Below are 57,671 nucleotides of genomic sequence, written 5' to 3' on the forward strand. Positions count from 1 at the left end.
CGATCTCGACTATTACCCGCCGTGTCACGACCCGCAAAGCGGCATGGTGATCAATACCGCGCCGCGCAGACAGGTGGCGGAGATGCCCGACTTTCTAACCGGAGCGGCCTATGCCTGACACATTAACGGCGTTGATCGCCCGGCTGCACCAGTTCAGCGGCATTGCCCACAAGCGCGATATTCAGCAGGTGGCGCAACAACTGCGGGAGGCATGGCCCAATCCGCAGGCCAATGGCGATGACTGTGCGCTGATCCCGGACGGCGAGGGCTTCAAGCTGCTGGCGATGGAAGGGTTTATCCACCGCTTTGTGGCTGAAGATCCCTGGTTTGCCGGCTGGTGTGGCGTGATGGTCAATCTCAGCGATATCGCCGCGATGGGCGGCAGGCCGCTGGCGGTAGTCAACGCGCTGTGGGATGACGCCTTGCCGCATGCAGAGAAAGTATTGCAGGGCATGGCCGCCGCGTCACGCGCCTATCAGGTGCCGATCGTCGGCGGACATACCAATCTGCGCAGCGATCAACCGCAACTCGCGGTGGCGGTGCTGGGTGAAACGCAGCATCCGCTCAGCAGCTTTGCGGTGCAGCCGGGCCAGACGCTGATGGCGGCCATCAACTTACAGGGACGCTGGCATCCCCCGGGTTTCAACTGGGATGCCGCAACCGAAGCAGAGCCAGCCACATTGCGGCAAGCACTGGCGCTGCTACCCGAACTGGCGGCTGAGGGAGTCATCCAGGCGGCAAAAGATATCAGCCAGGCGGGGCTGGCCGGCACGCTGGTGATGCTGCTGGAGAGCGGAGGCGTCGGAGCGGAGATCGATCTGGCGGCGATCCCCATCCCAGATGAGGTTGAACTGGAGCCGTGGCTGTGCGCCTTCCCCAGCTTTGGCTTTCTGCTGGCAGTCAATCCCGCTGACTGTGCCGCAGTGCAAAGACGCTTTACCGACCGCCACATCGCCTGCGCACCTATCGGACAGGTGACCGCCGATAAGAAACTGATGTTGCAGCACCAGCAGCAGCGCGCCTGTTACTGGGACCTTAACCAACAGCCGCTAACCGGCATGACACATCACTAACAGGAGCGAGCAATGCCTGCGATGCATTTTGTTGTTTGCTGGCCCGACGGCAGCAAAGATACCTGCTATTCGCCTTCCACCGCGATTGAGAAGCACCTGACGGTGAACCATCCCTATACGCTGGAAGAGTTTGTCACCCTCAGCACCCGCGCGCTGGATGAAGCCAGCGAGCGGGTAAAAGCGAAATTTGGTTACTTCTGCTCCAGTGCCATGGATCAGTCTGCGGTGATCACACAGAAAGCCCAGCGGTTTAGCGCCGACCAGCAGGTGACGGTGGAAACCATCACCCCGGTTCCCGTCTGACAATAAGCGAGTACACCATGAACAATCATTATCCTGTGGTCATTATTGGCGGCGGGCAGGCCGGACTCGCCATGAGCTGGAACCTGACGCAGAAAAACATCCGTCATATCGTGCTGGAGCGTCATCAACTGGCGTGGGCGTGGCGGCACCAGCGTTGGGATAATTTCTGCCTGGTGACGCCGAACTGGCAATGCAAGCTGCCGGGCTTTGCTTACGATGGCGATGACCCGCACGGGTTTATGCTGCGCGATGAGATCGTCGCCTATATCGAACGCTACGCGCAGAGTTTTGCCGCACCGTTGCGAGAGGGCGTGACGGTAGAGCGGGTGAGCAAAAGCGACAACGGTTTTGTTTTGCAAACTTCCGTCGGCCCTTTTACGGCGGATCAGGTGGTGGTGGCGGTGGGAAATTACCATCGTCCGCGCTTCCCTGAACTCTCGAAACAGCTTCCCGAGCATATCGTTCAGGTGCATTCCGCTGAGTACAAATCTGCGCAGCAGCTGCCCGAGGGCGAAGTGCTGGTGGTAGGCTCGGCGCAATCTGGTGCGCAGATCGCCGAAGATCTGCATCTGGCGGGGCGTCGCGTGCACCTGTGTGTCGGTAGCGCACCGCGGGTGGCGCGCTTCTATCGCGGACGGGATGTGGTCGACTGGCTGGACGATATGGGGCATTACCGTCTCACCGTTGAGAATCATCCGCTGGGCGAAGATGCACGGCGTAAAACCAACCACTACGTCACCGGTCGCGACGGCGGACGCGATATCGATCTGCGCGCTTTTGCCCTGCAGGGGATGCAACTTTACGGGCGCTTGTTGGGATATCGCGAGGGCCAGTTGCAGACGGGGGACGATCTGCACAGCAACCTCGCTAACGCCGACGCCACCTCGCAAAAAATCAAAGACAGCATTGATGCCTGGATCGCCGAGCAGGGCATCGCTGCACCCGAAGAGCCGCGTTATCAGCCATTGTGGCAGCCAGAGCAATCAGCCAGCGCCATCGATCTCAGCCACATCAGCGCTATTGTCTGGGCCGTCGGTTTCCACACCGATTTCAGCTGGATCGCGTTGCCAGTTTTCAAGGAAAACGGCTATCCGCAACATACGCGCGGCGTCTCGACGCAGCCTGGACTCTATTTCCTCGGGTTGCCGTGGCTCTGGACCTGGGGATCGGGGCGTTTTGAAGGGGTGGGTGAAGATGCAGAGTGGCTCCTGCAGGCCATCGAGCAGCATGGCCAATCTGCGGTGCAGCCGGAGGCAAGCGATGTTAGCGATGCACGTTGAGGAAGATGGCTTCAACCTTGCACTTTGGCAGCAAGAGGCGCAGCGTATTTACTGGCAGCAGCCGTTCCGTCAGGTGGTTGAGGTGATTGAGGGTGGACCGCGCAGCCAGTGGTTTCCCGGTGGCACAACCAATCTCTGCTTTAATGCCCTCGACCGGCATCTGGCCGAGCGCGGCGACCGCTGCGCCATTATCCATCGTGACTATCGGGGCGAGACGCATCGCCTGAGCTATCAGGCACTGTGGCAGCAGGTCAACGCGCTGAGCAGCCTGCTGTTTAGCTGGGGAATAAAAGCCGGTGACCGGGTGCTGATTGCCCTGCCGATGACGCCGCTGGCGGCGGTGGCGATGCTGGCCTGCGCGCGTCTCGGCGCGGTGCATGTGGTGGTTTATTCGGGTATCACCGGTGACGCCCTCGCGCAACGCGTGGCAGCCAGTCAACCTGCGCTGCTGCTGCATCACAGCGAGCGCCGTGGGCGTGGTGATCTACCCGCTATCCCCTGCAACATCGAGGCTATGCGCGTGGTGGATACCGCCTCAAATGCCTTCCTGCAGCAACTGGCCGAACATCAGGGACACACTCAACCCTGCGTCTGGCTGGCATCAGCTGCTCCCTCGCATCTGCTGTTTACCTCCGGCACCACCGGCACGCCCAAAGGCATCGTGCGTGATACCGGCGGTTATGCGGTCGCTCTGCTGGCCAGTCTGCATCACCTGTTTAAACTGCAAGACGATGAGGTGTTCTTCACCTCGGCGGATGTGGGTTGGGTCACGGGCCACAGTTACGGCATCTATGCGCCACTGCTGGCGGGGATCACCACGGTGATGTGTGAGAACAGCCCCTGCAACGCCCCCGGACAACCTTGGTGGCGGATGGTGGAAGAGCTGGGCATCACGCGGATGCTGACCATTGCGGGTGCCATCCGTTTGGCGCGGCAGCAGGGCACACCCCACGCCAGCCTGGCATCCCTGCGCACCTTGTATCTGGCAGGGGAACCGCTCGATCAGGCCACGGACAGCTGGGTGGCGCAACAGTTGTGCGTGCGTTGTGAGAATCACTACTGGCAGACTGAATCCGGCTGGCCGCTATTGGCGGGTCAGGGTACAGCGCTAAGCCCGGTATTTTCGCGCGCTGTGGAGATCATCAATCCGCTTAACGGGGAAACCTGCGATGCGGGCGAAGCCGGGATGTTGATCGTCAATGAAACCCTGGGCCCTGGCGGTATGTCGACCTTATGGCAGGATGATATCCAGCACGATCAACGCTACTGGATACAACGCGATGGCCGCTGGGCTTATGCCACCCACGACTGCGCGGTACAGCAGGGGGGAAAAATCATCCTGCTTGGGCGTCTCGATGATGTGATCAATATTGGCGGAAAGCGCCTCTCTACCGCTGAAGTGGAACAGGCACTGTCAGGAATTGAAGGGATTATCGAAGCGGTGGCGGTGCGTACACCGCATCCTCTGCTGGGGGAGATGATTGCGCTGTATGTGGTGACGGTTGCGTTGAGCCGTGTGCAGGAGAGGGCGCTCAAACGCCTCATCACGCAGCAGGTTGTCTCACGCTGCGGGCGGTTTGCACTGCCGCGTCGCATTTATTTCCGCACCTCTTTACCGAAGACCTTTTCCGGGAAGTTTTTGCGGCGGGAATTGCAGGGGTGACGGGGGTTCAACCGCCAGCCCCGGTGCGGCTCCAGACGGCGTTGGCGCCATTTGCTCAACTGAGAACTGCCCCCCTGACCTCAGAATCTCCCAACCGCGATCCTACTAACATTTCCTTCGAAATGTGATCAACACGCACTTAATTCATTTTGTAATCGATTACTTTACGCTTGAATTGATTTTGTAATCGATTACTTTATGCATGCGAGGGTTCTGATATGTCGGCTATTCAAAGTGAAAAAAGCGGAGTGGTGCCCCAGCGAATGCTGGTTCCCAGACTCTCGCTGATGATGTTCATGCAGTTTTTCATCTGGGGCAGTTGGTCGGTGACCTTGGGTCTGGTGATGAGCAACCACAACATGTCGTTGCTGATTGGTGATGCTTTCTCCGCCGGGCCGATCGCCTCAATCTTGTCGCCGTTTGTTTTGGGTATGCTGGTAGATCGTTTCTTCCCGTCACAGAAAGTGATGGCGGTGATGAATCTGGCAGGCGCGGTGATCCTATGGTTCGTGCCTGGCGCACTGGAGGCGGAAAACGGTGCACTGCTGATTGCGCTGCTGTTTGGCTATACCTTGTGCTTCATGCCGACGCTGGCGCTGGCGAATAACATTGCTTTCCACAGCCTGACCCGCAGTGACAAAAGTTTCCCGATTGTGCGCGTGTTCGGCACCATTGGCTGGATTGTCGCGGGGATCTTCATCGGCGTGACGGGTATTTCGGCCAGCACCGGCATCTTCTTGCTGGCGGCGATCTGTTCGGTCGCGCTGGCGATTTACAGCCTGACGCTGCCGCATACGCCTGCACCCGCTAAAGGGCTGCCGCTGAGAGTGCGCGATCTGTTTTGTGCCGATGCCTTTGCGCTGCTAAAAATCCGCCACTTCTTCATCTTTGCCCTGTGCGCCACGCTGATCTCCATTCCGCTCGGCACCTATTACGCCTTCACCGCCTCATGGCTGGCAGATGCTTGCGTACAGGACGTCAGTACCGTGATGTCATTTGGTCAGATGTCGGAAATCGCCTTTATGCTGGTGATCCCCCTGCTGTTCCGCCGCCTCGGGGTGAAATACATGCTGTTGGCGGGCATGTGCGCCTGGTTTATTCGTTACGCCCTGTTTGCCCTCGGCATGAGTGATGAAAGCCGGATGCTGATCTATCTCGGCATCCTGTTACACGGCGTCTGTTACGACTTCTTCTTCGTAGTGGGATTCATCTACACCGACCGCATTGCCGGCGAGAAGGTGAAAGGCCAGGCGCAGAGCATGGTGGTGATGTTCACCTATGGCATTGGCATGCTGCTGGGATCGCAAATTTCCGGCGCGCTCTACAACGGCCTGGTGGCGGGCCAAGGCACCCCCCAGAACTGGGCAACATTCTGGTGGATCCCGGCGGTGGCCGCCGCCGCGATCGCCATTCTTTTCCTCTTCACCTTTAAATATCGGGATGAAGCGGTTTGATTTAACAGGAGGTGGACGTGAAAACGTTAAAAGGACCGGGCATTTTTCTGTCGCAGTTCATTGGAGAAAAGGCGCCATTCAATTCACTGGAGGGGCTGGCGCAGTGGGCATCCGCGCTGGGCTACCGGGCGTTGCAGATCCCCTGCAACCATCCGGCGATTTTTGACCTGAATAAAGCGGCCAGCAGCCAGACCTATTGCGATGACATCACCGGGCTGCTGGCGAGCTATGGTCTGGAAGTGAGTGAACTTTCAACGCACCTTGAGGGGCAACTGATTGCGGTCCATCCGGCACATGACGTCGCTTTTGACGGCTTCGCGCCAGCCGCCGTGCGCGGTGATAATCGCAAACGCACCGCCTGGGCGATCAATACTGTGAAGCAGGCAGCGGCGGCATCGGCAAAGCTTGGGTTGAGTGCACATGCGACCTTTTCTGGCTCTCTGGCCTGGCCGTATCTCTACCCCTGGCCGCCGCACAATCCACAGCTGCTGGATGAGGCGTTCAGTGAGCTGGCGCGTCGCTGGCAGCCGGTGCTGGACGAGTTTGATCGCCACGGCGTTGACGTCTGCTATGAAATTCATCCGGGTGAAGATCTGCATGATGGCGTCACCTTTGAGCGTTTCCTGGAGCGGGTTAACCATCACCCGCGCTGTAACATCCTGTTCGATCCCAGCCATCTGCATCTGCAGCAGATGGATTATCTGCAATTCATCGACATCTACCACTCGCGCATCAAAGCCTTCCACGTCAAGGATGCGGAATACCTGCCCAACGGCCGCAGCGGTGTTTACGGCGGTTATCAGCGCTGGATCGATCGCGCCGGACGCTTCCGATCGCCGGGTGACGGGCAGGTCGATTTCAAAGGCATCTTCAGCAAGCTGGCGCAGTATGACTATGACGGTTGGGCTGTGCTGGAGTGGGAGTGCTGTCTGAAAGACAGCGACACAGGTGCGCGGGAAGGGGCGGCGTTCATCCAACGCCACATCATCCCGGTGGCCGATCGTGCCTTTGATGATTTTGCGGCCCAGGGCGATCAGCAGGCTAACGTGCGCGCCCAGTTGGGTCTGGTTTGAGGAGCATTAAGGTGATTAACGTTGGAATTATCGGCACCGGGTTTATTGGCCCGGCGCACATTGAGGCGCTGCGCCGCCTCGGCAACATCAACGTGGTGGCAATTTGTGATGCCAGCCAACCCGCCGCAGAGGCGCGTGCCGCTGCGCTGAATGTGCCGCATGCCTACAGTGATGTGGCGGCATTTTTAAAACATGAAGGACTGCATGCGGTACACAACTGCACGCCCAACCATCTGCACGCCCCCATTAACCGCCAGATCCTGCGCGCAGGAAAACACGTATTCTCGGAAAAGCCACTGTGTATGACGATGGATGAAGCCCGAGAACTGGTGGAACTGGCTGATCAGGCGGGTGTGGTGCATGGCGTCAGCTTCGTCTATCGCCAGTTCGCCATGGTCCAGCAGGCTGCCAGTATGGTGCGTTATCAGCAACTGGGACGGTTGTTCTCCGCGCAGGGCAGTTACTTACAGGACTGGATGCTGGAAGAGACCGACTACAACTGGCGCGTGGATGCCGAGAAGGGGGGCGCTTCGCGCGCGGTGGCGGACATCGGTTCGCACTGGTGTGACACCATTCAGTTCGTCACCGGCAGAAAAATTGTTGAAGTGATGGCCGATCTCTCGATTGTCTGGCCGACTCGCAAAGCCAGCGTCGGGGATGCCGCCACCTTTGGCGCGTCGTCGGATGAAACCCAGTATGAATCCCGTGAGGTGACCACCGAAGATATGGGCTTTGTGCTGTTTCGCTTTGATGATGGCAGTAAAGGCAGCTTCAGCGTGTCGCAGGTCTCGGCGGGGCGTAAAAACCGTCTTAACCTGGAAGTGAACGGCAGCCTGGGTTCGCTGGCGTGGGATCAGGAGGTGCCGCAGCAACTGTGGCTGGGAAACCGGCACAAGGCTAATCAAGTGTTGTCCGACGATCCGGCGTTATTGAATCCGGACATCGCCAACCGCGCCCGTTTCCCCGGCGGCCATATTGAGGGCTGGCCCGATGCGTTCCGCAATATGATGCAGCAGTTTTACCAGGCGGTGGCGCAGGGCGAAGCCCCCCAACAACGGGATGCCCGCTTCGCCACCTTCCATGATGGTGCGCAGGTGATGGCGATTGTTGACGCGATTGTGCAAAGCCATCAACAGCAGCGCTGGGCCAAAGTCAGCGTTTGATTTATCGCCCGGTTCCGGCCGGGCTAACTTATTGTCTACGCAGATTTATGGTAGCCTGCGTCTCATCTCTCCGAGCAAGAGTTGCTACCATGTCCATCCAGAAAATCGCCCGTTTAGCGGGCGTCTCTGTCGCGACGGTTTCACGCGTGTTGAACAACAGTGAAACGGTCAAAGACAAGAATCGCGAGAAAGTCCTGCAGGCGATCAAAGAGAGCAACTACCAGCCGAATTTACTGGCACGCCAGTTACGCACCGCACGCAGTTCGATGATCCTTGTGCTGGTATCGGATATCTCCAACCCGTTCTGTGCCGAGCTGGTGAAAGGCATTGAAGAACAGGCGGAACAGAACGGCTACCGCATTTTGCTGTGCAACTCCGGTTCTGATATCGCGCGCTCCCGTTCCAGTTTGCAACTGCTGGCAGGCAAAATGGTGGATGGCATCATCACCATGGACGCTTTTAGCAAACTGCCGGAGCTGACACAGCTGATCGGCGAGACGCCGTGGGTGCAGTGCGCAGAACATGCCGACAGCGGGCACATCTCCTGCGTGGGTATCAGTGACATCGATGCGTCACGCCATCTGGTGCGCTATCTCGCCGGACGTGGTCGCCAGCGGATTGCCCTGATCAATCACGATCTCAGCTACAAATACGCCAAACTTCGCCAGCAAGGCTATCAGCAGGAGCTGGATGCGCAACATCGCCACTGGCAGTCAATCGTGTATGCCAGAGAGTTGAGTTTTCAGGCGGGTAAACAGGCCATGAGTGCGTTGTTGCAGGGCAAAGAAAAACCCGACGCGGTGTTTGCCGTCTCCGATACGCTCGCAGCGGGTGCGATGTCCGCCATTGAGCAGGCCGGTCTGCGCGTGCCGCAAGATATCGCCGTGGCAGGTTTTGATGGCACCGAACTGGCCGAAATGGTGTCACCGCCGCTGACCACCATCGCCCAGCCTTCACGTGAGATTGGTAAAACCGCGTTTGATCTGCTGCTGGCGAAAATCGATAACCCCGCGTCGCCAGCAGAAAGGGTGATGATGGACTGGCATTTGGTGGAGCGTGCCAGTACCTGAAGCGATTAGTGCGGGAGTTTTTCCAGATCGGCACGCAGATTTTTGTGGGAGGTGCTGATAATACTCCACGTATCTTTCGGCTTATCATGCTCGATGATGAACCATTTCACCCCGCTGGCCTGTGCCGCCGGGAGAATGGCCTGCCAGTCCAGCAATCCTTCACCCAGCGGCGCGAAGTTCATTTCGTCATCACGAATCCCGATCGCCGCATTGTCTTTGGCATGAATGGCATAGATGCGGCCGGGGTATTTTTGCAGGAAGCGCACTGGATCCTGGCCACCCCGCGACACCCATGCTGCATCCATTTCCAGTTTGAGATTTTCAGGTTTAGTGTGATCAAGCAGGATCTCCAGCGCGGTGACACCCTGATATTTTTTCATCTCGAAATTGTGGTTGTGATAGCCCAGCTGCAAGCCATCCTTGCGCAGTTTTGCGCCCATCGCGTCCAACCTTTGCGCGTACTGAATCCAGCCTTCCGTGCTGTCCGGTCGGTCAGCGGCTTCAATCCACGGCACAATGATGGTGTGATTGCCCACTGCTTTGTTGAACGCCACCGTCTCCGGATAGCTTTTTTCCAGTGCCGACAACTGCACATGCGAAGAGGTGACCGTCAGGTGGTCCTCTTTCAATAGCGAAGAGAGCTGCTTCGCGTCCAGGCCATGGTCACCCACCAGTTCGACATGTTTGAAACCGGCACGGTGTGCCATGGCGAACTGTTCCGCTGGCGTGCCGACATTTCTTAACGTGTACATCTGCAGCGCGATTTCATTTTCAACATCCGCTGCCTTCCCCTGCAATGTGGTGAGACTCAGTGACGCGATAATGCCTGCCATAATGGAAAATTTTTTCATCAACTTTCATCCTGTTATCGTTAAGTAATCGATTACAAAATACCTCGAAAGTAATCGATTACAAAATGCATGTGCGGAATTTGTGATGTGGGTATGGCTCATAACTGAGGCACGGCCTCAAGCAACGCGGCCTTTTATCAACACGCACTGAGGCTGATAAGCAGGCTGGGGCCGCACCGCGTGAGCGGCGCGAGGATCGCCAGCCCCGGTGCGGCTCCAGACAGCGTTACCGGGGGGTGTTAAACGTTGGTGCACAGGCACCCTTAATCAGAAGCTATAGTTCGCCGAAATCGACACATTACGTGGCTCGCCGTAGACGGTATTGCGGCCGACATCGATGTTATAGGTCTTGTCGAACAGGTTGTTCAGGTTTGCCTGAACGGTAAGCTGTTTCGTCACGCGGTAGCGACCGAACAGATCCACCAGCGCGTAGCTCCCTTGATCGGCATACAGCGTGCTGGCACCGTCCGGTCCTGCGACGTTATCCCAGGTATGCGTTTGCCAGTTAACACCACCGCCGACGGTCAGGTCCTGCAGCATTGGCAGACGATAGCTGGTGAAGAATTTGAACGACGTCTGCGGCTGGGTTGGACTCAGGGGCGCGCCATCACCATCTTTCGCCACATAACGCGTCGCACCAAATGTCATCTGCAGGTTATCGGTGACCGCACCATTAATCTCGAACTCGACGCCCTTGCTGACGGTGCCATTCTGCTCGTAATAAGCGTAATCGGTGCCGCCGTTCACCAGCGCATAATCGGTCGCGCCGAGATGGTCCTGCTCAATGCGGAACACCGCCAAAGAAGCGGTCAGGCGGCTGTTATACCAGTCCCCTTTAATCCCGGTCTCGTAGCTTTTACCGGTGACAAGCGACAGATAGGCACCATTGGCGTCACGATAGGTCTGAGGTTTGAAGATAGAGGTGTAGCTGGCGTAAGCAGAGTAGGTGTCATTGATGTCATACACCAGGCCCGCATACGGCGTGATATTGTTCTTCTCCATATGCTGCGTCAGGGTGTCAGCATTGTATTTGGTGTAACGGGCACCCAGAATCAAATGCAGCGGATCGGCGAGTGAAAGGCGAGTCGCAAGATAGCCTGATTTCTGATGAATGGTGTTGTCCTGAGACAGAGACTGTGGGTCCCAGTCAGGCTCTGGATAGTTACCCCAGTCGTTGAAATTACCGACATCAGCCGACGTAAAGCTGGTCGAGGAGCTGAAGTAACGGTCATTCTGACGAAGATAGGTCACGCCCGCCATCATCTCATGCTGACGACCAAACAACTCATAAGGGCCCGTCACGTAGGCATCGGCGGAGTCTTGTTTACGCTTTGCCGTGTTGTAACCGGTGCCACCTAACAGGTCGTAGCCCGCATAAGGACCGATACCAATCCCGGTGCTCTTGTCGAAATAGCCGTCAATATACAGCAGCTTACTGTCCATGGTGGCTTCGGTATGGGAGCCACTCAGGTTGAATTGCCAGCCGTTGGAGAAGTCCTGCTTCAGGCTGGCAAAGACGGTTTTTGAATCACTGTTGTTGTAAGCCCAGTCAGGTGAAAGGTTGGTACTGCGGTCGTAATTGGTTTTGCTGCCGTCAAGATAGAAGGTCGGCAGACCGCCCCATGTGGCACCAGAAATATTGGTCTCTTCGTAATCGTAACCAACAGAAACATGAGTCGAATCGGTTAAGTCGGCGTCAACCACGCCGTATAGGAATTTCTTGCGGGTGTGATAATGGTCGAGCCAGCTATCGGCATCCTGATAGCCTGCCACCACACGACCACGCACATTACCGGATTCGGTCAGCGGAGCAGACAGATCAGCGACATAACGTTGATTATCCCAGCTGCCATAACTGGCGGAGACATTACCGACAAAGTCTTTGCTGTCTGCATGTTTACGGATCATATTCACCGAAGCGGCCGGGCTACCGGCACCGGTCATTAATCCGGTCGCGCCACGCACCACTTCCACGCGATCATAAATCGCGGTGTCGGAGAGGGTGTCACCAATATTCCACTGCGAATCAATCAGCGTAGGTACGCCATCGATTTGATAGTTATCCACCATAAAACCGCGGGAATAGAAATTACTGCGGTTGGCACCGGAGTTAAATTCGCTGAGGCCGGTGGTATTTTTTAATACATCATTCAGCGTTTCCAGCTGCTGATCTTTCATGCGCTGTTTGGTGATCACGCTGACAGACTGCGGCGTATCACGCGCGGTCAGCGCCATCTTGGTTGAAGCTTTGGTCACCGGAACGTTGTAATCCGTTGCCGCCTGCTGTGCATCACTGCTGCTGGTGGCATTTACCGTTAATGTTTGTTCGTTGCTGGTGGTCTCAGCGGCTTGCGCAATGCCTGAACTGACCAGCATCGCCAACACGGAAAGACGTAAGACACGACGAGACACCTTGCCTGAATCCCTGACGCGCACAGAATCTAAAGACATGTTATTCCTTGCTTATTTTTATATATAAAAACGAAAAATCGCTATAAGTGCTGCAGTTCCGTGATGCCAAAAAGCCAGGGTTGATGAATATCAACGATGACACGGCTGGCGCTGAGCAGGGCGATGGCCACGATTTGTGTTTGAAGGCAAATGAGAAATATACGTATTAAGATTTTCATTGCAAGAGAATAGTGCTGGTGCGGGTGACGATTTAATTCAGCCCATATTAAGAATGCTGAAATATTGCCGTAAGAAATAATAACCAGTGGGTAGAAAGATCCTGGTTAAACCTCGTTAATAGAAAATTAAAGGCGGATAAGTGTGGAATGAAAAGGCATAAAGGATTAGCCGTTAAATACTCTCCAGGCTGCATCCACATAATTGATAACTTCAGAAGCGATCGCTCCGCTTATAAATAAATTTCTTCGTCCCTCCCGCGCATTTCCCCTTACTCGTACTTTTTCCACAGATTAATCTCTTATTTACAACAGCTTGAGCGTATCAAACCTCAAGGCACTCAATTGCTCAGAAATTTTAGTGTGAGCGAAAGCACAAAATCTGAGCGAGTGCATTGCTGATCTGTGCATCACAGGAGTAGGGTTCACTCAGGTTGAACATAGTTGTACATAGACAACCATGCCTGTCACCGATAACTGTGGCTCAGGCAATTCTAAAAATCGGGAACGATAGAGGTAGAAGATGCCATTGAACACATCCTTAGATAGCGAACTCATTCATCTGCACCAGGCACCTCAGGACCGCAAGACGCTGTTCAGCTTCATCACCGATCAGCTGCTGGCAAAAGGGATTGTGGAAGAGAGCTATCGTGAGGCATTGCTGTTGCGCGAGCAAAACCATCCGACAGCCATGCAGTTGGAAACCATGGGCGTCGCCATCCCGCATGTTGATGTGGAACATGTGCGTCACGAACGCCTGGTGGTGGTCACGTGCCCGCAAGGCATTGAGTTCAACCAGGCTGAAGATCCTGATTTGACGATGAAAGTGCACGTCATTTTCTTCCTGCTGCTGAAAGAGAAAGACGCGCACCTCGAATTCCTGATGAAACTCATTTCTTTGTTCCAGAAAACAGCAGAGATGAACGCCTTACTTGCCACTACCTCGGTCGACGAGGTGGTGCAGATGCTGGCTAAAAATCTCGATTAAAAAACCCTACCCCGACGCATTGCTTATCCGATTACCCCTAACGGAGTCTGACATGAATAAGAAAATTATCTTCGCTTGCACCAGCGGTATTGCGACCTCTGCGGTCGCCACCGAAAAAGTGGTCACCTACTGCAAAGAGCAGGGCATCAACGTCGAACCTATCCAGAGCAACATCGGCACCATCGGTTCACAGGATGGCATGGCCGATCTGATTATCGTCACCTCTGCGGTGAAAACCACCCTGCAGACGCCGGTGCTGAACGGATTGCCGCTACTGACCGGTTTCGGTGAAGAGGACCTGCTCGAAAAAATCGTCTCTATTCTGAAGCAATAACAGAGGGCAGACCGATGTTTGAATCATTCTATGGCGGGATACAGTATCTGCTGGGGCTTGGCCCCACCATCATGCTGCCGATTATCATCTTTATCATGGGTCTGTGCCTGGGGGCCGGTTTCAGCAAAGCGCTGCGTTCGGCGCTGACCATCGGCATGGGCTTTATTGGCATCTTCCTGGTGTTCGGGCTGCTGCTTGACCAACTAGGCCCGGCGGCGAAAGACATGGTGAAGCACACCGGAATTAACCTGCCAGTTGTGGACTTAGGTTGGACTCCGCTGGCGGCGATCGCCTGGGCCTCTCAGGTTGCGCCGTTCGTGGTGCCACTGACCATTGGCATTAACGTACTGATGCTGACGTTAAAATGGACGCGTACTGTCAACATTGACGTGTGGAACTTCTGGCACTTCTCGATGGTCGGCGCAATGGTCTACAACGTCACGGGCAGCTTTATGTTCGGGTTGCTGATTGCCGGTGTCACCTCGATCATCACGCTGCTACTGGCGGACTGGTGCGCACCGATGATCCAGAAATACTTCAACTTGCCGGGTATTTCACTGCCGACGCTGTCATCGGCCATCTTCTTCCCGTTCGGACTGCTGGGTAACCTGGTGCTGGATAAAATCCCGGGTATCAACAAGTTGAATGCGGATGCGGACGCGATACAGAAACGCTTTGGTATCTTCGGTGAACCGATGATGCTTGGTGTCATTCTCGGCGCAGGCATTGGCTTGCTGGCGCGCTACGACTTCAAAGGGGTACTGACGCTGGCGATGAGCCTGGGCGCGGTGATGCTGATTATGCCACGCATGGTCAAGCTGCTGATGGAAGGCTTATTGCCTCTGTCAGACGCGGTCAAAAAGTTCTTACGCAAGAAATACCCGGATCGTGATGACCTCTACATCGGCCTGGATATCGCGGTTGCTGTCGGTCATCCATCGGTGTTGTCGACTGCCCTGCTGTTGATTCCGGTCGGTGTGCTGCTGGCGGTAGTCCTGCCGGGTAACCGTCTGCTGCCGTTGGGCGATCTGGCGAATATCTGGGTACCGATCTCGATGGTGGTGCTGGCGTGTCGCGGAAACATTGCGCGTGCCTTTATCCTGGGTATCCCTTTACTGTCGGTCAACCTGTATGTCGCCTCGGCTGCCGCCCCAATCCTGACGTCTGTGGCAAAGAGCATTCACTTCCCGATCAATACCGACAGCGAGATTTCCAGCCTGTTGGATGGCGGTAACCCCTTCCGCTTCTGGATGGTGAAGATCTTCGAAGGTAACCCGATTGCTCTGGCACTTATCCCGGTTATTTTCATCACCTGCATGATGTTGTATCGCATGACAACGAAACAGTTGAAGCGTGAAGAGATGGAAGAGTCGGCGGAACAACAGGCGGCCCTGTCTAAATAAGTCTTAAAGCAGCGTTCAATAAAGGGAAAGGCTGAGTGGTATTTCCCTAGTTCATTCATGGTGGATGTTATTCCCTTCCAGAGGGGAGAGATATGTACGCAATTGGCATTGATGTTGGAACCACAAATTGCAAAGTCTGTTTATATCGCATGGCAGATTTAGTGTTAATACAAAAACAGAGTTTCATGACGCCAAAGAAAATCACCGAACATGGCAGTGATTTTGATATTGATCCCCTGTGGCAGGGGATTGTGGATGGATTAAGCCGTGTGGCGCAGGCGGTTAACAATCCTGAAGATATTGTGAGTATTTCAGTCGCCAGTGTAGGAGAGGCAGGCGTGCTGCTGGATGCGGAGGACAAGGTTATTGGCCCGGTGATGACCTGGTATGACACCCGCACGCAGCCACAACTTGAGCGGGTGATCAGCCGCATGAGCGAAAGTCGCCTGTATGAAATAACCGGTATTCCCGCGCACAGTAATTACAGCCTGAATAAGATTCTCTGGCTGCTGGAGAACAATGAATATTGCCAACCAGCCAGCTGGTTGTGCATGGCGGAATATATCGCTTTCCGTTTAAGCGGTGTCAAACGCGCGGAATACTCGCTTGCCTCCCGTACACTGGCCTTTGATATCACCCGCAATAGCTGGTCTGAGGAAATTTGCTCAGCGCTTGATATTCCGGTTTCACTGTTCAATCCGCTGGTGCCAGCAGGCGAGCCTATCGGCAAGTTACTACCTGAAATCGGCGAGATAACGCACCTTCCCGTGTCGGCCAGCATTTCGATTGCGGGGCACGATCATATGGTTGGTTCTGTTGCCGTCGGCATCACGGATGAGGGGCAGATTCTCAACTCAACCGGCACAACCGAAGGGCTGCTGGTGGTGCTAAAGGCGCCTTCGGCTAGCGCGACCTATTTTCAGTCACGCGTCTCCAACGGCCAGCATGTACTGCCAGACGCCTACACCTTATACGCATCCTTACCCTCGGCGGGTTATGCCATCGAGTGGTTCACCCAGCTTTTTAACCTCAAGCCCGCCGATTTTAACTGCATGACAACCTGGCTGATGAATAAGGGTGCAGCCGAAGCGCCTACGGACAGTTTCCTGATCCCGCATCTGCGCGGCAGCGGTCCGCCCAGAAGGAGCATTCACGCAAAAGGGCTGGTTTATGGCGTGGAGGATCACACCGATTCAGAAGCGTTTTTAAAAGCGGTATTTCACGGCCTTTGCTATGAGTTGCGTCATCTGCTGGAGACCTATGAAAACCTGACGGGTCAGCACTGGTCATCGGTCATGGTGATTGGTGCCGCTTGTCAAAACCCGTACTGGCTGCAGTTGAAGGCGACCATTCTCAACCGGGAAATCGTTGCCTGCAAAATTCCCGAAGCGGTCAGTCTGGGGGCCGCCATGTTGGGTGCGCGCGGCGTAGGTTGTGAGGTGGGAAAAGTGGATCTGCCCGAAGAAGCACGGGTGCGCTATCGACCCGATGCCCAGGCGGCAGCCCGCTTCGCGACGGTCTATCACCAGATTTACAAGCATCTCTATGAGAGCAAAATCCATATTGAAAATCAGATAAGCAGGATGTGAATGATGAAAGCCAGCGTCTATTACAGCAAAAACGATATCCGCTACGAGGATGTCCCGGTACCTGAGCTTGAGGACGGCGACATACTGTTAAAAATGAAGAGCTGCGGGCTGTGCGGGACGGATATTCATAAAGCGCAGCACCAGACGGTCACCGGCCCGGTGGTGCTCGGGCATGAAGTTGCTGCTGAAGTGGTGAAAGTCGGCAAACGCGTCACCAAATTTCGGCCTGGCGACCGCGTCGTCACCGCTATTCACGTGCCGTGCTTTAGCTGCCATTACTGCGATCGAGGTCATTTCACTCTGTGTGAGCAGTTCAAGCCGACGAATATTGAACCGGGCGGCTTTGCAGAGTTCATTCGCTTACCGGAGCTGCATGTTAAACATCTGACGCACAAAATCCCCGAAGGCGTCTCCTGGGAGAAAGCCGCGATGGTGGAACCGATCGGGTGTTGTCTGCATGGGCTCAAGCAGGCAGTGATTACGCCCGGCTGCAGCGTGCTGGTGATGGGCTCTGGCACTATCGGACTGCTCAGTGCGCAACTGTCCGCGATGATGGGCGCGGCAAACGTGATGGTGTCTGACCTGTCACCGTTCAAGCTTGACCTTGCCCTGCGATTGGGGATCAACCATGCCATCAACCCCGCAAAAGAGAATCTGGAAGCGCGCATTAATGACATTACGCAAGGGATGGGGGTGGATGTGGTGGTGATCGCGGCGGGCGTCTCTGCGCTTCTGCCGCAAGCCATCAACCTGTTGCGCCGCGGAGGACGCGTGGTGGTCTTCTCCCCTTTCGACCACAACAACATGGTCAGCATTGATGCGGCGCGCTTTTTCCGCGATGAAATCTCGGTGATTGGTACTTACTCGCTCTCCTCTTACGAGATGCCGGAAGCCGTCGAAATCATCCGCCAAAACCGCATCAATGTGGACGACATGATCACCCATACCTATCCGCTGTCACAGTTGGGCGAGGCGATTGAGTTTGCCTCCAATCCCAATAATAACGTGTTGAAGGTGATCATGCAGATGGATGAACAGCCGTAAAAAACGGGATGCATGATTGATGATATTCCCCACGCAGCCGCCCGGTTACCGGGGGCTGTCGGCACAGAATTTGTGAGGCAGATCGTTTGTGAATAGCGGGAAATCAGGTTATGTTCGGGCGATACTTGTGCATAGACGTACATAGACGATCTTAATGACAGAGGGAACATCGCATGAATACCGTTTTGAAAGATTCTGAAGTGCCACTTTACCTTCAGGTCTCAGAGTGGATCCGTGAAAACATCTATAAAGGTGACCTGACCACCGGTGACCGCGTGCCATCAGAAAACCAGATCATGGAGATGCTGGGCGTCAGTCGGGGCACGGTGAAAAAAGCCGTGACGATGCTGGTTAATGAAGGGCTGTTGGTTCAGGTGCAGGGCAAAGGCACCTTTGTGAAAAGTGAGAACATTTCTTACTCCCTGGGGGAAGGATTGCTTTCATTCGCCGAGTCGCTGGAAAGCCAGCACCTGCACTTTGAAACGCAGGTGATCGAATCCCGTCGCGATGTGGCTTCTAAGCTGGTGGCCTCCAAGCTGGGCATTGAAGTGGGCGCGCCGATTCTCTACCTGAAACGTGTGCGTAGCGTGGAAGGGGAAAAGGTGATGTTAATTGAAAACCGCATCAATCTTGCTCACTGCCCAGGCATTGAAGAGATCGATTTCAATAAAAATAACCTGTTCCCAACGGTAGAGCGACTTTCAGGTAAGAAAATCGCCTCTTCAGAAAGCCGATACGCGGCAAAGATTATTGGCGCTGAGCGGGGGCATTATTTAGAAGTGCATGAAGATGCGCCGGTATTGCACCTGGAGCAGATTGTCTATTTCGAAAATAACATTCCACTGGAGTTCGGCAACGTCTGGCTGAAATCCGACAAATATTATTTAGGTACGGTTCTTCAACGAAGAGAGAGGTAAATGTTATGCCATTAGTGAACGGTAATATTCTGCTGAATAGCATCCGGGAAAAACGCGTTTTAGCGGGCGCGTTTAATACCACCAATCTGGAAACCACCATTTCTATTCTGGATGCGATTGAGCGCTCAGGCCTGCCAAACTTTATCCAGATTGCCCCGACCAACGCCAAGCTGTCGGGTTACGATTATATTTACGAAATCGTGAAAAAGCGTGCGGCCACCATGGACGTCCCGGTCAGCCTGCACCTTGATCACGGTAAAGAACTCGATGACGTTAAGCAGGCGGTTCGCGCGGGCTTTACGTCGGTGATGATCGACGGAGCAGAACTGCCGTTTGAAGAGAATATTGCTTTCACTAAGGCGGCCGTCGACTTCTGCAAATCCTTTGGGGTGCCAGTAGAAGCGGAACTGGGTGCCATCCTCGGGAAAGAGGATGATCACGTCAGTGAAGCAGACTGCAAAACCGATCCCAAACAGGTGCTGCGCTTTGTCCAGGAAACGGGTTGCAGCATGCTGGCAGTATCGGTGGGCAATGTGCACGGTCTGGAAGATATCCCGCGTATCGATATTCCCTTATTGCAGGAAATTGCCTCACTCTGTCCGGTGCCGTTGGTGATCCACGGTGGCTCAGGGATTGATGAAAATATTATTCGCAGCTTCGTCAAATACAATGTAGTGAAGGTCAATATCGCCAGCGATTTGCGCAAAGCTTTTATCACCTCCGTGGGCAGAGCCTGGACCGAGAATAATAATGAAGCGAACCTGGCGCGCGTGATGAACAGCGCAAAAGCCGCGGTTGAAGCTGACGTTTTCAGCAAAATTCAGATGATGAACCGCGCCTCGTAATATTATTTATCGATTGACCTGCAAACGGGTATTTTAAAATGATTAGAGAAAATATACGTGTTGTTAACAGCACGGGCCTCCACGCGCGCCCGGCAGCCACGCTGATAAAAGCCATTAAAAAGTATGAGTCATCTGTTACCCTGGTGAATGGCGAAAAACAGGTGATTTTAAAAGGATTAATGAGCGTATTGGGCGCAGGCGTTAAGGGTCATTCCAATATTGAAATTATCGTTGACGGTGCGGATGAGCATGACGCGATGAGTGAAATTAAAGGCTTATTTGCCAGTGGATTTGGCGAAAAAGAATAATCCTTAAACCCGACTGACGTTAATTTACCCAAAATAATTCGAGTTTCAGGAAGGCGGCAAGTGCATGAATCCTTAGGAGCTTACTGAAGTAAGTGACTGAGGTGAATGCACGCAGCCAACGCACCTGTAACTTGAAGTATGAAGGGTATAATTTGGAGCTATGCTTCAGGGCATCTTACGTCCGGAAAATGGAGAAGCACGATGTCACAAAAGCTTTTTAACCGAATTTTGCTCGCCAACGATGACGGTATTGATGCCCCGGGTATCCAGCTGCTTGAGCAGGTCGCGAAACATTTCGCCAATGAAGTCTGGGTTGTTGCGCCCGCCACCGATAAAAGTGGCGTGTCGAACTCGATCAGTCTGCGTGAGCCGGTGCGCGTTGAACCGCGCGGTGTCAGGAAGTTTGCGGTTCACGGCACACCGGCGGATTGCGTCGCGGTCGCGGTACGGCACCTGATGAAGCACTCTCCGCCGGACGTCTTACTATCGGGGATTAACAGCGGTTCAAATATCGGATTTGAAACGGTACTTTCCGGTACCGTTGGCGCGGCGATTACCGGGGTATTGCTGGGTATTCCCTCCATCGCACTCAGCCAGGATAGACGCCCGCAAGATCAGCCGGACTGGCAAACCGCTGAAGCACAGTGCCAGCCGGTGCTGCAAAAGCTGTTCGACGCGGGGCTGCCAACGGAGTGCTGCCTGAACGTGAATTTCCCCAATCTGCCGCCAGAGCAGGTGAAGGGCATCAAGGTCACGCGACAAGGCATTGGCAGGGTGAAGGGGATGACGGTCACGCCAACCACCGATCCACACGGTGAGGATTACTTCTGGCTGCGTGTCGAACACGGCGTGACGGATCTACCGGAAAATGCCGAAGTGTCGGCCGTGGCGGCGGGCTACATTTCGGTGACGCCTCTCACCTGGGAACGCACATCGCAGCAGGTGTGGTCGGCGCTGTCTGAGCAGTTAGCCATGTCAGAGCCGCCACGATAAATCCATCCGTCAGCGATCGCGGTCTGCACGCAGGCCGTGATCTGACTTTTGTATCAGGTAATGATATGCAAGCACTGAATTTATACGGCAAGCAGGACGTCAGATATGAAAGTGTGCCAATGCTGCAGATTGAGCGAGAAGACGATGTCATTATTCGTGTAAAAACCGCTGGCGTTTGTGGCTCTGATATTTCTCGTTTTGGCAAAATCGGTTCCTACAACCCGGGCTTAACCTGGGGCCATGAGTTTGCGGGCGTGGTAGAAACGGTTGGTAAAAGTGTCACGACCGTAAAACCCGGCGACAGAGTGGTGGCCTGTCCCTGTTTCCCCTGCTTTGCTTGCGAACATTGCGGGCAGGCGCAATATGCCAAATGTCTCGATCTCCGGGTATTAGGGGGCCATCGTAAAGGGGCGTTTGCGGAGTATGTCAGTGTGCCCGCTGCAAACGTTGTGCCGATCCCCGATGAGCTGGGGTTTGACGCTGCCAGTTTCGTGGAACCCTCAGCGGTGGTAGTGCATGGCCTGGATCAGGTCATCATCAAAGCGGGCAGTTCGGTCGCGGTGGTGGGGTGTGGCACCATTGGCCAGTTGGCGGTGCAGTGGACGCGTATTTACGGTGCCGGAAAAGTGTATGCCCTGGACACCGACAGCAAGAAGTTAGCGGTGGCGACTCAGGCGGGCGCGGATGCGGGTTTTGATGTCACCGCCACCGATTTTCAGCAACGATTTGTCGAAGAGACGGCGGGCAGAGGCGTGGATTTGGTGATTGAATCCTCTGGCAATGCAGCGGGAATCGTGAGTGCCATGAATCTGGCCTCCAAAGGGGGAACGGTTCTGTTGCTGGGCATCCCTTATGGTGATGTTGCTTTTGACCGCACCAGTTTTGAAAAAATCATCCGCAACGAGCTAACGGTGCGCGGATCCTGGAACTCACTCTCTGCGCCATTCCCCGGCAGAGAGTGGCAAACATCACTGGAATATATGAAGAAAGGGCTGTTAAATCCCTCGCTGCTTGTGACTCATCGTATTGCTCTGCACGAGGCACCCGATATATTCCCTCAGCTTTACGCCAGAGAGTTTCATTTTATCAAAGTCCTGATTAATATCGCGTCCTGAACACTGACCTGACTATTACTTTCCATTTAAATCTCCCATATGGGCGCATAATGCTGCGCCCATCTCACGTTCGAATTTCACCTGCGCTATTCATTCGAGATATTTTTATTGTGTAAACCGCCTTGCTGAATATATCTTCGGATAGAGTGTAACTATCACTTGGTGTGACTATTGCAGAAAGGTTTGACGCGCCATTTTATGAACTTGTGTTCAGGCTATTAATTGAAAATATACATATGTTCAATGATGTATCAAAAGATTTTTGATTTAATCTTAAAATATCCTATTTTAGTGATCGCTATCCCGTATTTAGGGTTTTCATCTCATGCTTTGCTGATTTTGATCATATCATTTGTTCGCAAGGTGATTATTTGTTCATGATGTATTTAGATAGGATTAGCCATTAACAAACTGTTTCTAATGAAAAAAATCAAAAATTATCGAATTCAACACGGGATGCGTTTATGGACTTACAAATAGCGAAGAAAACACCCCTGTCAGCACGTTACTACACGATATATCTGATCTTTATTGCGTGTATCGGCTGGTCTCTTGCGTCATACGATGTCAATTTACTGGTTCTGGCACTGCCTGAAATGTCCAAAGAGTTGCAAATATCCGAGCAAATGCTGGGTATATTAGGATTCTTTGTTTATGGCGCGCAGTTTATTATTACGTTAATTGTCGGCTACAGCATGGATAAGGTCGGACGCAAAGTTTTGTGGATGATTTGTTTATGCGGCACAGCGCTGTTCACCGGGGCGACGTATTTCGTGGAGAACTTCTGGCAATTAGTGCTGGTTCGCGCGTTGGCTTCGGGTCTGGCTTATTCTGAACTGGCGGTCTCTATTACATTAGTCAATGAACAGCTGCCGGCGAAAAACCGTGGCTTGCTTTATTCGATCGTGCAGGGTGGCTGGCCGTTAGGGGTGTTCTTTGCTTCAGCGGTGTATATGGCCTTTGGCGACCTCGGCTGGCGCATTGTATTTTTACTCGGCACTATTCCTATCGCGGTAGTGATTCTGGGACGTGTGTTCATCAAAGAGTCGGCGCGTTTCGAGCACGAGAAATCGGTCGGCAGTACCGACAGTAACCCGGTCAAAGAGATCCTCGCCTCACCGGTACTGAAAAAACGCATTCTTACCATGGCAGCCTGCTGGATATCCTATGGCATCAGCTATGTCGCCAGTAATTTCTATATCACCTGGTGGCTGACGCAGCGCAAGGGATTCAGCGGCCATCAGGCCAGTGAGTTGATGCTCTATTGCGGCTTTATTGGTTTCTTCTTCTACATCATCGGCGGCTGGCTGGGTGAGAAGTTTGGCCGTAAAAAAGTGATCACCTTTGCCGCGCTCTCCGTGGCGCCCCTCAGCCTTATTTTGCTGTTCAGTGAGAGTTTCTGGTTAGTGGTGGCGGTGTACTTCTTAATTTTCCAGGTCACCAACGGCATATGGGCCTCGGCGGGCTACGTCTATCAAAGCGAAAGCTTCCCGACGCGGGTGCGTGGCACGGCGATTGGTTTCCTCTCTTCGATGATGGTATTGGGCTTCGTGTTAGGCAGCGGGTTGTGGACACTGGCCAGCTCGCTACACAGTGCATCGGCCACTTGGGTCATTGTGGCGGTGATTGGATCGCTGGGAATGTGGGCCACGCTGTTCCTGAAAGAGATCAAGACCGGTCAGGATATTGACGCCGAATTTGACCGCCAGCTGGGGTGAAGATGAATCCATTACTCGAATGCTATGGAACGGAACAGCCGCTTGTCTCGCCGCAACGCATTGCATGGGGTGACTGGTCACTGGAACTGGTGGGCGGCGATGTAAAAGAGGTGCGCTTCCAGGGGCATGAAATCCTCCGCTCGATAGGTTATATCTTGCGCGACGAAAACTGGGGAACCCATGAGCTGGCTGTCTCAGACATTCATGTGAACCGCGCAGCCGATAAGGTGGAGATTGAGATCCACAATCACTGCTCGTTAAGCCAAGACCAGCGCGTCACCCTCAAGCGCTTAATGCGGCTTGATGAGCAAGGGCTGAGCATCCAGGCCGAATTAACAGGCAACTGCACGTTCTCCACCGCCCGCTGTGGTTTTACCGTGCTCTACCCTTTGCAAGGTGTGGTGGGTTCCGCCGTTAAGGTGCAGCACTGCGATGGCAGCCATCAGGCAGGGCATTTCCCGGAGCGGATTGAACCCTGGCAACCCTTTAAGGACATTCAGCGGCTGACCTACCATCACGCTGCGGGCATTGAGGTTGGGACGGAGTACGCCGGGGATATTTTTGAGATGGAAGATCAGCGTGCCTGGATGGACGCCTCCTACAAAGTCTATTCCCGCCCGCTGGAGAAACCCTGGCCTTACCGGGTGGATGCCACCCAGCCGCAGCGGCAGGCAATACATGTCACGGCTGTTGCGCAGCAGAGCGTCACGGATAAGACCGAGACGACGATAACGGCAGAGATGCGCATGCCCGCACTTGGCGTATTGCTCACCCCCGATATGTTCGCGCAGCCTGAAGCGGCGATCGCCGCGCTGCAGCGTTTGCAGCCGGGATATCTGATTTATCACTGCGATCCGCGCGACAAGGGTTATGCCTCGTTTGGCTTATTGGTCGATATCGTCACCCGCTGTGGATCGATCCCGCTGCATCTTGAGTACGTTTTACCGATCGATAAACACACGGATTTTAGTGAGCATTTGCAGCAGCTCCACCAGCGGTTAGAGGCGGCATCGCTGCTGCCCAACTGCCTGATCATTTCCCCGTCGACCGATCTGAAATCCACGCCGCCCGGCAGTGAGTGGCCTTGGTGTCCGCCGCTGGACGCGATATTCCATCAGGCCCGTGAGCTATTTGCCGGTATTACCCTGGGCGGGGGAATGATCAGCTATTTCACCGAGCTGAATCGCAAACGGCCGCCGGTTGCCTTGCTGGATTTTGTCACCCATGCCACCAACCCTATCGTCCATGACGCTGCCGATCGCGCAGTAATGCAAACGTTGCAATCACTGCCCTACATCACGCGTTCGACGCGCAGCATCATCGGGGAGCAGAAGCCCTATCATCTGGGGCCTTCGATGATCAGTATGCGCGGTAACCCGTATGGCGCGGATGTGTACGCCAATCCGGATAACATTCGCATGACGATGACGCACAGCGATCCGCGCCAGCGCGGACGCTTTTTTGCCAGTTGGCTGGTAGGGTATCTGTCGCACTTAACCGGCGCGGAGATTTCCCACTGGTGCCCGGCAGGGCTGTTGGGCAGCCTGGGGTTGACGGAGATCGCTGAAGGCGCAGTCACGGAATATCCCGCCTGGCGTTTGGTGGAGTTCTTAGCCGCGCAACAGGGCAAGCCGATCAGCGTGCAGCGGCAGGCTAATCTGACCCAGTTGGCGTTTAGCGGTGAACCCGGCTATCGGCTGGTGGCCAACCTCAGCGCAACCGAGCAAAGCATGGAACTCCCGGAAGCAGGCTGGACGCTGGATTTTGCCATCGGCGAGGTGGAGAACGGAGAAAAGGGGCGGCTGACGCTGCCACCCTTTGGTGTGGTTTGCCTGCGTAATCTGGTTTAATTCAATCCGGTGCACCTAAATGCGCACCCTACGAAAACCCTGCACAATCAGCTTAGAGGCATGCTCGTCAGTTAAGCGACTGACGATAACGCTGGCTGGAGCCCCACGCGGGGAGGCGTGGGGCAGTTCGCGGCCGACCATGGATGGTCATCCGCGAACGGTCCGTCCGGCAAGACGTGGAAGTCGAAGGTACCGCTTTAGCGGCGCGAGGACGGCCCAGAGGGGGCAGTAGTGGCGGCAGAGCCCGCACAGAGAAGAAAGGCCACTTATCAATAAGCAGCCTGAGGTTCTTAACTGACATGCATTACGCCATTTATGACGACCGAAAGCGCTCAACTGGCATGCGGCTTACCTTTCCCTTCCTGCTTTAAGCACTCCCTACGCGCGCGTTCTGACCTTATATCGCGTCGATCATCCCGCCATCCACCCGCATCACGCTGCCCGTGATATAGCTGGCCTGCTGGCTGGCGAGGAAGGCTGCGGCTGCGCCGTACTCGTGTGGATGGCCATAGCGTCCCGCCGGGATAGATTGACGACTCTTCTCCGCAATGGCATCGGCGGTGCTGTTTTCGCGCTTGGCTTTGATGGCATCCAACTGGCTGACGCGATCGGTGGCGATACGCCCCGGCACCAGCACATTCACCGTCACGCCTTGCGCCGCCACTTCGTTGGCAAGGGTTTTGGACCAGCCGAGCAGGCTCATGCGCAGCGCATTGGATAACGCCAGATTGGCAATCGGCGCAATCACGCCAGAGGACGTTGAGGTGATGATGCGTCCCCAGCCGCGTTCACGCATCCCCGGCAACACTTTGTCGGTCAACTGCATCAGCGATGCCACCATCAAGGAGAACTGCTGCTGCCAGACCGCACTGTCGGTACCCGCTGCCGTGGCCGGAGGCGGCCCGCCCGAGTTATTTACCAGAATATCCACGTCACCCCAATGCTTGCTAATATCCGCTAACACGGCATCAAACGTTTCGGGCTGTGCCAAATCCAGCGCCCAGGCGTGCGCTTCACCGCCTGCCGCCTGAATCATCGTCACGGTGGCGTGCAGTTTTTCCTGATTGCGACCGGTGACGGCGACTTTGACCCCTTCCTGCGCCAGCGACAGTGCCATTGCCTGACCCAAACCACTGCCTGCTCCACACACCAATGCCACGCGACCACTAATTTGCAAATCCATCATTTTCTCCTGAATTGTATTTTCAGAGTCTGAATGTGCAAAATTGGTGCCGACTATGCACCTGCCTTGCGAATTTGCACCAGGTCGTAGGCACATTGCAGATGCGCACGCATTAAATCCGCCGCCTGCTGCGCTTTGTTATCGCGCAAAGCATCCAGAATCGCGACATGCTCTTCACACCACTCCTTGACCCGGCGTTTATTGTGATAGCTGCCGAACTCCAGCAGGCGGCGCAGGCGGTTTTGCTGCTGAATGGCCTGCAGCACAAACAGGTTGCCGCTGGCTTCGGCCAGTAGCTCATGGAACGAGGCATCGGTTTCGAAGATCTCGCGGGCGGGCACTTGAGTAATATCCGCATGGGTGATTAAGCGCAGATGCTGTGCGCGCAGGCGTTTCAGCAAGGCGCGATCGACGCGCAGCTGCGGGCTGAGCAGGGCGGCAGGCTCGATCATCAGGCGGAAACCATAGCTGTTGCGCAGCGCCACATCGCTGTTCAGCGTCTGCTGAAAACGCCAGCCGTGCCCGGCGTTGCGCGCGATCAGCCCATCTTCTGACAGCTTCACTAACGCACGCGTCAGCACGCCGCGATCCACCTCATAGCGCTGGCTGATCTCGGTCTGGGTAAAGGATTCCGGCAACAGGCCCGCGATATGATCGCGTACCAGTAATTCATACAGCGTCTGGTCGCTACTCTGTGGGGGTTCAATCGCCAGCTGCTGCAGCTCCTCAACGCTCTTGAGCAGGTAGAAACCCTGATTGGGCCGGGCCTCCACTGCGCCAAGGCGGGTTAACTCTTTCAGCCCGGCACGTACCGGCGTGCGGGAAACGCCCAGGGCATCGGCCAGATATTGCTCACGTAAATGATGACCTGGATCGAATCTTGCTTCGTATATCAGGTCAAGCAGTTGTCGTGCGATACGGCGACCGCTGGCAGAAGCGTCAGGCTGCATAGAAATGGGTTCCCTGAAATGTATTATTGTGAACAGAACATACAATAACATGCCGATCAGGTTGCCGCGATATAAAGCAAACACTGCACAGATACTGTGCATGATGCACCAGGAAGAGACGTTTTGTCGCATTCATGATTGTACTTTGTGACTCACAAAAACCAATTTAAACGTTAGCCAGGAGAAATTTATGTTCAGCACTTCTATTAAAAAACTACGCCTGTTGGGATGGATGTCGACACTGGCGGTAATGCCCATTGCCAGCCAGGCGGCTATCGGTGATGTGGCCCCCGGCAAACTCACCTACGGCACTGCCGCCACCTTTATGCCGTTCGAGTTCGTCAAAGACGGCAAGCTCACCGGTTTCGATATCGATCTGATCACCGCCCTGAGCAAGTCACTTGAGCTGCAGCCTGCGCCACTGCCAATGGAGTTTAAAGGTTTGATCCCGGCGCTGCAGGGCAAACGCCTCGACATCATCAACTCTGCGATGTACGTCAACCCAACCCGCGCCGAGCAGGTGGATTTTGTGCCGTACCTGAAAATCGGCAGCCGCGTGGTGGTGCGCAAGGGCAACCCTGCGGGGATCACTGGACGTGACCTGTCGCTGTGCGGCAAAAACATCGCCGTGACGCTGGGCGGGATTGAAGAGAGCCAGGCGCGCGTAGACAACAAACACTGTGTCGATGCCAAAAAGCCCGCCATTAACGTGATGACCTTCCCGGCCGCCACCGACTCTGCGGTGGCCGTGGCGCAGGGCCGCGCAGATGCCGAATTCCTCTCCACACCGGGCACCGTCGCGCTGTTCAGTGAAAAGCCAGGCGTATTTGAAGCAGCAGGCGAAGAGTTTGAAGCCGACACCCACATCGCTTTCGCGGTGCGTAAAGGCGATGCCGAAACCAAAGCGCAGCTGGAGAAAGGGCTGCAAAACCTGGTGAAAGACGGCACCTACAAGCAACTGATTGAGAAATGGAACTTCCCGGACTCCGTTGCCATTTTCTAACCCGTTGACCGGAGAAAGCTATGTCGATCGATTTAATGTGGCAGTACTTCCTCTCACCTGAGTTCATCAAAGGTGCGTGGATGACGCTGTTAATTACCCTGTGTTCACTGTTGTGTGGCGTGGTGCTGGGGCTGGTGCTGGCGTTGTTGCAGGAAGCACCGTTCCGGGCGGGCAAGGCGCTGGCATTTTTCTATCTGTGGCTGTTTCGTGGCACGCCAGTGCTGTTCCAGATCATCTTTGTCTACAACGTGCTGCCAGGTTTCGGCCTGCGTTTCTCCGCGTTCACCTGTGCTGTGCTGGCGCTCTCACTGAATGAGGGCGCCTACATGGCGGAGATCCTGCGTTCAGGGCTGCAGGCGGTTAAAAGCGGCCAACGGACAGCGGGGATGGCACTGGGCATGACCAATGCGCAGATCATGCGCAAGATTGTGTTGCCGCAGGCGGCGCGCATCGTGCTGCCGCCGATGGGCAACCAGATGATCAGCATGCTGAAGTCGAGCGCGCTGGTGTCAGTGATTGCCGTACAGGAACTGCTGCTGGTGGCGAACCAGACTGCCAGTGCCAGCTTCCGCTACTTCGAAGCGCTGTGTGCCGCCGGGATTTACTACCTGCTGCTCACCAGCCTGTTCATGATTTTCCAGTCATGGCTGGAGCGTGTGCTTGACCCCAAACAGCGTCGTGGTAAGCAGCAGAAAGCCCTGGCGCGCAAAACCACCCCGGCGAAAACCGGCAAAACCGTGGGAGGTGTGTCATGAGCCATCAGCCTAAACCTTTGCTGGAGATGATTGGCATCGACAAAACCTTCGGCAAACAGCAGGTACTCAAAAACTGTTCGCTCAGCGTGCAGCGCGGTGAAACTGTGGTGCTGATTGGCCCGTCGGGATCGGGCAAATCGACGCTGCTGCGCTGCGTCAACATGCTGTCACCCGCCGACAGCGGCGACGTGTTCTTTACCCGCCAGAACATCACGCGCGGCGAAGTGCCGCCGCACCAGTTGCGGCAGCGCATTGGCATGGTGTTTCAGAACTACGAGCTGTTCTCGCACCTCACCGCCGCGGAAAACATCATGCTGGCGCCGATGACGGTGCTGGGCGTCAACCGCATTGAGGCGCGCAAGCAGGCCGAAGCGCTGCTGGCGAAAGTGCGCATCCACGATCGTGCCGATCACTTCCCCGATGAGCTTTCCGGCGGTCAGCAGCAGCGCGTGGCGATTGCCCGTGCGCTGGCCATGAAACCGGAACTGATGCTGTATGACGAACCCACTTCGGCGCTCGATCCCGAGATGATCCGTGAAGTGCTGGACGTGATGGCGGAACTCAGCGCCGAAGGCATGACCAGCATGGTGGTGACGCACGAAATGGGCTTCGCGCGCCGCGCCGCCAACCAGATTTTGTTTATGGAAGAGGGCGAGATTCTGGAGCGCGCCAGCGCCGATGATTTCTTTACCGGACAGGTCAGCGAACGCGCCAAGCGCTTCCTCGACCAGATCCTTCATTAATTGCGGAGTGGATATGAGCCTTTATCAGGTAGACAGCGTGCGCATGAAGCGCGACTTAGCCGCGCTGGTGGCGATCAACACGGAAAACCCGCCCGGCCAGGAGCGTGAAGCCGCCGAGTGCGTGGCGGGCTGGTTGCGTGCTGTGGGTTTCGATTTGTCATTCAGCGAATACGCGCCAGGGCGCACTAATGTGATTGCGGTGCTGAAAAACGGTGCTGGTCCCTGTTTTGCCTTTAACACCCATCTGGACACCGTCCCGGCGGGCAGCGGCTGGAGCAGCGATGCCTTCACCCTGACCGAGCGTGACGGCAAGCTCTATGGGCGCGGCGCCTGTGATGCCAAAGGGCCGCTGGTGGCGATGGTGGAAGCGCTGCGCCTGCTGGCTGCCAACCGTCAGCACTGGTCCGGCACGCTGATGGGCGTGTTCACCGCTGATGAAGAGGTGGCGAGTGAAGGCGCGAAGTTCTACGTCAAAGACGCCCCGCCGGCGATTGATTTCGCGGTGATTGGTGAACCGACCTCGAACGCCACCTTCTCGGCGCACAAAGGCAGCCTGCGTCCGCGCGTCAAAGTGAAAGGTGTGACGGCGCACTCGGGTACGCCAGAACTCGGCGTTAACGCCATCTACCAGTCGGCCAAGCTGCTGGGGTTGATCGAAGAGGCGCACCATCAGCAGGTGCGCTGCCGCTGCCACGCGCTGGTGGGCAACGCCAGCTTGACGGTGACGCGTATCCACGGCGGCCATGCCGACAACGTGGTGCCAGACAGCTGCGAGCTGCTGCTCGATCGCCGCATGGTGCCCGGTGAAAACGAAGACGCGGTGAAAGCCGAACTGCAACAGCTGCTCGACCATGCCAACGCCTCGGCTGGGGTGGAAGCGGAGATTGTAGCCTGGCAGGCCACCACCGGCGGGGCAACGGAAACCGACAGCAATGAAGCCATTGTGCAGCACAGTCTGACGGCCTGTCGTCGCCATGGTCAGCCGGAAGCGGGACCGTTTGGCTTCCAGGGCGGCTGCGATCTGGTGCACTTCCGTGCGCTGGGTGCCAAAGGTGTGGTCATCGGTCCTGGCAGTCTGGCGGTGGCGCACAAGCCGGATGAGTTTGTGCCGGTTGAGGAATTTATCGCTGCGGCGTCTATTTACCTCGACGTGGCGCTGGCGATGCTGCCGCAGGAGCCTGCGCTGTGAAGATCATTCTGTGGCGCGGCGAACTGCACTATGCGGGCGTCACCCTGCACACTGCCGCCTCGGGTGCCATTAACGCGCTGGATACGCTGTGGCTGCAACTGGATGACGCCATTGGCGAAGTGCGCCTGAACATCAGTTACCTGCACGGCTATAGCGCGGAACAGGTGTTACAGGATGTCACCCGCGCGCTGTCGCAGTGGAACCGCGCCGATGATGCGCAAACCTTATTAAACCGCATTCACGCTGCCGATGCCGATCTGCTGGCCCCGACACGCATGCTGCTGGATATGGCACTGCACGATCTGCTGGCGAAAAGGGCAAAGCAATCTCTGGCGCAGTGGCTGGGTGCCGCGCCCTGTGCTGCATCGTTCGCCACCAATCAAACCCTGTTCTGGGGCAGTGAAGCCCAGATGCTGCAACAGGCGCACGGCTATGTAGAGCGCGGCTTCACCCAGTTAAAACTGCGCACCGGTGTGGCGGATATCGACACCGATCTGGCGCGGCTGCAACGGCTGCGCGCCGAGTTTGGTGCAGATATTTCCCTGGCGATGGATGTTAACGGTCAGTGGTCTCTGGCGCAGGCGCAGCGTGCTTTCCCGGCGCTGCGTGAGTTGGATTTGCGCTACGTCGAGCAGCCGCTGGCGGTGTGGGACGACGCGCTACTGAGCCAGCTCTCGACCTTTGGTGTGCCGATCATGCTGGATGAGAGCCTCAACAGTGACGCGGCAATCGATCGCTTAATCGCGGCGGATGGGGCGCTGTGGGGCCACCTCAAGCTGGTCAAACTGGGCGGCATTGGGCCGACGCTGGCGGCTGCTCGTCATCTGCAGGCCGCAGGCGTGCCCTTTATGATCGGTCAGATGAACGAAGGCCACGCGGCGACGGCGGCGGCACTGCAGCTCTGTCGCGTGCTGCAACCGCAGTATGCCGAACTCTATGGCGCAGACGGCCTAACAGATGATCCGGTTAGCGGTTTGCACTATCAGCACGGCAGCGTGCAGGTAACCGATTCTTACGGCCTGGGCGTGCAGTTTGATGCCACCCGCGCCACTTTCCTTCAGGAGTTTTAGTGATGCAACAGCTCAATAATGTGATTCAGGGCAGCGAATCTGCGTTTGCTGCAGACGAGTACGCCAGCCGCATCCAGCGCACGCGCGAACGCTTAAGCGCCGCCGGTGTGGACGTGATGATTGTCACCGGGCCGGAAAACATTTTCTGGTTAACCGGCCAGCAAACTCCCGGCTATTACACCTTCCAGGCGCTGCTGCTGCCGGTAGAAGGGGAGCCAGTGTTTGTCATCCGCCAGCTCGAATACTTCAACTTTATCGCCAACACCTTTATCTCCGACGCGGCCATTTATCAGGATGGCGACAACCCGGTGGACTTCCTGTTCGCCATGCTGCAACAGCGCGGCTGGCTCAACAAACGCATCGGGTTGGATAAGCGCGGCTGGTTCCTGCCGATTGCGGTGTATGAGGCGCTGCAAAGCAAGCTCGGCACCATTGCCGATACCGCGGGCGTCATCGAACCGCTGCGCGCCATTAAGTCGGCAGCGGAAGTGGAAAAAATTGCCACGGCGGCGCGCTATGTTGATGCGGGTATGCAGGCCGGCATGGCGGCGGTACGCGCGGGTGCAGATGAGAACGCCCTGGTCTCGGCGATGATGGGCGCGGCGATTGCTGCCGGTTCCGAATACGTCGGGATGGAACCGCTGGTCTCCAGTGGCCCACGCAGCGGCGTGCCGCACGGCACCTGGCGCCGTCGGGTGATCAAAGATAACGATCCGGTGTTCCTCGAAATGGCGGCTGCGCACGATCGCTACCACGCGGCGCTGATGCGCTCGGCGTGGATTGGCCGCCCACCGGCTATCGCGCTGGAGATGGAGAAAGTGTGCCAGGAAGCGCTGCAGGCGGCACTGGATGCGATTCGTCCGGGCGCGACCTGTGCCGAACCGCACATTGCCTGTCAGAAAGTCATTGACCGCGCGGGCTTCACCGACAACTTCAAAAAGCGTACCGGCTACTCGATCGGCGTCTCGTTCGCGCCGGACTGGGGCGAAGGCGGCATTCTCAGCCTGTACAGCGGCGTCACCACCGAACTCCAGCCAGGTATGACCTTCCATATTCCCCCGGCGCTGCGCATTTACGGTGAGTTCACCGTGGGCGTGAGCGAAACCGTGGTAGTAACTGAATCCGGCTACCGTCAGCTCGGCTCGCTGGCGCGTCCTTTAACTCTGCTGTAAGGAACTGTTATGAAAGATATTATCGAATGTCGTGAACGCCTGCGTGGCATCTTCAACATCACCGTCACGCCTTTTACGCCAGTGGGCGAGATCGATTTCCCCGCGCTGTGTGAAAACATCGAGCGCGTCATTGGCCTGGGTTATGACGGCCTGCTGATTGGTGGCACCTACGGTGAATTCCCGGTGATGTCGCTGGCGGAACGCCGTGAACTCTTTGCCAAGGTGATGGAGTGCGTACAGGAGCGCGTGGCGGTGATGCTGTGCAGCGCCGCATCGGACCCGCGTGAAGCGCGTGAACTGACCGAACTGGCGGGTGAACTGGGTGGTTTGCCGATGGTCACCGCGCCGTTTGTCAGTGAAATCACCGACGAGCAGATCTTCACCTATTTTCAGGAGATGGCACCGCTGTCGCGCACCGGGATTCTGGTCTACAACGCGCCGGGCATCGGCATCACGCTGTCGCCTGCACTGCTGGAGCGTCTGGCGGACATTCCTGGCGTGGTCGGTATCAAACAGGGCGATTTGAACCCCACGGCGATTGACCAGATTGCTAACCGCCTGCGCGGCAAACTGCGTCTGTTCTGCGCCTCAGATCTCGCTTTCCTCGGGCCGATGATGGCCGGTTTCGACGGCATCAGCACCACCAACAGCGGGGCGCTGCCGGAGCTGATTCTGGCAACCTTCCGGGCACTGGAAAAGGGTGATGCGGCTACCGCGCGTGACCTGCATCAGCTGTGGTTTGATTACCGCACCCTGGCGCGTCAGCACGGTCAGCCCCAGCTTGTGAAGGCAGCAATGGCGCTGCGCGGCTTTAACGGCGGCACGGTGCGCGCCCCGTTAAAGCCAATCTCAGAAGCGGCACTGGCGGCGCTGACCAGCGTGATGCACCAGCTGGCCAGCGACAGCCGCACCGGCGTTACGCTGTCACGCTAATCACCGCTTGCAGGAAGGCGGTAAACAGCGGGTGTGGGGCATCAGGACGTGACATCAGTTCGGGATGACCTTNAGCCGCACCGGCGTTACGCTGTCACGCTAATCACCGCTTGCAGGAAGGCGGTAAACAGCGGGTGTGGGGCATCAGGACGTGACATCAGTTCGGGATGACCTTGCACCCCCAGCCAGAACGGATGCGAGGGGCTGCGAATCGCTTCGACAATATTGTCGGTTTGCACGGTAACCTCGATGCCACCCGCTAGCAGTTGCGGCAGCAGATGTGGATTAAAGCAGTAGCGATGGTTGTAGGGCATGGAATCAAAAGGGGCGGCAGCCGGATAGGCAAACAGGCCGCAGCGATGGCGAAGGTCGTCAAAGCGCACAAAGCTGTGCAGCGGCGCGTCAGGTGCCACTTCGGCAAGCATGACGTTTTCATAGCCAGCGGCTTGCTGCACCACCGCCGTACACATGCTCTGCATGCCAAGGCACAGCCCGAGAGTAGGGATGTCGCGTTGCAGCGTGGCTTTGGCCACTGTGATTTGCCCGAGTACCGCCGCCATCGACGAACCGCCCGGCAGCACCACGCCGTGCAGATCGTCCAGCTCATGCAGGTCAGCGGAGAGTTCAGCAGGAGGCAACAAGCGGATATCCAGCGCGACGCCCAGCAGTCGCGCCGCCGCCTGCAGTGACAGCAGGTTTGCCGGGTAGCTGTCGCGCTGATCGCGCTCGCGGCCCAGCAGGCCGATGCGCAGCGTGCGCTCGCCCGTGGGTTCGGTCTCGGGCGGCGGTGGCAGGTCACGGCTGGCGCGGCGCTCGCCTTTGAGGTGAGCAATGCGCGGCGCATCTATTGCCGCCAGCACGATCACCGCGTCTTGCAACGGCAGCAGGCTGACATCGGTGACTTCCTGTTGCAGCGTATCGCTGAGGTACAGTCCGCTGGTGACGCAGTAGCCCGCCGCCGCCACGTGCTGATGGCTGTCGGGATAATCGCTGCTAAAGCTGGGGCGCAGGCTCCACAAGGGCAGCGACTGTTGATTCGCCAACATGCTGGCGGCCACACCGAACTGCGCTGGGTTGAGGGCATCATCGAGAATGAAGAGAAGTGACACGGCAAATTTCCTGCTGTTGTTGGGTGGTTAATTGTATTAGTTGAAACAATATATACAAAAGAGGATTTATGAATAGTCAGCAACTGGCCCGGCGCATGCAGCGTGTTCGCCCGTCACCCACCGCCACCATTTCCGACCAGGTGCGCGCCTTAGAAGCGGCAGGCAATGCCGTGATCAACCTGGGTGAAGGGGAACTGGATTTCGCCACGCCCGCCAATATCAGCTACGCCGGGATTGCTGCCATCGTGCAGCAGCAGACCAAATACACCGCAGTATCTGGCACCCGCGAACTGAAACAGGCGATTGCCAATAAGTTCGCGCGTGACAATCAGCTGAGTTTCACTCCACTGGAGATCATTGCGGGCAGTGGAGCCAAGCAGTTGATCTTCAACGCACTGCTCGCCACGCTGGACGCCGGACAGGAAGTGGTCATCCCCGCGCCATACTGGGTTTCCTATCCCGATATGGTGACGCTGGCCGAAGGGGAGCCGGTCATCGTGCCGTGCCACGAGCAGCAAGGCTGGAAGCTGCAACCGCAGGATTTGGCGGCGGCGCTGACGCCCGCCACGCGTTGGGTGATCCTCAACTCACCGGGCAACCCCACCGGGGCTATTTACAGCGCGCAAGAGTTACAGGCGCTGGCCGATGTGCTGTCCGATCATCCCCAAGTGTTGATTATGGCGGACGATATCTACGAACCGCTGCGTTACGACAACACGCCGTTCAGCACCTTTGCGCAGGTGGCACCACAGCTTGCCGAGCGCACCCTGACCATCAACGGTGTCTCCAAGAGTCACGCCATGACCGGCTGGCGACTGGGTTACGCGGCGGGCCCGGCGTGGCTGATCAACGCCATGCAGATCTTACAATCGCAGAGCACCTCCAACCCCAGCAGCATATCGCAGGCGGCAGCGGTGGTGGCGTTACAGCAGCCGGCAGAATTTTTGGCGGAGTGGATTGCCGTGCTCGATCGCCGTCGCCAGCAGGTGCTGAAGACAATCGCCGCCAGCAATGGCTTGAGCGCCAGCGCACCGCAGGGCGCGTTTTATATCTTTGCTAACTGCAACGCGCTGATTGGGCGCACCACGCCGGAAGGTGAGGTACTGACCGATGATAAAGCCGTCGCCAGCTGGCTGTTACAGGATGCCCAGGTGGCGCTGCTGCACGGCTCGGCGTTTGGTACACCGGGTTATCTGCGTATCGCTTATGCGGTAGAAGATGGTCTGCTGGCGGAGGCGTGCCAGCGCTTAGAGGCTTCTTTGGCGAAGTTGTCGTAAAGCTCTGGTAGGGAGTGGCCTCCAGGCCGCCCGTCGCCGTGATGACCGTTGGTGGACGAATACAGTGTAACCCAAGCCGGTGCGCACTAATGCGCATCCAACGAAAGCCGCGCCACGCTGCTTTAGGATCGCCATTTGTGCGCACAAATGTGCACCCCACCAAAACCGCGCAATACTTCTGTAGCGGCGCCATTTATGGCGCCCCAACAGCGCTCAAGCGATCGGCACCCATCCACCCTCCATGAGGTATCCATAATGAACGTCGAACTAAAACCCACAGTGTCAAGAAAGGTGTTGATCCTCGGCGGCAGCCGCGGCATTGGCGAAGCTATTGTGCGCCGCTTTGCTGAGCAGGGTGATGACGTCATCTTTACCTACGCCTCCTCACAGCAGAAAGCCGAGGCGCTTGCCCAACAAACCCACAGCCAGGCACTGAAACTGGATGTGGCCGACCGTCACGCCCTGGTGGCAACCATCGCTGGGGTGGGGGCGCTGGATATTCTGGTGTTCAACGCGGGGCTGCTGAGTGTCGGCGATCCCCTCGCCATCGACGCCGATGAAATCGACAAGATGTTTGTCGTCAACATCCACGCGCCTTATTTTGCTGCGGTGGAAGCGGCACGCAAGATGAACGCGGGCGGACGCATTATTCTCATCGGTTCGGTGAACGCCGACCGCATTCCGATGCCGGGCCTGACGGCTTATGGCGCGAGTAAAGCCGCACTGCAAGGTGTGGCGAAAGGGCTCGCGCGGGACTTTGGCGATCGCGGTATTACGGTGAATGTGATTCAACCTGGCCCCACCGATACCGATATGAACCCAGCCGATGGGCCAATGAATGAAACCCTGCACAGTCTGATGGCGATTAAGCGTCACGCCCATGCCAGCGAAGTGGCTGGCATGGTGTTTTGGGTGGCGGGGCCAGAAGCCAGCATGGTGACTGGCACAGCGCTTACCATCGACGGGGGATTCGGCGCATAAGGTATCAGGCTTATTGCGGCAGGGATGCTTCACCCCACGAGGTGATACGCCCTTTATCAAGGGTGATCACCCGGTCGGCACTTGCCAGTATCGGGAGGCGATGGGCGATCATAATCATCGTGCGATCGGCCGGTAACGTGGTTAACGCTTCGAGGATCAATCGCTCGTTTTCGCTGTCCAGCCCTGCCGATGTCTCATCCAGCAGGATAACCGGAGCCTGGCTCACCAGCGCGCGTGCCAGAGCAATACGTTGGCGCTGCCCACCGGAAAAGTTCTCTCCGCCATTCAAACAGATCGTTTGATATCCCTGCGGCAGTTCACGGATAAACGCATCCGCGCGCGCTAACTGTGCAGCTTGTTTAACCTGTGCCAGGGTTGCGCCTGGAAAGCCGAGCCGGATATTGTTCTCCAGCGTGTCATGAAACAGCCAACTCTCTTGCGAGGCCCAGGCAATATGCCCCCGCAACGTCTCCAGACTCAGTGCTGCAATGTTGGTTTCCCCCAGGAAGATCTGCCCGGCATCGGGATCGTAAAAACGCAGCAGCAAGCAGGCGAGGGTGGTTTTACCGCTGCCCGATGGGCCTGCCAGGGCAACTTTTTCCCCCGGTTCGATCACCAAATTGATGTCATCGAGCACTTTTTCACTGCTATTGGGGTAGCTAAAACTGACCCCCTCGAATGCGATGCGGTGGCCTTGAGGCAAGGTGTTGGCAGGATGATCCTCGACGCTATCCTGTAAATGTTGCAGGGTGAAGATGCGTTCGGCACTGGCTTTCAACGCGCCCCACTGTCCACCCGCATGCAGGATGTCTGACAAGGGGAATATCGCCGCCGCCGCGATGCTCACGATAAACGGCATCCAGGCAGAGGGCCGTCCTGAAAAGGCAAAAAGTGGATAACTCGCCAGCAGCATGACAATCAATGACAGCGCCACCAGTCCGTCCAGCAACGCCTGTTCCAGCCCGCTTCTGGCGCCGTAACGGCGCTGCGCCTGGGTCAATTGTCGGTTCGCCTGTTGCAGCGTGGCGCGATAGCGGCCTTCAGCACCAAACATCTGGATATCCCGCCAGCCCTGCACCAATTCAACAATATGAGTGTTAAGTATGCTTTTCTTCTCCGCTACCTTCCGGCCCTGCTGTTTAGCACGACGCGAGGTGAGCAGCGGTGCCAGCATGAGCAGGACGATGCAGGGCAGCAGTATCAAACACAACATCGGTGCGACCACCAGCAAAGCAATAATAGCGAGACAGGGCATCAGGAATGCGGTGAGGTAATCAATCAACAGATGGGCGTAAAACCGTTCCATCAGTTCCGCATCACTGGTGGCAGTGGCGGCAATATCGCCCAGACGTTGCTGACCAGTTCGACCCGGCGTGGCGCGCGCCAGACCGTCAAAAATCCCCATTTGCAGCGTCTCAATCAGCGCAAAGGCCAGATCATGAGACAACCAGGCCAGCGCCCAGCGGGCCAGCGACATCACCACCACGCTTAGCGCAATAACCCCCGCCGGGAACAGCAGTGCGTGGGGGGAATCTCCGGCCAATACGCGTGTACAGAGCCAGCCGGTCATCAGAGTGCACACCAGTGTGGCGGCCTGCGCCAGCACACCGGCAAGCAGGGTCAGTAACAGCTGCAGCCGATGCTTTTGCAACGGCGACATCAGCGCGCGCCAAAGCGAAACCTGACGCTCAGAGGGAAGGTTCATGGTGTAACGTCCTTATGCAGGCGTGAAGCGTAATACCCTTGTGAACGACTCAACTGCAGCGGTGAGCCTTGCTCCAGAATTTTGCCGTCCTGCAGCACCACAAGGTGATCGGCCTGCGCCACCGTCTCCAGGCGATGGGCGATGCTGATCAAGGTACATTTGCCCTGCAGGGCAGTGAACATCGCTGCCAGCGCGGCTTCGTTGGCAACATCAAGATTCGACGTGACCTCATCGAGGATGAGAATTGGTGACTGTTTTAACAGCGCGCGTGCGATGGCGAGGCGCTGGCGCTGGCCGCCTGACATCAAGCCACCATTCTCGCCAATCAGGGTATTGAGCTGCTGTGGCAAACCCTGCACCCATTCCGCCAGTTGCGCCTGTTGTAACGCGCGCCATAACGCCTGCTCGCTGGCGTCTGGATTGGCGAGGCGAAGATTTTCGGCCAGGGTGCCGTCAATCAGAAACACCTGCTGTGATACCCAACTGATGCGGCTGCGCAGTGCGGCAATCGAAAGATGATTGATGGGCTGATCTCCCAGCAAAATCGTGCCCTTTTCCGGGCTGACAAAGCGGGTGATTAACTGGATGAGCGAACTTTTCCCCGATCCTGAAGGGCCAATAAAGGCGGTATGGCACTTCTCCTTAATGGAAAACGACAAATCTTGGAAAAGCGGTGCGTTCTGGCCGGGCCAGCGAAAGGTAACGTGGGAAAAATGCAGCGTGTGGCTGTCCGGCAGAGGTTGAGGTGACTCAGGATCGTTTATCACCAGCGGGGATGCCGCCAGCGCCTGGATCGCCGGGCGCATCTCCTGTGCCGCCCACAGCGTATGGATAACGGTTTCCAGTTGCAGGATGGGACGAAACGCTTCCCAGCAGATAAACAACGTCAGAATCAGAATGCCAGCATCGAGGTGACCTTCCGCTGCCCGCCAGGCGTTGAGGATCAGCAAACCACTGCTGCTCAACAGCGCGATCAGACGCGTGATGCCGCCTCGCATCATAGTGACGCGCAACGTCGACATGGATTCATGACGCAGCGATGCGGCGTGCGAGGCGAGGCGTGCACGAAAGCGGGGTACGGCGTTGCAGGCTTTCAGCGTGAGCATCCCGCGTAGCGCATCCATCAACTCTGTCGCAAATTGTTGCATGGCCGCGAACACCCCGACGATGTGGTGGCGTTGGTGGCACATAAAGAGATGGTCAATCGTCGGGCACAGCACCATGGAAACCAGCAGAAGCAAGCCGGAAAGTCCGTCAAAACTTATCAGCAGCGCCACCGTCAGCACGCTGCTTGCCACCGCGAACAGCACGGCGGGCAGATAGCGGCTGTAATAACCCTCCATCACTTCGACGCCCTCGATCACCGTTGCCCGCAACGCGGCGGCGTCATGCTGCTGCATCACGCCATAGCCCGGCGCCAGCAGGGGATGGAAAAGCTGACCGCGCAGTGTCCCGCGAATACTGGCGGCCAGTTGCTCATTTTGCAGGCTACGTAATCCCACCATCACCGCTCTGAGCAGCACATTTCCCACTAACAGCACGATAAAAAGGGTGAGATCAGACGCGGTGGCGGAGGGGGATGCCATGATCAGCCGCGTGAATAACAGCGCCTGAAACAGATAGCTGCCGGTGATGACCACACCTGACAACAAATTGAGCGAGAGAGAGGGGAATAATTGAGAGGTGTTATGGCTTAACGGCGCTTTCATTTTACGGCTCCTGAGAAGCAGCGCGGCAGGCCGCGCTGCCTGTTTCCTTAGTGCTCCGGCAACGCCGTCCAGAAGGTTCCCTGCAGCGGTACGGACAGCCACTGACGCTTCACCGTCTGCAAAGTGGCATCGGGATCGACGTCGGCAAACAGCGTGGGGTGGAACATCTTCGCCATGGCCTCAATCCCCACGAAGTAGAGCGGGCTGTCGAAAAAGAACAGCCAGACGCCGCCCGCATGGCTCGCTTTCACCGCCGGTAACTGGGCGATCTGCGCGGCCTGTAACAGACGCTGGCTGCTAGCGGCCACCTGCTGCGGTGTTGCCCCGGTGCCAATCTGCAACCCGTCACGGCTGACGGCGGAACCGCCCCCCATCAGGTAAAAATCAGGATTGCGCGACAGCATATACTCCGGATTGAGTTTGCCAATCGGCGCGCTCAGCTTATCGGCACCGATGTTATGCCCGCCTGCGGCAGCGATAAAATCACTCATGTTGCCGGGACCAGAAGTGAAGCAGCAGTCCCCTTTGCCGGGATTCAAATGGAAGAACACCGAAGGGCGATCTGCCACTGTTGCTAAGCGTTTTTTTACCTCTTCCATGTGCTGCTGCCAGAACGCAATCACCTGGTCGGCCTGTTTCTCCTGACCTAACACCTGGCCCAGCAGCGTCAGGCTCGGCACGGTATTCACCAGCGGCTTACGGAAGAAATCCACAAACACATAGGGAATATGTGCCGCATCCAGTGCCGCCAGGTCGGGCGGAATGGGGCCATACAGCGTGAAGATCACCAGATCGGGTTTGGCGGCGATGGTGGCTTCCATGGAAAAAGTGCCGCTGTTCATGGTGCCTAAAACCGGAATGTTGCTGGCGGCGGGATACTGCTTTTTGATCGCCTCCCAGGTGGCGGGAGAGTAGCGCTGCAGGTCATCCCCCCAGCCCACCAGATTGTGGATGGGATCTTTCTCCAGCAGGGCCAGCGTGATGATGTGGCGACTTTCGCCCAACACGATACGTTGCGCGGGGCCGGGTAAGGTCACTTTGCGTTGTAACATGTCCGTGACGGTGATGGATGACCAGGCCGACGGCGCGCCAAACAGCAGGCTGAACACACAGAGCAAAGAGAGCAGTAGCGATTTCTTCATTATCGGGTTCTCCATAACTTACCAGCGATAGGACAGCGTGGCGCTCAGCGAGCGGTCATAACCGGTGGTGCAGCTGGTGGTTGAGCAACTGACCCAGTAGTGCTTGTTGAACAGGTTGTTGGCATTCAGCGCCACATTCAGCCCGTTGAGATGGCTGTTGATCTGGCCCAGGTCGTAGCGAATCGACGCATCCACCAGAGTGTAATCCGGCACCTTGATGGTGTTGTTGGTATCAGCCCAGGTCGAGCCGACATAGCGTACGCCCGCACCCAGCCCAAGTGAGGCCAGTGGGCCGCTGGCGACGGTGTAGTTGCTCCATAATGACGCCATCTGTTCTGGCATCGCGGTTGGGGTTTTACCTTGTGCCCCTGCGGTGCTGCTTTTGGTGGTTTCGAGGTCATTCCAGCTGTAGCTGGCAATCAACTTCCACTGGTCGGTCAGGTTGGCCGTCGCCGAGGCTTCGATACCTTTGGAGGTGACCTGGCCGGTTTGCACCTTGTTCAGGGCGTTGTCGGGATCGGTGGTCTGCACGTTATCTTGCTGCAGATTGAACCAGGCCAGGGTGAACAGCGCATCAAATTGCTCTGGCTGGTATTTCACCCCCACTTCCCACTGTTTGCCGGTGGTGGGTTTATAGGCTTCGCCATAGAAGTTGGTGCCAAGCACCGGCGCAAAAGAGGTGGCATAGCTGACGTAAGGCGCGACGCCGATGTCGGTGATCCAGCTCAGCCCCGCGCGCCAGGTGAAGTGATTGTCATCTTGCGAGGTGTAACTGTCGTTGAGTCGGTTTTTGGTATTCACCGCCGCCCAGTCCTGACGCGCAGAGAGATCCAGGTTGAGGTGCTGGAACAGGGCGAGACTGTTAGAGAGATAGACGCCAGTCTCATTGGCGTTCTGCTGGGTACTGGTATACGGCGAGGTTGACGGGAAACGGCCATTGCCGGTGGGCTGGTAAATATCGATGCTGCTGGCCCGGCCGTAGTTCAGGTAATAGTCCTCGCCGGTATGGCGGAATGACACGCCCGCCACGCTGGAGCCGTGAACCGGACCGGCATCCCATTCGGTTTTCAGATTGTTATCGGTGGCGAACACTTTGCCTTTGATACCAAACTCATAGGCGACGCGGTTCAGGGTACGCATATCCGCCGCCAGCGAGGTGCCGGAAAGGGTTTGCGTCATCAGATCGGATTCGGTGTAGCGACTGGCGGAGTGGAATGTCCAGCGATCGGCAAAATGGTGATCCAGTTCATAACCCAGATTGGTTTGGGTCATATGGTTATCCAGGTTGGTGCCATCAAGATAACTGTTGCGGTTAACCAGGCCATTGGGGTTGGTCAGCAGCGTGCCATACAGCGGCAGAAACGCGCGCGGCGGGCCAAATTTGTTACGGCTGACCGACGACAAGATCGTCAGGGTGGTGTCCGCATCCGGACGCCAGGTCAATGACGGTGCGAGATACAGGGTATCATCCGGGACATTATCGAACTGCGTGTTGCTGTCACGCGCCACGCCCACTACACGGTAGAGCAGCGTTTTATCATCATTTAGCGGCCCTGAGGTGTCGAACTGGCCCTGCATGCGGCCATGGCTACCGGTTTGAATCGCCACTTCATGCTGGGCATTCACCGTCGGGTGTTTACTGATGGCGTTAACGATGCCGCCAGGCGAGCCTGCGCCGTACAGGAAGCCGTTGGGGCCGTGCAGGACGTCGAGTTGCTCTAAGCCATAAGGTTCATAGCGCACGTAGGATTGCTGGGTCGTGGAGCGCAAACCATCCAGCAAGGTCCCGTTCAGCGTGGCATCAAAGCCGCGAATGCTGAAGTAATCAAAACGGGATGAGATGGCGGAAGTAGAGGCAAACACACCCGGTGAATATTGCAGTGCCTGGGTAGTGCTTTGTACGTTGCGATCGTCCATTTCATCACGCGTGATCACGGAAACCGACTGCGGCGTGGCCAGCACCGACGGATTAGTGCGGCTCGCGGTGCTGCTGGTCTGGGCGACGTAGCCTTTCTCTGGCGCGGTTTTGCTGTCTGCTGTGACGTTTAAGGTCTCCTCTGCCAGCGCACCATTGGCATGAACCAGCAGGGCCAGACAGGTGAGCGAGGCGGTCCAAATCGCCCCGTTTTTATTATTGTTTTCCAAGGTCTTCTCCACATAAGAATTGACTTTTTTGCCGGCTAAAAGTGTGTCAGTGGGAAGGGGAGCGGACAATCGGCAACACTTTAGGTGGCGGGACTCATGCTTTAGGTTGCAAGGCCTATGAACTTACAGAATCAGGGGGAATAGGTTATTGGACTCTTAGACGCGTTAATTTAGGTTCGTCCCTACAATGCAGTAGACAAAGCCTCTCGCACTGCTTAAATTGATAATGATTATCAATATCGATTGAGGTGGGCGGTGGCTCAGAAGCAGATTGCGGACAAAGGCAGTGTGGGGGACGTTGCAGAGCAGGAGGTGCAGATGCTATTACGCGGTGAGATCGCCTTAACCAGCGGGACGATTTCCCCTCAGCGCGCCATCTGGCAGGACGAGCCACTCTTTATCGGCCTTAAGGTGATCATCATTGAAAGTGGAGAGCTCTTATGCCGCTTTCCACAGCAACCCGAGCGTCATATTAAAGGTCCCGCTTTGTGTGCGGTCTGGAGTCAGGACCAGGCCGAAGCCAGCCAGTGTTTACTTCCGGGTGAGGGCCTGCGCTACACCGCGGTGAATATCTCTACCCACTCCCTCACTCAGCACCTTTGTGCCGACGCGGTAGACAAACTGGCTGTGGGCCTGCATCTGGATCTGTCGGCCAAACCGGGGATGCGCATTCAGGCCGCACCGAAATCTCTGTCTGGCCTGCGTGCGCAACTTTTCACTCATCCGTTGCAGGGGGTGGCGCGTCAGCTCTATATGACCGGTAAGGCATTAGAGATTGTTGCCCACACGCTGGACAGCCTCGGCAGTGAAAATGCACATCCGCAGCCCTCATCGCTGCGTTTGAGCACCCGCGATATCAGCCGGTTACACGAAGTAAAAGCGTTACTCGCCGATCGCATCGCTTCCCCACCGTCCATCAGCGATCTCAGCGTCGAAGTCGGCCTCAACACGCGCAAACTCACGGCAGGTTTCAGGAGGCTGTTTAACCAAAGCATCTACGGTTATTTGCAAACGTTACGCCTGGAAACCGCGTGGCGCATGCTCTCAACCGGTGAAGCCAGCGTCTCTTCTGTCGCTTACAAGGTGGGGTATTCTCCCGCACATTTCTCGGTCGCCTTCCGCAAGAAATACGGTTTTGCACCGAAAGATATGCGGTGTTGATGCCGGGTTTTTCTCTTCAACGTCTCTAATTACGCTGTTAACACCGATCCAAAACGGCAGTATTACCCTCGACAGCAAAGTCGTCAGACATATCGCCGAACGGGTGATTTGGCTGTCTTCCTGGTCGTGGCAAAGCCCAGCACATTTACGCCAGAGAGATTCGCGGCCATCAGCACCAAAACCCCGCGCGGCATCCCCTCTTGCGCACAGTCGATGAACTCACTCCGTTACACCCGATATTCGCCCGACATCTTCTGATCGGGTATATTCAGATTCGGGTGAAAGATGCAGCAGTTTGTGAAGCGTAATCAAAAGGGTGCACAGGTTGAGCGGGAAAATCGATTATCACATTGAGAAATACAGTTTTACGGAAATGGCTGAGCCAGCCAGACTGGTTAAGCAGTGGCAGGACGTGCTCGAAAAATGCCACCAGTGCCATGCTGATTCCGAGGAACGACTGCGGATCGCCTTACTCAATGTTGATTATGTCTCCAGTTTTGAACTTCCCTTCAGATTACTGCTTATCCGCGCACCGCAACTGATCGCCCGACTGCGTGAAGAACTTCCCATCCAGCAAAAGGATGTGCTGCTAAACGGCAAGCGTTTTGGATGTGTTTACACTTTAAACAGCGATCTGAGCCACATTCCGGACACGTTCCAGTACCGTCTTTCGACCCGGATCCGTCGGGTGGATACGACAGGGGGAAGCGCTGCGCCTTATCAGCAAATCGCTAAAGAACTTAAAGCACCGCGTGAACGTCTTAAACTTGCGCTGGAGTCGGGATTACCGGTGACGGCTCTGGATGGGCTTTTCTGGTTTGGGCTCCAGCGCATTGCCGCTGAAGTGCAGAGATTGAGAAAATCCGGTATGAAAATCGCCACAGCAGAAACCGATGTATTCGATACGCTGACCGGGACAACCCGCCGAGTGCCTTTTTACCAACTGACTCATTGAAACAGCAACAGACCCTAAAGCAACTCACACCGGCTTGGATCACAAAATTTCGGCGGACAAACCTGCATCGTGCGGGATAAGTCTGCCGTTAAATGGGTATTCTGGTAGGGGTATGAGAATAAGGCTGTGAATTACATATCCCCCCGACATAATTTCAATGATGCTGAAACCTCGCCACCATCACCGATTTAAGCCAGTCAGTGGCTTCGCGTTTGCCGCTGCGTTTGTGAGTATAGATTTTCACGGTGAAACGCGGGGCCTTAAACGGCAGTTTAAAACGCCTGACATTTGTCGTCGTACAAAATTGTTGCGCGACAAATGACGGTATGGCCATCAGCAGTTCACTCTCGGCCACAATAAAAGGAGAGCTGAGCATTGACGGGGTTTTAATCACGGTTTTCCGTTTTAGCCCCAGTCGTTCAAGGTGAGAATCCAGCAGGCCTTGCTTTTCATTCCAAGGCGTCACCACCAAGTGACCTGCCGATAAGTAATCATCCAGCGACAGGCAGGTTCTGCTCAGGTTGCTTATCACGACAAATTCATCACTGAATAATTCTGTCTCTTCCATGTCGGGATGTTTCTCATCACCCGGCTCGCTGAAGCTTAATGCCAGATCAACCTCACCCGCCAGCAGCTCTGTCAGGCCCGGATTGTGCGGTAGATGACACAGCTCAAAGCTCAGGTGGGGGGCTGCGTTTGCCAGTTCATGCATCAAACCGGGTAAAACGCAGAATGCCGTATAATCCGTCACCGCAATCTTAAAGCAATCACTGTTGAGTAAAGGATTGAAGGGTTCAGCCGGGCAGAGGTGTTTGTTCAGTGAAGCCAGTGTGTCGGCAATAAAGGGGGCAAGTTGGCAGGCATAAACACTGGGGCACATCTTGTGTCCGTCACGGTAAAAGAGCGGGTCTTTGAGAAATTCCCGTAACCGGCTCAAGGCGTGGCTGAGTGCTGAGGTACTGAGAGAAAGCTCGATCGCGGCCAGCCTGACCGAGCGATGCCTGAAGACAGCGTCAAAAACCGGTAACAGATTGAGATCCAGCCTACGCAACACATGATGCATGAAATTCACCTAATGTTGATTTTATTGCAATTCATTCATTCAACATTACCCTCTATCATCTGAATCTTCAATTCCTTGAATTAAAGAATCTTTTTATGCATATGACCGTTCGTTTAGCCTGTTCTGATGATGCTGAAGCGATCTACAACATGATTGCTGAGCTGTCTGTTTACAAACACGGTTTGCAGGATTCCTTAACCAGCGCTGAGGTCATCAGGAACATGTTGTTCGGCCCCGAAAGCCACACTGAAGCCTATCTATGCGAAATTAACGGTGCTGTCGCGGGTTACGCGGTCATCACCAACAGTTACTCCGCCTGGCTGGGGCGTCGGGGGATTTACATGGAAGATCTCTACTTTTCGCCGGATTATCGTGGTTTGGGCGTGGGCAAAGCGCTGCTCAAATTCATTGCTCAGGAAGCCGTCAAACGACAATGTGGCAGGATTGAGTGGAGTGCGCTGAGCTGGGATCAACCGGCCCAGGAGTTTTATCAAAGTATCGATGCGCTGCCCTTAAACGAGTGGGTGCGCTATCGCCTCGATGGCCCGGCACTTGAGAAGTTCGCTGAGAGCAGTCTGAGTGAATAATGACGGTCAGCATGAGGGAACTGACCGTTTTAGGATCAACGCTTACAGTGACTGCAGAAATGCCAGCAGGTCGGCATTCAACTCGTCAGTGTGCGTCACGGCAAAGCCATGTGGCGCGTTGTCATACACCTTGAGTCTGGCGCCCTGAATCATCTCGGCGGCCAGTTTCCCGGTGGTCTCAAACGGCACCACCTGGTCATTGCTGCCGTGAATCACCAGCGTCGGCACGTCAATTTTGGCCATATCTGGACGGAAGTCGGTTTCAGAGAATGCGGTCACGCAATCCAGCGTGCCTTTTAACGACGCCAGCAGCGCGATGTTCAGCGTTTGCGCCAATACGCCTGCAGAGACGGTCTGGCCCGCATTGGTGCCATAGAAGGGTGCCGCGAAATCACTGATAAACTGCGCACGATCTTTACGCAGCCCCTGACGAATGCCCTCAAATACTGACAGATCAACACCCGCTGGATAGTCGTCGGCTTGACCAAAGATCGGTGTCACCGCACCCAGCAGCACCAGACCCGCCACGCGGCTTGTGCCGTAGTTATTGATATAACGTGTGACATCGCCCCCGCCCATCGAGAAGCCGACCAGGGTGACATCGTGGAGATCGAGGTGGGTGATCAAATCGTTGATATCAGAGGCAAACGTATTGTAGTTATAGCCCTCCCACGGTTGATCCGAACGACCGAAACCGCGACGGTCAAAGGCAACCACGCGATAACCCTTTTCAGCCAGGAAGTTAAGCTGGTTGTCCCACATATCTCCGTCCAGTGGCCAGCCGTGACTGAACAGTACCGGCTTACCCTTACCCCAGTCTTTGTAATACAGGCTTGTGCCATCGGCAGTTTTGATTGTACTCATGGTCAGTTTCCTTGCGTTAAAGTGAACAACATGGGTTTTTTTATACCGGTGCGACCAGATATCGCGCCTGCGGCATGTTCTCTCCCCGATGGAAGGCATAAACTCGGGTCTGGATTTTTTGATCGTTCATGGTGTAACGCTCAAGCTGCCGCAGATGCTCCATCCACGAACCCACCACGAAGGTTTCAACAAAGATGCCGGGCTGCAGAATGTCTTCATAAACCGCCCAGTTATCAGCTCCGCCACGACGACGTACCCGCCGCATGTCCTGCATGCACAGGGTAAAAGCCTGGGCATCTTCCAGATTGATCAGGTATTCATAACTGACGCGAACGGGGCCGCGATCGTGGTGAATTTCCAGCGCGGGCGCTGTTTCAGGCATCCCGCTGACATCCAGATTCAGATCCGGGTCCTGATCGAGCCGCCAGCGCAAGACGGTCAGGCTGGCCAGCGCCATGCCGACGGTTGCCACGCACAGAGACACCGGGATGCCGTAATGGGAGGCCAGCTGGCCCCAGATGGCGCTGCCCAGCGTCATTGAGCCAAAAAAGACCGTCAGATAGACCGCCAGCGCGCGCGCTTTTACCCATTTAGCGGCACTCCGCTGTGCACCCACGTTGAGCGTGGAGAGCACGGCAATCCAGGCGAAGCCAGTGAAAAACTCGCAGATATTGAGCAGCCAGAAGTGGCGCACAAACGCTAATGCCAGCAGGGTTGCGGCAAACAGCAGACTGGCCAACACCATCAGCCGATCCGGGTTGAAGCGTTTACGCAAGCGCGGCAGCAGCACGGCCCCGCAGATGGCACCGACGCCAATAAACGCGAGCATAATGCCGTAGCCGCCTGGCCCCAGCCCCAGTTCGCGCCGGGCAACCAGCGGCAGTAGCGCCCAGCCCGCGCTGCCGAAAACAAAGAAGGCGACGGTCCTGACCAGCACATTGCGCAGTACCGGTGCGGCGTGCACATAGCGGATGCCCGCTCTGACGGCCGAAAAGAAGTGCTCAGGTGGCAGGCGCTGAATACTGGGCGCCTCTTTCCAGCGATAAAGCACCCAGGCCACGCCCAGCACCGAAAGCGCGTTCAGCAGAAAGACCATCCAGGGGCCGGCAAACGAAAGAATTAACCCTCCCAGTGCCGGACCAATGGCACGGCTGATATTGATGCCCAACGAATTCAGCGCAATGGCAGAGCTGAGTTCATTTTTCTTCACCAAATCCGGCACGATGGCCTGGAACGGCGGTGAGCTCATGGCCGCCCCCGCGCTCATCAGGAAAGCGGCAATCAGCAAGACTATAGGGGTCACGTGCCCGGTAAAGGACAGTACGGTCAGGCCTGCGGCAGCGATGAAAACCCAGAGCTGCGAGAACAGCAGGTACTTGCGGCGATCGATAATATCCGCCAGCACGCCGGACGGCAGTGCGAACAGAAACATCGGTAAACTGCTCGCGGCCTGCACCAGCGCGACATTGAGCGGGTCGGCGCTGAGGGTCAGCATGGTCCAGTTGACGCCAACGTCATTCATCCATGAGCCGATGTTGGAGACCACCGTGGCAATCCACAGCATGCGGAAAACCGGCTGGCTCAACGGTTGCCAGGGGGAGGCAACCGTCCCGGTCGCGGCGACAGGCGTCGCGATGACATCTTCTTCCTGAGTGACGTCGTGGATGTCGTTAACCTGTGCCATGTCTGACTCCCTGCTGTTTCGCGATTCGCCACGTACCCGGGCCGGTAATGGCCAGGGTGATGAAGATGATCAGCAGCAGCCAGCCAAACTGGCCCTCTGCAATACTCCAGTCGGGATGGACAAACACCATGGCCACCAGCAGCACGCCGATGATGGGCAGGCACGCCAGGCGGGTGAAGACGCCCAGCAGGATAAAGATCGGGCAGATGACCTCGGCAAAAATCGCAGGCAACAGGCTCATATAAGGACCGAGGCCAAAAGGATCTTCGATGCGTGTCAGTTCTTCGCTGAAATGAAACACCTTGGGCAGCCCGTGTACGTGCAGTAACAGCAGGCAGCCTGTCAGGCGCAGGAAGAACAGCCCCGCATTCACGCGGGGCGGCTGAGAGAGAAGTGTCGTCATGATGATCAGAACGCGAAGCAACTGCAGCCGAGCGCGCCCCAGAAGGCGTTCTCTTCTGACACCGGCAGGTTAGCGCCGCGTGCCATGTCATGCGCGTGGTTGTGTACGCCACACGGCCCGCTGCACTGGTGCGGCATCTGCTGCATGCCAACGCGCGTCTGGGCGGTTGGCGGTGCGCTGCGGTAGTGCCCCGGCACGTTCACCACCGGTGACCACTCTGGCAGCACCGGAATCGACGGCGGCGCTTCTGAATGGAACGAGCCGGCGGCATAAACGATATTGCCGTCCACCACGGTCAGAACCGATTCGATCCCTTTGATCTCCTCTTCCGGTACGCTGAAGTAATCCTTGCTCAGCACCACCATATCTGCCAGCTGTCCGGCTTTGATCTGACCTTTTTTCCCCTGTTCACTGGAGAACCAGGCACTGCCCTGGGTCCACAGCATCAGCGCGGTTTCACGGTCGAGACGGGCGTTAACGTCATACATTTGCATACCGCCTACCGTGCGACCGGAGACCAGCCAGTAAAGCGCGGTCCATGGGTTATAGCTGGCAACGCGTGTCGCATCGGTTCCCAGACCAACGGGCACGCCAGTTTCCAGCATGCGTGCCACCGGCGGGGTATGGCGTGTGGCTTCAATACCGTAACGTTCCGCGAAGTATTCCCCCTGGAAGGCCATACGATGCTGTACCGCGATGCCGCCGCCCAGCTCTTTGATACGGTCAATATTACGTTGCGTCACCGTTTCCGCATGGTCGAAGAACCAGTGCAGGCCGTTGAAAGGAATGTCGCGGTTCACTTTTTCGAACACGTCGAGCATGCGGCTGATGGACTCATCGTAGGTGGCGTGCAGGCGGAACGGCCAGCGGTGCTCAACCAGATGGCGCACCACACGTTCCAGTTCATCTTCCATGCCAGGCGCCAGGTCCGGGCGCGGTTCAAGGAAATCTTCGAAGTCAGCGGCTGAGAACACCAGCATTTCGCCGGCACCGTTATGTCGGAAGTAATCGCTACCCTGGCCTGGGGTCAGCATGTCGGTCCATTTCTCGAAATCTTCCAGCTCATGGCCAGGACGCTGCGTGAAAAGGTTATAGGCGATGCGGATCGTCATTTGCTTCTTCTCATGCAATTCGGCGATCACTTCATAGTCTTCCGGGTAGTTCTGGAAACCGCCACCGGCATCGATAGCGCTGGTGAGGCCCAGTCGGTTCAGTTCACGCATAAACTGACGCGTGGAGTTGACCTGCTGCTCCAGGGGCAACTTCGGTCCCTTGGCGAGGGTGGCGTAGAGGATCATGGCATTAGGGCGGGCAATTAACATACCGGTCGGGTTGCCGTTGCTGTCACGCTGAATTTCACCGCCCGGTGGGTTGGGGGTGTCTTTGGTGTAGCCAACGACTTTGAGTGCCGCACGGTTCAACAGAGCACGATCGTAGAGGTGCAGCACAAAGACAGGGGTATCTGGCGCCGCTTCGTTGATCTCATCCAGGGTCGGCATACGACGTTCAGCAAACTGGAACTCGGTCCAGCCTCCGACGACGCGCACCCACTGCGGATTGGGGGTGCGGAGCGCCTGCTCTTTCAGCATACGCAGCGCGTCAACCACGGAAGGCACCCCTTCCCAGCGCAGTTCAAGGTTGTAGTTCAGGCCGCCACGGATAAGGTGCAGATGCGAATCGTTCAGGCCAGGTATCGCGGTATGGCCTTTCAAATCAATGACCTTGGTGCCTTCGCAGTGATGTTGCATCACATCGGCCAGGCTCCCGACCTCTAAAAACTTGCCATCGCGAATGGCCACGGCCTCGGCAATCGGATTGCTGCGATCGACGGTGTGAAAGCGACCGTGCGTCAGAATGATGTCTGCCTTACCTAACGTCACCATAAAACCTCCTGAAAGAGTTGTCCTGCAGCTGCGCAGAATATGTAATTGGCGGGATTATGTTCAGGTGGTCAGGAGAGCGTCTAGTTATACAAAGGGATAGGTATACCTTCGTATAGTTATACCTAGAGATAATAGTTTAGAAAAAAAAGCCTCCCTACACTGCGCTCAGACAGTCACCCTGGGCAGCAGCCAGTCTTCCGTTGTCATCTGCCCTGATGGCCCGTCTGTTCGCTTTCCGCCGTTAATTTTCATCCAACTCAACAACACTAACCTCAATGGGCAAATACATGACCTCTAGTAAACTTGAAGTACTGACGCCGCAGAACTGCCAGATCATCTTCATCGACCAGCAGCCACAGATGGCGTTTGGCGTGCAGTCAATTGACCGTCAGGTACTGAAAAACAACGTGGTGGCGTTGGCAAAAGCGGCCAAAGTTTTCAACATCCCAACCGTACTGACCACCGTTGAGACCGAAAGCTTCTCGGGTAACACGTTCCCGGAGTTACTGGACGTTTTCCCGGGTCAGGACATTCTTGAGCGCACTTCAATGAACTCATGGGATGACCAGAAAGTACGCGATGCATTGAAAGCTAACGGCAAGAAAAAAGTGGTGGTGTCAGGTCTGTGGACAGAAGTCTGTAACAACACCTTCGCGCTGTGCGCGATGCTGGAAGGTGACTATGAAATTTACATGGTGGCGGATGCATCAGGTGGCACCACGAAAGAAGCCCACGACTATGCCATGCAGCGCATGATCCAGGCAGGCGTGATTCCGGTGACCTGGCAGCAGGTGATGCTGGAGTGGCAACGTGACTGGGCGCACAAAGACACTTACACCGCCGTGATGGACATTGCCAAAGAGCACTCCGGTGCTTACGGCATTGGCGTGGATTACGCCTACACCATGGTGCATAAAGCCCCTTCGCGTCAGAAGAGTGAACACCGCACCCTGGCCCCTGTTCCCGCACCGGTTCGCTAATTAGCTTCGCTGGTCAGCCCCTGGCTGACCAGCCTCGTAAAAGGGGAACGCATGAGTCCTTTACTGATATCTCTGGGGGCAGGGACGCTGGCGGGCCTGATCTACGCCTTGATCAAGGTCCGGTCACCCGCCCCGCCAGCGGTTGCACTCATCGGTCTGTTAGGCATGGTGATTGGCAGCACATTGGGGGCAAAACTGCTGCATCGTGATTCCACGGCATTTATTCCTGTGCTCGATGAGAAGCCAGTCACCGCCGATGTGCCTTATCCCGTCACATCACTGCACGCTAAGCGGGTGGGATGATCATGCTGAAATCCTATATTTTATCCCTGGTGGCAGGCATACTCATCGGCTTACTGTACGCCGTGATGGATGTCAGCTCACCGGCGCCCCCCATTATCGCGCTGCTGGGGTTATTGGGCATGCAAATCGGCGAACACCTTATCCCGGTGTGCAAACGGCTGATGAAACGTGAGCGCATGCATATCTCGTGGTTCTGTCACGAGTACCCGCCAAGAACCATTGATAAGCCACCGGCATCGGGTGACAAGACCTCCTAAGGATGGGCCTCAGGGAGTGGTGAACAATTTAAGGAATACAGCATGCCTCTGTCGAAGCGCATCATTGTTGTGGATGATGACCGTTCTGTTCGCCGTGCCCTGAGCAATTTGCTGCAGTCGGAAGGGTTCGAGACAGATGACTTTGCCTCAGCAGAAGCACTGTTAGCTGATGACACAGCGCTCAGAGATGCCGCGCTGTTTATTATTGATGTCGAACTCAAAGGGATGTCCGGTTTCGACCTGTTCAAAGCGCTGACTGAACGGTTAGTGGACCCGCCTGGCATTATTATTTCAGGCAATGGTGACGATAATTTGCTGTGGTACGCCATCAATCTGGGTGCCATTACCTTCATGCGTAAGCCTATTGATATTGATGCGCTGTTAGAACATATTCGGGCAGAGATTTCCGCCCGGACGCCGCGCCCATGAGTTCACTCTTTCTTGCATTGAACATGTCTGATGAAACTGCCTATACGTTAAGTGATGACGTGGTATTTCGCTCGCTGGCTCAAGAAGGCAACATTGAGTGGCTGCTTGGCAGGCACGCGCTCTCCGGTGAAAATGTCATGCTGGCGACCGCCGCCAATGAAGAGTCCGTGTCTCAGGTGACGAAGCGGCTGAAAAATGAGTTTGCGCTCCGTGCGAAACTCTCTGAGAGCTGGTCAGTGAGGCCTCTGCGTCATTCGTCCTGGCAGGGGCGCTACGCGTTGCTCTACCGTCCTTTCCGTTATCGTACACTTGCAGACCAACTGCGCATGCCGCCGGGCAATCTCAAAAAGTTTTTTCAAAAAGCCGCTTTACTGTGCGATGCGCTTGGGAAGATGCATTTGCAGGGGCTGGTGCACGGTGACATTAAACCCGCCAATTTTTTCTTTGCAGACAATGGTCAGGTTCAGCTTGGCGGCTTTGGGCTTTCACTGCTGGAAACGGATCTCTCCCAGCCGGCACCGATGCCCGTCACCGGAGGAACCCTGGCCTATATGTCACCCGAGCACACCTCTCGCACGGGGCATCAGGTCAGCCGCATCAGTGATCTATACAGTCTGGGTATCGTGCTGTATGAACTGCTCACCGGCAGGTTGCCTTATGGCAATGCGGAAGGCGGCATGTCGGAATGGGTGCATCATCATATTGCCTCCGAGGCGATCCCGCCTCACCTGTTGCGCAGGGATGTTCCGGTGGTGTTGTCCTCGATTATCTTGCGGTTGTTAGCCAAGTCCCCTGAATCACGCTACCAGAGTATCGAGGGCGTGATGGCGGATTTGAAACGCTGCGAGTCAAACCTGATGCCAGATGGCGGCGTCACGTCGTTTGCGCTCGGGCAGCAGGACTTACCTCCGCTGACGCTTTCGGCCGAGACCTTGTATGCCGAACATCCTCAGGCTGTCGATGTGTTGACGGCTTTTGAAGAGGTCAGCCGCAGCGGTAAGCACAGTCTGGTGGCCATCAGCGGCACGCCGGGTTCTGGCAAGTCATCACTTTTGGTGTCAGCACTTAACCTTTTACGTAGCAAAAAAGCGATGTTAACGGTGGTCAAGGCGGACAAGCATTCGCCCGTGCTGCCGTTTTCGGTGTTTACCTCGGCGTTTAAAAGCCTGACCTTGCATATTCTTGGGCTGCCAGCGGAAGAAATGTCCCGCTGGAAAGCGCATATTTCACGTCATCTCGGTGAGTTTGCCGGGCTGGCAGTCAATCTCGTGCCGGAACTCGGCGTGGTACTGAATAAAAAGGCCGACCCGCAGATTGAGACACCTTCGCCGGACGCTCGCGAGCGACTGAATCTTGTCGCCTGCAGTCTGGTCAGAGCCTTTACCGCACCGGGAAGGCCACTGGTGATCATGATTGATGATGTTCACTGGGCGGATCAGGCCACCCTGCAACTGTTGCAGAATATTTTGAGCCTGAGCGAAGATTTGCCGCTGTTGCTGGTCATCAGTCATCGGGATAGCATTTCACTGCCGTGTCGAACCGTTGCGGCTAACCTCAGCCGGATACGGGCTGGCACCTCACGCATTGTTGATCTCACACCTGAGCCACTGTCGGTAACCAGCATTGCCCACTGGCTGACGGGGATGTTTCACACGCGCAACGCCTCTGTGGGCGATCTGGCGCAAATCGTATTTGAAAAAACCGCGGGCAACCCGCTCGCAACCTGTGCATTTTTCCGTCAGGCCGTGCGCGATCATCACATCACTCATCATGCTCCCTTTGAGTGGACATTCGATGCGCAGGCGTTAAAGAACAGCCAGTACTCAGCTAACGTCGCCGCCAGTGTGCTTGATGAGCTGAAAACATTGCCGAGCGCTGCACGAAAATTGTTAGGAGAATTAGCCTTAATTGGTGTGTCCGGCGAACTGCGCGATATCAGCCTGATTGTGCAACTTACCCAGCACCAAATTTGCACGCTTCTCCAGCCCGCTGCGGAGAGCAGGTTAGTCAGCCTGGCGGAAACACGCTGGTCTTTTCTGCATGACAGCGTGCACGAAACCGCACTGAAATTTCTGTCAGAAGCAGAAAAGGATGCTTTCCATTACGCCGCCAGCCACTTTTATCTAGCAGAATCCCGCCACGCCCATTCTAATGCCGCCTTATTCAGCGCGGCGCACCATCTCATTTCGGTGCAAGAGGTGAGTTTGGTGAATGGGGAATCGTCGCTATTTCTACCGCTTTTATTACAAGCCTCACGCAGTGCAAAAATCGCTGGGGATTATCGCTCTGCGCTGAGGTACATCCATTTTGCCGGCAAAATGCAGATCGGTTCAGACCCGCACTCCAGCCAAGCGTTTTTGCTGGAAGAGGCCGAG

52 protein-coding genes (2 of these 52 running past the window's edge) are annotated in these 57,671 nt (G+C 56.1%); 38 read left to right on the forward strand and 14 right to left on the reverse strand.

What is annotated here, in order from left to right; all coding sequences use genetic code 11:
* From ACPUC8_RS10855 to ACPUC8_RS10895, 9 genes are all read left to right on the forward strand, one after another.
* Window positions 1–118: the 3' end of an MSMEG_0567/Sll0786 family nitrogen starvation N-acetyltransferase gene (locus tag ACPUC8_RS10855; RefSeq protein WP_494926260.1), read on the forward strand. 449 nt of this gene lie to the left of the window's left edge; only the last 118 of its 567 coding nucleotides appear in the window; its start codon lies beyond the left edge, outside the window; the stop codon is at window positions 116–118.
* Entirely contained in the window at window positions 111–1,073 is a 963-nt protein-coding gene (locus tag ACPUC8_RS10860; RefSeq protein WP_494926261.1) for a sll0787 family AIR synthase-like protein, read from the forward strand. The genes ACPUC8_RS10855 and ACPUC8_RS10860 overlap by 8 nt, the downstream gene beginning before the upstream one ends.
* A gap of 12 nt (window positions 1,074–1,085) precedes the next feature.
* Window positions 1,086–1,376, forward strand: a complete 291-nt coding sequence (locus ACPUC8_RS10865; RefSeq protein ID WP_494926262.1) for an MSMEG_0570 family nitrogen starvation response protein — start codon at window positions 1,086–1,088, stop codon at window positions 1,374–1,376.
* A 17-nt stretch (window positions 1,377–1,393) separates the two neighbouring features.
* Window positions 1,394–2,656 (forward strand): MSMEG_0569 family flavin-dependent oxidoreductase, encoded by a 1,263-nt coding sequence (locus ACPUC8_RS10870; RefSeq protein WP_494926263.1) that lies wholly within the window; start codon window positions 1,394–1,396, stop codon window positions 2,654–2,656.
* The gene (locus ACPUC8_RS10875; RefSeq protein ID WP_494926264.1) at window positions 2,637–4,319 is read left to right on the forward strand and encodes an AMP-binding protein; all 1,683 of its coding nucleotides are present in this window, start codon (window positions 2,637–2,639) and stop codon (window positions 4,317–4,319) included. Before ACPUC8_RS10870 ends, ACPUC8_RS10875 begins: the two co-directional genes overlap by 20 nt.
* A 218-nt stretch (window positions 4,320–4,537) precedes the next feature.
* A complete protein-coding gene (locus ACPUC8_RS10880; protein ID WP_494926265.1) occupies window positions 4,538–5,773 on the forward strand; it encodes an MFS transporter in 1,236 nt (411 codons plus the stop codon).
* Between the two features lie 17 nt (window positions 5,774–5,790).
* Entirely contained in the window at window positions 5,791–6,846 is a 1,056-nt protein-coding gene (locus ACPUC8_RS10885) for a sugar phosphate isomerase/epimerase family protein (protein ID WP_494926266.1), read from the forward strand.
* A gap of 11 nt (window positions 6,847–6,857) precedes the next feature.
* On the forward strand, window positions 6,858–8,009 hold the full coding sequence (locus tag ACPUC8_RS10890; protein WP_494926267.1) for a Gfo/Idh/MocA family protein: 1,152 nt from the start codon (window positions 6,858–6,860) through the stop codon (window positions 8,007–8,009).
* 89 nt (window positions 8,010–8,098) lie between these two features.
* The gene (locus ACPUC8_RS10895; RefSeq protein ID WP_494926268.1) at window positions 8,099–9,079 is read left to right on the forward strand and encodes a LacI family DNA-binding transcriptional regulator; all 981 of its coding nucleotides are present in this window, start codon (window positions 8,099–8,101) and stop codon (window positions 9,077–9,079) included.
* Between the two features lie 5 nt (window positions 9,080–9,084).
* Here the strand turns inward: ACPUC8_RS10895 and ACPUC8_RS10900 are convergent, their stop codons facing one another.
* On the reverse strand, window positions 9,085–9,930 hold the full coding sequence (locus ACPUC8_RS10900) for a sugar phosphate isomerase/epimerase family protein (protein ID WP_494926269.1): 846 nt from the start codon (window positions 9,928–9,930) through the stop codon (window positions 9,085–9,087).
* 267 nt (window positions 9,931–10,197) lie between these two features.
* Window positions 10,198–12,381: a ferric-rhodotorulic acid/ferric-coprogen receptor FhuE gene (gene fhuE, locus ACPUC8_RS10905; RefSeq protein WP_494926270.1), complete on the reverse strand. Its 2,184-nt coding sequence runs from the start codon at window positions 12,379–12,381 to the stop codon at window positions 10,198–10,200.
* 705 nt (window positions 12,382–13,086) lie between these two features.
* On the opposite strand from fhuE, the gene ACPUC8_RS10910 reads away from it, so the two are divergent.
* From ACPUC8_RS10910 to ACPUC8_RS10965, 12 genes are all read left to right on the forward strand, one after another.
* Complete coding sequence (locus ACPUC8_RS10910; protein WP_494926271.1) at window positions 13,087–13,545, forward strand: PTS sugar transporter subunit IIA; 459 nt, start codon at window positions 13,087–13,089, stop codon at window positions 13,543–13,545.
* A gap of 52 nt (window positions 13,546–13,597) precedes the next feature.
* Window positions 13,598–13,879, forward strand: coding sequence for a PTS sugar transporter subunit IIB (locus ACPUC8_RS10915; RefSeq protein ID WP_494926272.1), 282 nt, complete (start codon window positions 13,598–13,600; stop codon window positions 13,877–13,879).
* Between the two features lie 14 nt (window positions 13,880–13,893).
* The gene (locus ACPUC8_RS10920) at window positions 13,894–15,282 is read left to right on the forward strand and encodes a PTS galactitol transporter subunit IIC (RefSeq protein WP_494926273.1); all 1,389 of its coding nucleotides are present in this window, start codon (window positions 13,894–13,896) and stop codon (window positions 15,280–15,282) included.
* Between the two features lie 92 nt (window positions 15,283–15,374).
* Complete coding sequence (locus tag ACPUC8_RS10925) at window positions 15,375–16,871, forward strand: FGGY-family carbohydrate kinase (protein WP_494926274.1); 1,497 nt, start codon at window positions 15,375–15,377, stop codon at window positions 16,869–16,871.
* Complete coding sequence (locus ACPUC8_RS10930; protein WP_494926275.1) at window positions 16,872–17,915, forward strand: zinc-dependent dehydrogenase; 1,044 nt, start codon at window positions 16,872–16,874, stop codon at window positions 17,913–17,915. It abuts the gene before it with no gap.
* A 173-nt stretch (window positions 17,916–18,088) separates the two neighbouring features.
* Window positions 18,089–18,832, forward strand: coding sequence for a GntR family transcriptional regulator (locus ACPUC8_RS10935; protein WP_494926276.1), 744 nt, complete (start codon window positions 18,089–18,091; stop codon window positions 18,830–18,832).
* 5 nt (window positions 18,833–18,837) lie between these two features.
* The gene (locus tag ACPUC8_RS10940) at window positions 18,838–19,677 is read left to right on the forward strand and encodes a class II aldolase (protein WP_494926277.1); all 840 of its coding nucleotides are present in this window, start codon (window positions 18,838–18,840) and stop codon (window positions 19,675–19,677) included.
* 38 nt (window positions 19,678–19,715) lie between these two features.
* Window positions 19,716–19,985 (forward strand): HPr family phosphocarrier protein, encoded by a 270-nt coding sequence (locus ACPUC8_RS10945; protein ID WP_494926278.1) that lies wholly within the window; start codon window positions 19,716–19,718, stop codon window positions 19,983–19,985.
* Window positions 19,986–20,186: 201 nt separating this feature from the next.
* The gene (gene surE / locus ACPUC8_RS10950) at window positions 20,187–20,978 is read left to right on the forward strand and encodes a 5'/3'-nucleotidase SurE (RefSeq protein WP_494926279.1); all 792 of its coding nucleotides are present in this window, start codon (window positions 20,187–20,189) and stop codon (window positions 20,976–20,978) included.
* Window positions 20,979–21,043: 65 nt separating this feature from the next.
* Window positions 21,044–22,093, forward strand: coding sequence for a galactitol-1-phosphate 5-dehydrogenase (locus tag ACPUC8_RS10955; RefSeq protein ID WP_494926280.1), 1,050 nt, complete (start codon window positions 21,044–21,046; stop codon window positions 22,091–22,093).
* A gap of 464 nt (window positions 22,094–22,557) precedes the next feature.
* A complete protein-coding gene (locus ACPUC8_RS10960) occupies window positions 22,558–23,811 on the forward strand; it encodes an MFS transporter (protein WP_494926281.1) in 1,254 nt (417 codons plus the stop codon).
* A gap of 2 nt (window positions 23,812–23,813) precedes the next feature.
* A complete protein-coding gene (locus ACPUC8_RS10965; protein WP_494926282.1) occupies window positions 23,814–25,661 on the forward strand; it encodes a D-apionate lactonase family protein in 1,848 nt (615 codons plus the stop codon).
* 397 nt (window positions 25,662–26,058) lie between these two features.
* Here ACPUC8_RS10965 and ACPUC8_RS10970 read toward each other — a convergent pair whose 3' ends face one another.
* Both ACPUC8_RS10970 and ACPUC8_RS10975 read right to left on the reverse strand, forming a co-directional pair.
* Window positions 26,059–26,844 (reverse strand): SDR family oxidoreductase, encoded by a 786-nt coding sequence (locus ACPUC8_RS10970; RefSeq protein WP_494926283.1) that lies wholly within the window; start codon window positions 26,842–26,844, stop codon window positions 26,059–26,061.
* A gap of 53 nt (window positions 26,845–26,897) precedes the next feature.
* Window positions 26,898–27,794, reverse strand: a complete 897-nt coding sequence (locus tag ACPUC8_RS10975) for a GntR family transcriptional regulator (protein ID WP_494926284.1) — start codon at window positions 27,792–27,794, stop codon at window positions 26,898–26,900.
* A 232-nt stretch (window positions 27,795–28,026) separates the two neighbouring features.
* Between ACPUC8_RS10975 and ACPUC8_RS10980 the strand changes: the two genes are divergently transcribed.
* From ACPUC8_RS10980 to ACPUC8_RS11010, 7 genes are read left to right on the forward strand one after another with little or no spacing between them, the layout of a single operon-like run.
* On the forward strand, window positions 28,027–28,797 hold the full coding sequence (locus ACPUC8_RS10980) for an ABC transporter substrate-binding protein (protein ID WP_494926315.1): 771 nt from the start codon (window positions 28,027–28,029) through the stop codon (window positions 28,795–28,797).
* Window positions 28,798–28,817: 20 nt separating this feature from the next.
* Entirely contained in the window at window positions 28,818–29,552 is a 735-nt protein-coding gene (locus ACPUC8_RS10985; protein WP_039334860.1) for an amino acid ABC transporter permease, read from the forward strand.
* A complete protein-coding gene (locus tag ACPUC8_RS10990) occupies window positions 29,549–30,295 on the forward strand; it encodes an amino acid ABC transporter ATP-binding protein (protein ID WP_494926285.1) in 747 nt (248 codons plus the stop codon). The genes ACPUC8_RS10985 and ACPUC8_RS10990 overlap by 4 nt, the downstream gene beginning before the upstream one ends.
* Before the next feature lie 13 nt (window positions 30,296–30,308).
* Complete coding sequence (locus ACPUC8_RS10995) at window positions 30,309–31,484, forward strand: M20 family metallopeptidase (RefSeq protein ID WP_494926286.1); 1,176 nt, start codon at window positions 30,309–30,311, stop codon at window positions 31,482–31,484.
* The gene (locus tag ACPUC8_RS11000; protein WP_494926287.1) at window positions 31,481–32,554 is read left to right on the forward strand and encodes a mandelate racemase/muconate lactonizing enzyme family protein; all 1,074 of its coding nucleotides are present in this window, start codon (window positions 31,481–31,483) and stop codon (window positions 32,552–32,554) included. Before ACPUC8_RS10995 ends, ACPUC8_RS11000 begins: the two co-directional genes overlap by 4 nt.
* A gap of 2 nt (window positions 32,555–32,556) precedes the next feature.
* Entirely contained in the window at window positions 32,557–33,726 is a 1,170-nt protein-coding gene (locus ACPUC8_RS11005; RefSeq protein WP_494926288.1) for a M24 family metallopeptidase, read from the forward strand.
* 9 nt (window positions 33,727–33,735) lie between these two features.
* Window positions 33,736–34,659 (forward strand): dihydrodipicolinate synthase family protein, encoded by a 924-nt coding sequence (locus tag ACPUC8_RS11010; protein ID WP_494926289.1) that lies wholly within the window; start codon window positions 33,736–33,738, stop codon window positions 34,657–34,659.
* Between the two features lie 86 nt (window positions 34,660–34,745).
* On the opposite strand, the gene ACPUC8_RS11015 is transcribed toward ACPUC8_RS11010, so the two are convergent.
* Window positions 34,746–35,768 carry a glutamine amidotransferase-related protein gene (locus ACPUC8_RS11015; RefSeq protein WP_494926290.1) on the reverse strand — a complete coding sequence of 341 codons (1,023 nt, stop codon included), beginning with the start codon at window positions 35,766–35,768 and terminating at the stop codon, window positions 34,746–34,748.
* A gap of 68 nt (window positions 35,769–35,836) precedes the next feature.
* On the opposite strand from ACPUC8_RS11015, the gene ACPUC8_RS11020 reads away from it, so the two are divergent.
* Together ACPUC8_RS11020 and bdcA are read left to right on the forward strand one after the other, a co-directional pair.
* The gene (locus ACPUC8_RS11020) at window positions 35,837–37,045 is read left to right on the forward strand and encodes a pyridoxal phosphate-dependent aminotransferase (RefSeq protein ID WP_494926291.1); all 1,209 of its coding nucleotides are present in this window, start codon (window positions 35,837–35,839) and stop codon (window positions 37,043–37,045) included.
* A gap of 255 nt (window positions 37,046–37,300) precedes the next feature.
* The gene (gene bdcA, locus ACPUC8_RS11025; RefSeq protein WP_494926292.1) at window positions 37,301–38,026 is read left to right on the forward strand and encodes an SDR family oxidoreductase; all 726 of its coding nucleotides are present in this window, start codon (window positions 37,301–37,303) and stop codon (window positions 38,024–38,026) included.
* Window positions 38,027–38,036: 10 nt separating this feature from the next.
* Here bdcA and ACPUC8_RS11030 read toward each other — a convergent pair whose 3' ends face one another.
* From ACPUC8_RS11030 to ACPUC8_RS11045, 4 genes are read right to left on the reverse strand one after another with little or no spacing between them, the layout of a single operon-like run.
* Entirely contained in the window at window positions 38,037–39,731 is a 1,695-nt protein-coding gene (locus ACPUC8_RS11030; protein WP_494926293.1) for an ABC transporter ATP-binding protein, read from the reverse strand.
* A complete protein-coding gene (locus ACPUC8_RS11035) occupies window positions 39,728–41,440 on the reverse strand; it encodes an ABC transporter ATP-binding protein/permease (RefSeq protein WP_494926294.1) in 1,713 nt (570 codons plus the stop codon). The genes ACPUC8_RS11030 and ACPUC8_RS11035 overlap by 4 nt, the downstream gene beginning before the upstream one ends.
* A 47-nt stretch (window positions 41,441–41,487) precedes the next feature.
* Window positions 41,488–42,582: an ABC transporter substrate-binding protein gene (locus tag ACPUC8_RS11040; RefSeq protein WP_494926295.1), complete on the reverse strand. Its 1,095-nt coding sequence runs from the start codon at window positions 42,580–42,582 to the stop codon at window positions 41,488–41,490.
* Window positions 42,583–42,600: 18 nt separating this feature from the next.
* The gene (locus ACPUC8_RS11045; protein WP_494926296.1) at window positions 42,601–44,727 is read right to left on the reverse strand and encodes a TonB-dependent siderophore receptor; all 2,127 of its coding nucleotides are present in this window, start codon (window positions 44,725–44,727) and stop codon (window positions 42,601–42,603) included.
* A gap of 255 nt (window positions 44,728–44,982) precedes the next feature.
* On the opposite strand from ACPUC8_RS11045, the gene ACPUC8_RS11050 reads away from it, so the two are divergent.
* Window positions 44,983–45,888, forward strand: coding sequence for a helix-turn-helix domain-containing protein (locus tag ACPUC8_RS11050; protein ID WP_494926297.1), 906 nt, complete (start codon window positions 44,983–44,985; stop codon window positions 45,886–45,888).
* Between the two features lie 325 nt (window positions 45,889–46,213).
* On the forward strand, window positions 46,214–46,843 hold the full coding sequence (locus ACPUC8_RS11055) for an ECs1377 family protein (protein ID WP_494926298.1): 630 nt from the start codon (window positions 46,214–46,216) through the stop codon (window positions 46,841–46,843).
* Between the two features lie 154 nt (window positions 46,844–46,997).
* Here ACPUC8_RS11055 and ACPUC8_RS11060 read toward each other — a convergent pair whose 3' ends face one another.
* Window positions 46,998–47,906 (reverse strand): LysR family transcriptional regulator, encoded by a 909-nt coding sequence (locus ACPUC8_RS11060; protein WP_494926299.1) that lies wholly within the window; start codon window positions 47,904–47,906, stop codon window positions 46,998–47,000.
* Between the two features lie 95 nt (window positions 47,907–48,001).
* Here ACPUC8_RS11060 and ACPUC8_RS11065 point away from each other — a divergent pair, with 95 nt between their 5' ends.
* The gene (locus ACPUC8_RS11065) at window positions 48,002–48,493 is read left to right on the forward strand and encodes a GNAT family N-acetyltransferase (protein WP_494926300.1); all 492 of its coding nucleotides are present in this window, start codon (window positions 48,002–48,004) and stop codon (window positions 48,491–48,493) included.
* Window positions 48,494–48,535: 42 nt separating this feature from the next.
* Here ACPUC8_RS11065 and ACPUC8_RS11070 read toward each other — a convergent pair whose 3' ends face one another.
* Genes ACPUC8_RS11070 through ACPUC8_RS11085 form a run of 4 tightly spaced genes read right to left on the reverse strand, consistent with a single transcriptional unit; the run spans window position 48,536 to window position 53,327 of the window.
* Entirely contained in the window at window positions 48,536–49,357 is an 822-nt protein-coding gene (locus tag ACPUC8_RS11070) for an alpha/beta fold hydrolase (protein ID WP_494926301.1), read from the reverse strand.
* A 40-nt stretch (window positions 49,358–49,397) separates the two neighbouring features.
* The gene (locus ACPUC8_RS11075) at window positions 49,398–51,041 is read right to left on the reverse strand and encodes an MFS transporter (protein ID WP_494926302.1); all 1,644 of its coding nucleotides are present in this window, start codon (window positions 51,039–51,041) and stop codon (window positions 49,398–49,400) included.
* Window positions 51,028–51,444, reverse strand: a complete 417-nt coding sequence (locus tag ACPUC8_RS11080) for a DoxX family protein (RefSeq protein WP_494926303.1) — start codon at window positions 51,442–51,444, stop codon at window positions 51,028–51,030. The genes ACPUC8_RS11075 and ACPUC8_RS11080 overlap by 14 nt, the downstream gene beginning before the upstream one ends.
* 5 nt (window positions 51,445–51,449) lie before the next feature.
* Window positions 51,450–53,327, reverse strand: coding sequence for an amidohydrolase (locus ACPUC8_RS11085; RefSeq protein ID WP_494926304.1), 1,878 nt, complete (start codon window positions 53,325–53,327; stop codon window positions 51,450–51,452).
* A 287-nt stretch (window positions 53,328–53,614) separates the two neighbouring features.
* On the opposite strand from ACPUC8_RS11085, the gene ACPUC8_RS11090 reads away from it, so the two are divergent.
* The 5 genes in view from ACPUC8_RS11090 to ACPUC8_RS11110 are tightly spaced (at most 51 nt apart) and all read left to right on the forward strand, a layout consistent with a single transcriptional unit that may run on beyond the window.
* On the forward strand, window positions 53,615–54,307 hold the full coding sequence (locus ACPUC8_RS11090) for a hydrolase (RefSeq protein WP_494926305.1): 693 nt from the start codon (window positions 53,615–53,617) through the stop codon (window positions 54,305–54,307).
* Between the two features lie 51 nt (window positions 54,308–54,358).
* Window positions 54,359–54,610: a DUF1427 family protein gene (locus ACPUC8_RS11095; RefSeq protein ID WP_494926306.1), complete on the forward strand. Its 252-nt coding sequence runs from the start codon at window positions 54,359–54,361 to the stop codon at window positions 54,608–54,610.
* Between the two features lie 2 nt (window positions 54,611–54,612).
* The gene (locus ACPUC8_RS11100) at window positions 54,613–54,867 is read left to right on the forward strand and encodes a DUF1427 family protein (protein ID WP_494926307.1); all 255 of its coding nucleotides are present in this window, start codon (window positions 54,613–54,615) and stop codon (window positions 54,865–54,867) included.
* 42 nt (window positions 54,868–54,909) lie between these two features.
* Window positions 54,910–55,296 (forward strand): response regulator transcription factor, encoded by a 387-nt coding sequence (locus tag ACPUC8_RS11105; protein ID WP_494926308.1) that lies wholly within the window; start codon window positions 54,910–54,912, stop codon window positions 55,294–55,296.
* Window positions 55,293–57,671: the start of an AAA family ATPase gene (locus tag ACPUC8_RS11110; RefSeq protein WP_494926309.1), read on the forward strand. 3,177 nt of this gene lie beyond the right edge of the window; the window shows 2,379 of its 5,556 coding nt (coding positions 1–2,379); the start codon lies at window positions 55,293–55,295; its stop codon lies off the right edge, out of view. Before ACPUC8_RS11105 ends, ACPUC8_RS11110 begins: the two co-directional genes overlap by 4 nt.

The organism is Pantoea sp. CFCC18177 (genome assembly GCF_059412425.1).

What these genes read in the sequence shown, in the direction of transcription:
- bdcA (WP_494926292.1), top strand. Translation starts at nt 37,301, where the DNA reads ATGAACGTCGAACTAAAACCCACAGTGTCAAGAAAGGTGTTGATCCTC.
- ACPUC8_RS11060 (WP_494926299.1), bottom strand. Translation starts at nt 47,906, where the DNA reads ATGCATCATGTGTTGCGTAGGCTGGATCTCAATCTGTTACCGGTTTTT.
- ACPUC8_RS10875 (WP_494926264.1), top strand. Translation starts at nt 2,637, where the DNA reads ATGTTAGCGATGCACGTTGAGGAAGATGGCTTCAACCTTGCACTTTGG.
- ACPUC8_RS10955 (WP_494926280.1), top strand. Translation starts at nt 21,044, where the DNA reads ATGCAAGCACTGAATTTATACGGCAAGCAGGACGTCAGATATGAAAGT.
- ACPUC8_RS10865 (WP_494926262.1), top strand. Translation starts at nt 1,086, where the DNA reads ATGCCTGCGATGCATTTTGTTGTTTGCTGGCCCGACGGCAGCAAAGAT.
- surE (WP_494926279.1), top strand. Translation starts at nt 20,187, where the DNA reads ATGTCACAAAAGCTTTTTAACCGAATTTTGCTCGCCAACGATGACGGT.
- ACPUC8_RS10980 (WP_494926315.1), top strand. Translation starts at nt 28,027, where the DNA reads ATGTCGACACTGGCGGTAATGCCCATTGCCAGCCAGGCGGCTATCGGT.
- ACPUC8_RS10945 (WP_494926278.1), top strand. Translation starts at nt 19,716, where the DNA reads ATGATTAGAGAAAATATACGTGTTGTTAACAGCACGGGCCTCCACGCG.
- ACPUC8_RS10860 (WP_494926261.1), top strand. Translation starts at nt 111, where the DNA reads ATGCCTGACACATTAACGGCGTTGATCGCCCGGCTGCACCAGTTCAGC.
- ACPUC8_RS10930 (WP_494926275.1), top strand. Translation starts at nt 16,872, where the DNA reads ATGATGAAAGCCAGCGTCTATTACAGCAAAAACGATATCCGCTACGAG.
- ACPUC8_RS11010 (WP_494926289.1), top strand. Translation starts at nt 33,736, where the DNA reads ATGAAAGATATTATCGAATGTCGTGAACGCCTGCGTGGCATCTTCAAC.
- ACPUC8_RS10895 (WP_494926268.1), top strand. Translation starts at nt 8,099, where the DNA reads ATGTCCATCCAGAAAATCGCCCGTTTAGCGGGCGTCTCTGTCGCGACG.
- ACPUC8_RS11100 (WP_494926307.1), top strand. Translation starts at nt 54,613, where the DNA reads ATGCTGAAATCCTATATTTTATCCCTGGTGGCAGGCATACTCATCGGC.
- ACPUC8_RS11065 (WP_494926300.1), top strand. Translation starts at nt 48,002, where the DNA reads ATGCATATGACCGTTCGTTTAGCCTGTTCTGATGATGCTGAAGCGATC.
- ACPUC8_RS10965 (WP_494926282.1), top strand. Translation starts at nt 23,814, where the DNA reads ATGAATCCATTACTCGAATGCTATGGAACGGAACAGCCGCTTGTCTCG.
- ACPUC8_RS10995 (WP_494926286.1), top strand. Translation starts at nt 30,309, where the DNA reads ATGAGCCTTTATCAGGTAGACAGCGTGCGCATGAAGCGCGACTTAGCC.
- ACPUC8_RS10940 (WP_494926277.1), top strand. Translation starts at nt 18,838, where the DNA reads ATGCCATTAGTGAACGGTAATATTCTGCTGAATAGCATCCGGGAAAAA.
- ACPUC8_RS11075 (WP_494926302.1), bottom strand. Translation starts at nt 51,041, where the DNA reads ATGGCACAGGTTAACGACATCCACGACGTCACTCAGGAAGAAGATGTC.
- ACPUC8_RS11030 (WP_494926293.1), bottom strand. Translation starts at nt 39,731, where the DNA reads ATGAACCTTCCCTCTGAGCGTCAGGTTTCGCTTTGGCGCGCGCTGATG.
- ACPUC8_RS10960 (WP_494926281.1), top strand. Translation starts at nt 22,558, where the DNA reads ATGGACTTACAAATAGCGAAGAAAACACCCCTGTCAGCACGTTACTAC.
- ACPUC8_RS10935 (WP_494926276.1), top strand. Translation starts at nt 18,089, where the DNA reads ATGAATACCGTTTTGAAAGATTCTGAAGTGCCACTTTACCTTCAGGTC.
- fhuE (WP_494926270.1), bottom strand. Translation starts at nt 12,381, where the DNA reads ATGTCTTTAGATTCTGTGCGCGTCAGGGATTCAGGCAAGGTGTCTCGT.
- ACPUC8_RS10920 (WP_494926273.1), top strand. Translation starts at nt 13,894, where the DNA reads ATGTTTGAATCATTCTATGGCGGGATACAGTATCTGCTGGGGCTTGGC.
- ACPUC8_RS11040 (WP_494926295.1), bottom strand. Translation starts at nt 42,582, where the DNA reads ATGAAGAAATCGCTACTGCTCTCTTTGCTCTGTGTGTTCAGCCTGCTG.
- ACPUC8_RS11035 (WP_494926294.1), bottom strand. Translation starts at nt 41,440, where the DNA reads ATGAAAGCGCCGTTAAGCCATAACACCTCTCAATTATTCCCCTCTCTC.
- ACPUC8_RS11105 (WP_494926308.1), top strand. Translation starts at nt 54,910, where the DNA reads ATGCCTCTGTCGAAGCGCATCATTGTTGTGGATGATGACCGTTCTGTT.
- ACPUC8_RS11090 (WP_494926305.1), top strand. Translation starts at nt 53,615, where the DNA reads ATGACCTCTAGTAAACTTGAAGTACTGACGCCGCAGAACTGCCAGATC.
- ACPUC8_RS10985 (WP_039334860.1), top strand. Translation starts at nt 28,818, where the DNA reads ATGTCGATCGATTTAATGTGGCAGTACTTCCTCTCACCTGAGTTCATC.
- ACPUC8_RS10990 (WP_494926285.1), top strand. Translation starts at nt 29,549, where the DNA reads ATGAGCCATCAGCCTAAACCTTTGCTGGAGATGATTGGCATCGACAAA.
- ACPUC8_RS10975 (WP_494926284.1), bottom strand. Translation starts at nt 27,794, where the DNA reads ATGCAGCCTGACGCTTCTGCCAGCGGTCGCCGTATCGCACGACAACTG.
- ACPUC8_RS11085 (WP_494926304.1), bottom strand. Translation starts at nt 53,327, where the DNA reads ATGGTGACGTTAGGTAAGGCAGACATCATTCTGACGCACGGTCGCTTT.
- ACPUC8_RS11095 (WP_494926306.1), top strand. Translation starts at nt 54,359, where the DNA reads ATGAGTCCTTTACTGATATCTCTGGGGGCAGGGACGCTGGCGGGCCTG.
- ACPUC8_RS10900 (WP_494926269.1), bottom strand. Translation starts at nt 9,930, where the DNA reads ATGAAAAAATTTTCCATTATGGCAGGCATTATCGCGTCACTGAGTCTC.
- ACPUC8_RS10970 (WP_494926283.1), bottom strand. Translation starts at nt 26,844, where the DNA reads ATGGATTTGCAAATTAGTGGTCGCGTGGCATTGGTGTGTGGAGCAGGC.
- ACPUC8_RS10915 (WP_494926272.1), top strand. Translation starts at nt 13,598, where the DNA reads ATGAATAAGAAAATTATCTTCGCTTGCACCAGCGGTATTGCGACCTCT.
- ACPUC8_RS10880 (WP_494926265.1), top strand. Translation starts at nt 4,538, where the DNA reads ATGTCGGCTATTCAAAGTGAAAAAAGCGGAGTGGTGCCCCAGCGAATG.
- ACPUC8_RS11080 (WP_494926303.1), bottom strand. Translation starts at nt 51,444, where the DNA reads ATGACGACACTTCTCTCTCAGCCGCCCCGCGTGAATGCGGGGCTGTTC.
- ACPUC8_RS10870 (WP_494926263.1), top strand. Translation starts at nt 1,394, where the DNA reads ATGAACAATCATTATCCTGTGGTCATTATTGGCGGCGGGCAGGCCGGA.
- ACPUC8_RS10925 (WP_494926274.1), top strand. Translation starts at nt 15,375, where the DNA reads ATGTACGCAATTGGCATTGATGTTGGAACCACAAATTGCAAAGTCTGT.
- ACPUC8_RS11070 (WP_494926301.1), bottom strand. Translation starts at nt 49,357, where the DNA reads ATGAGTACAATCAAAACTGCCGATGGCACAAGCCTGTATTACAAAGAC.
- ACPUC8_RS11005 (WP_494926288.1), top strand. Translation starts at nt 32,557, where the DNA reads ATGCAACAGCTCAATAATGTGATTCAGGGCAGCGAATCTGCGTTTGCT.
- ACPUC8_RS11020 (WP_494926291.1), top strand. Translation starts at nt 35,837, where the DNA reads ATGAATAGTCAGCAACTGGCCCGGCGCATGCAGCGTGTTCGCCCGTCA.